Annotated in this window: 39 protein-coding genes and 1 tRNA gene; 15 read left to right on the forward strand and 25 right to left on the reverse strand. The window is 65.0% G+C overall.

Annotated elements, in window-relative coordinates; all coding sequences use genetic code 11:
• The 5 genes from VEC01_RS03840 to VEC01_RS03860 form a co-directional block, all read right to left on the reverse strand.
• Window positions 1–180: hypothetical protein (locus tag VEC01_RS03840; protein WP_324898930.1), on the reverse strand; the 180-nt coding region annotated here is incomplete at its 3' end.
• Window positions 181–339: 159 nt separating this feature from the next.
• Window positions 340–987 carry a GTP cyclohydrolase II gene (ribA, locus tag VEC01_RS03845; RefSeq protein WP_324898932.1) on the reverse strand — a complete coding sequence of 216 codons (648 nt, stop codon included), beginning with the start codon at window positions 985–987 and terminating at the stop codon, window positions 340–342.
• A gap of 34 nt (window positions 988–1,021) precedes the next feature.
• Complete coding sequence (locus VEC01_RS03850; RefSeq protein WP_324898934.1) at window positions 1,022–1,912, reverse strand: pirin family protein; 891 nt, start codon at window positions 1,910–1,912, stop codon at window positions 1,022–1,024.
• Window positions 1,913–1,949: 37 nt separating this feature from the next.
• A complete protein-coding gene (locus VEC01_RS03855) occupies window positions 1,950–2,831 on the reverse strand; it encodes a pirin family protein (RefSeq protein WP_324898936.1) in 882 nt (293 codons plus the stop codon).
• A gap of 97 nt (window positions 2,832–2,928) precedes the next feature.
• Window positions 2,929–3,549, reverse strand: coding sequence for an FMN-dependent NADH-azoreductase (locus VEC01_RS03860; RefSeq protein WP_324898938.1), 621 nt, complete (start codon window positions 3,547–3,549; stop codon window positions 2,929–2,931).
• Between the two features lie 98 nt (window positions 3,550–3,647).
• Here VEC01_RS03860 and VEC01_RS03865 point away from each other — a divergent pair, with 98 nt between their 5' ends.
• From VEC01_RS03865 to VEC01_RS03875, 3 genes are all read left to right on the forward strand, one after another.
• Window positions 3,648–4,565: a LysR family transcriptional regulator gene (locus VEC01_RS03865; protein ID WP_324898940.1), complete on the forward strand. Its 918-nt coding sequence runs from the start codon at window positions 3,648–3,650 to the stop codon at window positions 4,563–4,565.
• Between the two features lie 132 nt (window positions 4,566–4,697).
• On the forward strand, window positions 4,698–4,982 hold the full coding sequence (locus VEC01_RS03870; RefSeq protein WP_324898942.1) for a hypothetical protein: 285 nt from the start codon (window positions 4,698–4,700) through the stop codon (window positions 4,980–4,982).
• A 265-nt stretch (window positions 4,983–5,247) separates the two neighbouring features.
• Entirely contained in the window at window positions 5,248–5,553 is a 306-nt protein-coding gene (locus VEC01_RS03875; RefSeq protein ID WP_324898944.1) for a hypothetical protein, read from the forward strand.
• Window positions 5,554–5,682: 129 nt separating this feature from the next.
• On the opposite strand, the gene VEC01_RS03880 is transcribed toward VEC01_RS03875, so the two are convergent.
• Window positions 5,683–5,755, reverse strand: a tRNA-Thr gene (locus tag VEC01_RS03880).
• A 117-nt stretch (window positions 5,756–5,872) separates the two neighbouring features.
• Window positions 5,873–6,292 carry a YciI family protein gene (locus tag VEC01_RS03885; protein WP_324898946.1) on the reverse strand — a complete coding sequence of 140 codons (420 nt, stop codon included), beginning with the start codon at window positions 6,290–6,292 and terminating at the stop codon, window positions 5,873–5,875.
• Between the two features lie 255 nt (window positions 6,293–6,547).
• Here VEC01_RS03885 and VEC01_RS03890 point away from each other — a divergent pair, with 255 nt between their 5' ends.
• Window positions 6,548–6,952 (forward strand): cupin domain-containing protein, encoded by a 405-nt coding sequence (locus VEC01_RS03890; protein ID WP_324898948.1) that lies wholly within the window; start codon window positions 6,548–6,550, stop codon window positions 6,950–6,952.
• A gap of 77 nt (window positions 6,953–7,029) precedes the next feature.
• Here the strand turns inward: VEC01_RS03890 and VEC01_RS03895 are convergent, their stop codons facing one another.
• The 4 genes from VEC01_RS03895 to VEC01_RS03910 all read right to left on the reverse strand — a co-directional run bounded on the left by VEC01_RS03895 (window position 7,030) and on the right by VEC01_RS03910 (window position 12,271).
• Window positions 7,030–8,778 carry a carboxylesterase/lipase family protein gene (locus tag VEC01_RS03895; RefSeq protein WP_324898949.1) on the reverse strand — a complete coding sequence of 583 codons (1,749 nt, stop codon included), beginning with the start codon at window positions 8,776–8,778 and terminating at the stop codon, window positions 7,030–7,032.
• A gap of 236 nt (window positions 8,779–9,014) precedes the next feature.
• Window positions 9,015–9,425 carry a hypothetical protein gene (locus VEC01_RS03900; protein WP_324898951.1) on the reverse strand — a complete coding sequence of 137 codons (411 nt, stop codon included), beginning with the start codon at window positions 9,423–9,425 and terminating at the stop codon, window positions 9,015–9,017.
• Window positions 9,426–9,711: 286 nt separating this feature from the next.
• A complete protein-coding gene (locus VEC01_RS03905; RefSeq protein WP_324898953.1) occupies window positions 9,712–11,394 on the reverse strand; it encodes a methyl-accepting chemotaxis protein in 1,683 nt (560 codons plus the stop codon).
• 349 nt (window positions 11,395–11,743) lie between these two features.
• A complete protein-coding gene (locus tag VEC01_RS03910) occupies window positions 11,744–12,271 on the reverse strand; it encodes a GNAT family N-acetyltransferase (RefSeq protein WP_324898955.1) in 528 nt (175 codons plus the stop codon).
• A 48-nt stretch (window positions 12,272–12,319) separates the two neighbouring features.
• On the opposite strand from VEC01_RS03910, the gene VEC01_RS03915 reads away from it, so the two are divergent.
• The 5 genes from VEC01_RS03915 to VEC01_RS03935 all read left to right on the forward strand — a co-directional run bounded on the left by VEC01_RS03915 (window position 12,320) and on the right by VEC01_RS03935 (window position 17,940).
• Window positions 12,320–12,886 (forward strand): XRE family transcriptional regulator, encoded by a 567-nt coding sequence (locus tag VEC01_RS03915; protein ID WP_324898956.1) that lies wholly within the window; start codon window positions 12,320–12,322, stop codon window positions 12,884–12,886.
• Window positions 12,887–12,973: 87 nt separating this feature from the next.
• Window positions 12,974–13,441 (forward strand): AAC(3)-I family aminoglycoside N-acetyltransferase, encoded by a 468-nt coding sequence (locus VEC01_RS03920; protein WP_324899004.1) that lies wholly within the window; start codon window positions 12,974–12,976, stop codon window positions 13,439–13,441.
• A gap of 195 nt (window positions 13,442–13,636) precedes the next feature.
• A complete protein-coding gene (locus VEC01_RS03925) occupies window positions 13,637–15,934 on the forward strand; it encodes a putative bifunctional diguanylate cyclase/phosphodiesterase (RefSeq protein ID WP_324898958.1) in 2,298 nt (765 codons plus the stop codon).
• Between the two features lie 201 nt (window positions 15,935–16,135).
• Window positions 16,136–17,293: a YsnF/AvaK domain-containing protein gene (locus VEC01_RS03930; RefSeq protein ID WP_324898960.1), complete on the forward strand. Its 1,158-nt coding sequence runs from the start codon at window positions 16,136–16,138 to the stop codon at window positions 17,291–17,293.
• Between the two features lie 56 nt (window positions 17,294–17,349).
• On the forward strand, window positions 17,350–17,940 hold the full coding sequence (locus VEC01_RS03935; RefSeq protein WP_324898962.1) for a hypothetical protein: 591 nt from the start codon (window positions 17,350–17,352) through the stop codon (window positions 17,938–17,940).
• 91 nt (window positions 17,941–18,031) lie between these two features.
• Here the strand turns inward: VEC01_RS03935 and VEC01_RS03940 are convergent, their stop codons facing one another.
• Window positions 18,032–18,712, reverse strand: coding sequence for a GNAT family N-acetyltransferase (locus VEC01_RS03940; RefSeq protein WP_324898964.1), 681 nt, complete (start codon window positions 18,710–18,712; stop codon window positions 18,032–18,034).
• Between the two features lie 129 nt (window positions 18,713–18,841).
• Window positions 18,842–19,222 (reverse strand): response regulator, encoded by a 381-nt coding sequence (locus tag VEC01_RS03945; RefSeq protein WP_324898966.1) that lies wholly within the window; start codon window positions 19,220–19,222, stop codon window positions 18,842–18,844.
• A 303-nt stretch (window positions 19,223–19,525) separates the two neighbouring features.
• Here VEC01_RS03945 and VEC01_RS03950 point away from each other — a divergent pair, with 303 nt between their 5' ends.
• From VEC01_RS03950 to VEC01_RS03960, 3 genes are all read left to right on the forward strand, one after another.
• Window positions 19,526–20,659 (forward strand): FAD-binding oxidoreductase, encoded by a 1,134-nt coding sequence (locus VEC01_RS03950; RefSeq protein ID WP_324898968.1) that lies wholly within the window; start codon window positions 19,526–19,528, stop codon window positions 20,657–20,659.
• Between the two features lie 236 nt (window positions 20,660–20,895).
• Window positions 20,896–22,731, forward strand: a complete 1,836-nt coding sequence (locus VEC01_RS03955) for a two-component system response regulator (RefSeq protein WP_324898970.1) — start codon at window positions 20,896–20,898, stop codon at window positions 22,729–22,731.
• A 25-nt stretch (window positions 22,732–22,756) separates the two neighbouring features.
• Window positions 22,757–25,624, forward strand: coding sequence for a response regulator (locus tag VEC01_RS03960; protein ID WP_324898972.1), 2,868 nt, complete (start codon window positions 22,757–22,759; stop codon window positions 25,622–25,624).
• Window positions 25,625–25,716: 92 nt separating this feature from the next.
• Here the strand turns inward: VEC01_RS03960 and VEC01_RS03965 are convergent, their stop codons facing one another.
• From VEC01_RS03965 to fabI, 6 genes are all read right to left on the reverse strand, one after another.
• The gene (locus VEC01_RS03965; RefSeq protein WP_324898974.1) at window positions 25,717–27,384 is read right to left on the reverse strand and encodes a methyl-accepting chemotaxis protein; all 1,668 of its coding nucleotides are present in this window, start codon (window positions 27,382–27,384) and stop codon (window positions 25,717–25,719) included.
• A 432-nt stretch (window positions 27,385–27,816) separates the two neighbouring features.
• Window positions 27,817–28,290, reverse strand: coding sequence for a hypothetical protein (locus VEC01_RS03970; RefSeq protein WP_324898976.1), 474 nt, complete (start codon window positions 28,288–28,290; stop codon window positions 27,817–27,819).
• Window positions 28,291–28,329: 39 nt separating this feature from the next.
• Window positions 28,330–28,785: a hemerythrin family protein gene (locus VEC01_RS03975; protein ID WP_324898978.1), complete on the reverse strand. Its 456-nt coding sequence runs from the start codon at window positions 28,783–28,785 to the stop codon at window positions 28,330–28,332.
• Window positions 28,772–29,233, reverse strand: a complete 462-nt coding sequence (locus tag VEC01_RS03980) for a universal stress protein (protein ID WP_324898980.1) — start codon at window positions 29,231–29,233, stop codon at window positions 28,772–28,774. The genes VEC01_RS03975 and VEC01_RS03980 overlap by 14 nt, the downstream gene beginning before the upstream one ends.
• A 179-nt stretch (window positions 29,234–29,412) precedes the next feature.
• Window positions 29,413–30,642 carry a serine hydrolase domain-containing protein gene (locus VEC01_RS03985; RefSeq protein ID WP_324898982.1) on the reverse strand — a complete coding sequence of 410 codons (1,230 nt, stop codon included), beginning with the start codon at window positions 30,640–30,642 and terminating at the stop codon, window positions 29,413–29,415.
• A gap of 70 nt (window positions 30,643–30,712) precedes the next feature.
• Complete coding sequence (fabI, locus tag VEC01_RS03990) at window positions 30,713–31,474, reverse strand: enoyl-ACP reductase FabI (protein WP_324898984.1); 762 nt, start codon at window positions 31,472–31,474, stop codon at window positions 30,713–30,715.
• Window positions 31,475–31,779: 305 nt separating this feature from the next.
• Between fabI and VEC01_RS03995 the strand changes: the two genes are divergently transcribed.
• Complete coding sequence (locus VEC01_RS03995) at window positions 31,780–33,702, forward strand: sigma-54-dependent Fis family transcriptional regulator (protein ID WP_324898986.1); 1,923 nt, start codon at window positions 31,780–31,782, stop codon at window positions 33,700–33,702.
• Here the strand turns inward: VEC01_RS03995 and VEC01_RS04000 are convergent.
• Both VEC01_RS04000 and adh read right to left on the reverse strand, forming a co-directional pair.
• Window positions 33,689–34,060 carry a DUF779 domain-containing protein gene (locus VEC01_RS04000; RefSeq protein ID WP_324898988.1) on the reverse strand — a complete coding sequence of 124 codons (372 nt, stop codon included), beginning with the start codon at window positions 34,058–34,060 and terminating at the stop codon, window positions 33,689–33,691. The genes VEC01_RS03995 and VEC01_RS04000 overlap by 14 nt on opposite strands.
• 140 nt (window positions 34,061–34,200) lie before the next feature.
• Window positions 34,201–35,721, reverse strand: coding sequence for an aldehyde dehydrogenase (gene adh, locus VEC01_RS04005; protein WP_324898990.1), 1,521 nt, complete (start codon window positions 35,719–35,721; stop codon window positions 34,201–34,203).
• A gap of 417 nt (window positions 35,722–36,138) precedes the next feature.
• On the opposite strand from adh, the gene VEC01_RS04010 reads away from it, so the two are divergent.
• Window positions 36,139–37,302: a GNAT family N-acetyltransferase gene (locus VEC01_RS04010; RefSeq protein ID WP_324898992.1), complete on the forward strand. Its 1,164-nt coding sequence runs from the start codon at window positions 36,139–36,141 to the stop codon at window positions 37,300–37,302.
• 22 nt (window positions 37,303–37,324) lie between these two features.
• Here VEC01_RS04010 and VEC01_RS04015 read toward each other — a convergent pair whose 3' ends face one another.
• Window positions 37,325–37,933 (reverse strand): acyl-homoserine-lactone synthase, encoded by a 609-nt coding sequence (locus VEC01_RS04015; protein WP_324898994.1) that lies wholly within the window; start codon window positions 37,931–37,933, stop codon window positions 37,325–37,327.
• Between the two features lie 68 nt (window positions 37,934–38,001).
• Entirely contained in the window at window positions 38,002–38,424 is a 423-nt protein-coding gene (locus tag VEC01_RS04020; RefSeq protein WP_324898996.1) for a DUF4902 domain-containing protein, read from the reverse strand.
• Between the two features lie 210 nt (window positions 38,425–38,634).
• Between VEC01_RS04020 and VEC01_RS04025 the strand changes: the two genes are divergently transcribed.
• Window positions 38,635–39,348, forward strand: coding sequence for an autoinducer binding domain-containing protein (locus tag VEC01_RS04025; RefSeq protein ID WP_324898998.1), 714 nt, complete (start codon window positions 38,635–38,637; stop codon window positions 39,346–39,348).
• A 34-nt stretch (window positions 39,349–39,382) separates the two neighbouring features.
• On the opposite strand, the gene VEC01_RS04030 is transcribed toward VEC01_RS04025, so the two are convergent.
• Window positions 39,383–40,474, reverse strand: coding sequence for a sulfotransferase (locus VEC01_RS04030; RefSeq protein WP_324899000.1), 1,092 nt, complete (start codon window positions 40,472–40,474; stop codon window positions 39,383–39,385).
• 59 nt (window positions 40,475–40,533) lie between these two features.
• The coding region (gene cysC, locus VEC01_RS04035; protein WP_324899002.1) for an adenylyl-sulfate kinase at window positions 40,534–40,944 on the reverse strand (411 nt) is incomplete at its 5' end.

Raw genomic sequence — 40,944 nt, forward strand, 5'->3', positions numbered from 1 at the left:
CACGGCGCGCAGGATCAGCAGCAGCGCGCCCGCCGCAAGCAAGGCATTGAAAGTGGTCCAGTGCGTGAACCCTGCATAGGTCTTGCGCGTGCGCAGCACAAACACCATCATGCCGGCCAGCGTCAGCAGCAGGATTGCGTACGCAATCCCCAGGGTTTTGGGATCAAGGATCGCTAGCATCGTCGCGGCGGTACTCCCTTGTACTCAATATACGGCAGTAGTTACCGCACATCAACATATTACAGAGAGTTAAGCGCGGCGCGACGCGCTCAGGTCAAGAAAACACGGGTTTGTTGCGTGTTCGCCAGCGCTTCATGCCGGCGTCCGCGGGTGTGAAGTTCAGTCCTGCTCGAAATCCAGCATGTGCCCCAGCTTCTTCTGCTTGGTGCGCAGGTAGCCGATGTTATGCGGCGTGTGCGGCATCTGCACCGGCACCCGCTCGACCACCTGCGTGCCGTAATCGGCCAGCTTCTTCATCTTCTTCGGGTTGTTCGTCATCAGCCGGATTGTGCGGATGCCAAGGTCGCCCAGGATCTGCGCGGCGACCTGGTAGTCGCGCGTATCGACCGGCAGGCCGAGCGCGAGGTTTGCCTCGACGGTATCCTGTCCCTGGTCCTGCAGCTGGTAGGCGCGGATCTTGTTCGCCAGGCCGATGCCGCGGCCCTCATGGCCGCGCAGGTAAACCACCACGCCCAGGCCTTCCTCGGCGATTCTTGCCAGCGCCGCGTCGAGCTGCTCGCCGCAGTCGCAGCGCAGCGATCCGAGCACGTCGCCGGTCAGGCATTCGGAATGCACCCGCACCAGCACCCGCTCCTGCCCGCCGGGCTCGCCCCTGACGATCGCGACATGCTCGACGGTTTCGCCGACCGGCTGGTAGACATGGATGCGGAATTCGCCGTGCCGGGTCGGCAGCAGCGACGTGGCGACGTGGTTGAAAATCTTGCCGGAGCCGGCTTGCGCCGTCATGTGCTCTCCGTGGTTGTTCATTCTGAAGCGTCCTCATTGAAGCAAGGGACGAAGTTTAACTGAAAGATTCGGCCGGCTTCGGTTCATCCGGCAGCGGAATCCATTCGGTTTCGTCCGGCACCTTGCCGAATCCCTGCGCGCGCCATCTTTCCTTCGCTTGCTGGATCGCTTCCTTGCTGCTTGCAACGAAATTCCACCAGATGAAGCGGTCGCCATCCATGGGTTCCCCGCCCAGGAGCATGACACGCGCCCGTGTTTTTGCCTCTATTGTAAGGGCTTGCGCCTCCGGCAGCACGGCCATGTGTCTTTCCGGCAAAGCTTCACCGTCGAGCGTCAGCTCCCCTTCGGCCAGATAAACCGCCCGTTCCGTGTAGTCCGGCGCGATCTCCAGCCGTGCGCCGGGCTGCATCTCGGCCGCGACGTAGAACATCGGCGAATAGCTGGTCACCGGCGAGGTCTTGCCGAAGAAGGAGCCGACGATGATGCGCAGCTCGACGCCGTCCTGCGACACCGTCGGCAGCGCGACGCCGGGATGGTGTTCGAAGGAAGGCTCTGTTCTTTCGTGCTCTTTCGGCAACGCGATCCAGGTCTGGATGCCGTGCAGCGCGCCGCCTGCGCGCCGCAGCGCGTCGGGCGAGCGCTCCGAATGCGCAATGCCGTCGCCGGCGGTCATCCAGTTCACGTCGCCCGGATGAATTTCCTGCACCGTACCAAGCGAGTCGCGGTGCAGGATCGCGCCTTCGAACAGATAGGTGACGGTGGCCAGGCCGATATGCGGATGCGGGCGCACGTCCAGCCCTTCGCCGGGAGCGAAGCGGACGTGTCCCATGTGATCGAAGAAGATGAACGGCCCCACCATCTTGTGCGGATGGCTGGGCAACAGGCGGCGGACGGTGAAGCCGCCGCCGAGGTCCTTGACATGCGGCTTGATGAGCGAGAAGGTCATGGATGGTCCTCCGAAGACAGGTCCACCCATTATCCGCTCATGCGGCGGCCTGGGTGAATTTGCCGCTTTGATAGTCCGTAATGGCCTGCTCGATTTCCTCGACGGTATTCATCACGAACGGACCGTATTGCACCACCGGCTCCCGCAACGGCCGGCCGGCCAGCAGCAGGAATCGGGCGCCGTCGGTTCCGGCCGTCACCTCCACCCGGCTGCCCGGCGACAGCACGCCCGCGCTCTGCGACTTCAGCGGCCGCGGCGCTTCCGGCGGGCCGACCGTCGCGCTGCCTTCGTACACATACAGGAAGGCATTGCGGTCGTCGGCCAACGGCTGCGAGAATACCGCGCCTGCCGGCAACACGACATCCGCATACAGCGGATCGGTCGACAGTCCCTGGATCGGGCCGGCAACCCTGCTGCCATCGACTTCCAGGCTGCCGGCAATCACCTTCACCGTGCCGCCGCCGGCCAGCGCCGCCACCGGGATCTCGGACGGCGGAATGTCGCGGTAGCTGGCCGGCTTCATCTTTTCCTTCGCCGGCAGGTTGATCCACAGCTGGAAGCCGCGCATGCGCCCTTGCTCCTGCTGCGGCATTTCCGAATGCACGATGCCGCGCCCGGCCGTCATCCACTGCACGCCGCCGCTCTTGAGCTCGCCGACATGGCCCAGGTGGTCTTCATGCCGCATGTGGCCGTCCAGCATGTAGGTGACGGTTTCGAAGCCGCGGTGCGGATGCGGCGGAAAGCCGGCGATGTAATCGCCCGGATTGTCCGAGGAAAATTCGTCCAGCATCAGGAATGGATCGAGACGGCTGCCCTGCCCCTGGCCGAGGCTGCGGCGCAGCTTGACGCCGGCGCCGTCGGAAGTGGCGAGGCCTTCGATCACGCGTTGCAGCGTGCGGGTGGTGACGGTGGTGTTCATGGCAGCTCCTTGCAAAGGACAGTGGAATGCAGGTTTTCATTGTGCCCGAAAGCGCGGCGCCGCTCCGGGGCCGGACACGGCCCCGGGCAGCATCGCCTCAGGCGGCGGCGCGCAGCGGCTGCGCCAGCTGGCGGATCACGCCTTCGGCCCTGGCGAGCGAAGCCTGCTTGCCCTCCTCGCCCAGCGCGAGGCCTTCCGCATACACGAACTCGACATCCGACAAGCCGATGAAGCGCAGGAAGTCGCGCACATAGGCAGTCTGCGTGTCCGCCGGCGTGCCCACGTATTGGCCGCCGCGGGCGGCGAACACATACACCTTCTTGCCGGTCAGCAGGCCGACCGGGCCGGTAGCGGTATAGCGGAAGGTCACGCCGGCGCGCGCGATGTGGTCGAAATAGGCTTTGAGCGTCGACGGAATGCCGAAGTTGTACATCGGCAGGCCAAGCGCGATCACATCGGCGCCGCGGATCTCCTCGATCAGCGCATCGGAAAAATCGACGATTCCCTGCTGCTGCGCGGTGCGCTCTTCCGGCTTGGACAGGAAGGCGCCGAAACGCTGCGCATCCAGGTGCGGCACGGGGTCCGCCGCGAGATCGCGCACGATGACCTTGCCTTGCGGGTTGGCACTTTGCCAGGCGTCGACGAAGGCATTCGACAGGCGGGTGGACTGGCCGTCGCCGGTAAACAGGCTGGTATTCAGTTGTAGCAGGGTTTGCATGGTTTTCCTCCTCAAGTGATTGGGTAGGTTCATTTAACTATTTATTGAGTCGATAAAAAAGTAGAATAATTAGCGTTAATCTATCTACCCATCTGATAATGGATACCCAATACATCACCCTGGAACAATGGCGGGCACTGATCGCCGTGGTCGATACCGGCGGTTATGCGCAGGCGGCGGAGAAATTGCACAAGAGCCAATCCTCGGTCACCTATGCAGTGCAGAAGATCGAATCGCTGCTCGGGGTGAAGGCCTTCGAGATCCAGGGACGCAAGGCGATCCTGACGCCGACCGGGCAATTCCTCTACCGGCGCGCGCGCGCGCTGCTGGAAGAGTCGGCCTCGCTGGAACGTGCCGCGCGCCGCCTGTCGGCGGGATGGGAAGCGGAAATCCGGATTGCGGCGGAAATCATTTTCCCGACCTGGCTGATGCTGCACTGCCTGGGGCGGTTGTCGGAGGAAAGCCCGCATACCCGCGTTGAACTGATCGAGTCGGTGCTGGGAGGAACGACGGAAGCGCTGCTTGCCGGCCAGGTGGACATGGCGATCACCGGCATGGTGCCGCCGGGCTTTCTCGGCATGCCGCTGATGCGCCTGCGCTTCATTCCGGTGGCCAGCCCGGACCACCCGCTGCACCAGCTCGGGCGGCCGCTGACGATGGAGGATTTCCGGCACCACCGGCATCTGGTGGTGCGCGAATCGGGCACCCGGCGCGACACGCGCACCATGCTCGACACCGCGCAGCGCTGGACGGTCAGCAACAGCGCGACTTCCATCGAGGCGGTGCGCATGGGCTATGGATTTGCGTGGATGCCGGAGGAGAAGATACGCGACGAGCTGCATGCGGGCAGCCTGAAGCCGCTGGCGCTGCGCGACGGCGGGGAGCGCTTCGCGCAGTTGTACCTGGTGCTGGCCGACCCCGACAGCGCCGGGCCGGGAACGCGCCGGCTGGCGGAGATCGTGCGGGAGGCGGTGCAGACCGAGTGCGTGCGTTATCGCGAGGAAGCGGGCGCATGAGGCGCCATTGCGGCGCCAGAACTAAGTTGGATCAAGGGATTTCGCAAAGACCGCCTCTCCCCCTTTCGGCCGTGTTCGGGAGTTCTATAATTTCCCTAGAGCAGTCATTTCAGCATTGAAAGGAGTCTTGAAATGATGACCATCACTTCCGAATTCAGGCGGGACTACGCCGCGGCGCTGCGCAACATGCACCTGAACGAGTCCGAGATCGCGCGTCAGGCTGAAAGGCTGGAATCGACCGAAGGACTGGCTGCGGACCTGCTGGCCGAGGCGCACTTCGAGCGGATCATCCGCGAGCGCCGGGTGCGTGTCAATGCGAAAGTGCAGGCGACGGCCCGGCGGCTGATCTGCGGCGTCGGCATGGTGGCACCGATTTCCGCCGTCCTTGCCGCCACCGCCCTGTACGTCGCCGCCTGATCCGCTGAAAAACCAGGCGCAGCACTACCGTTTCGCCGCGGCGGAACGGTAGCGCAAGCGCTCATGGCGCGTGGTTGCAGGTTCGGCATGCAAAGCAGAGCCAGGACGCAGCACGCGCATGCCGCCTCCCTTTCTTCCGAACCGCGGCGCGCGCCGCGCTGACACAGCTCCCGAAGCATTTCCTTTGCTCGTAGTTGTCAGGACGGGCAATGACGCATGCGGAAACGCGGTGTAACATGCCCGCATTGCCGTCAGAGAATATTTCATGAGCAGCGAACAAGTTCTAATGACCATCCTCGCCGTCCTCGTCGGCGCGGCCCTCGTCTACTGGATCGGTTATCACAGCGGCCGCTTGTACGGTTACCGCCAAGGTATCGATAAAGGCAAGAAATTGTCGGGGCAGGTGCAGCACCTGAAAGGCATGACGGATGGCTATGTGATGGCGCTCCAGCATACGCCGGCGCAGCGTAACGAGTACATGAACAATGTGCTGATCAAGACCGGGGTGATGACGCCGGCGGAGATCGAAGCCCAGCGCCAGCGCCGCTTTCGCGTGCAGACGGAAGGCTGAAGGCTGAAGGCGTCAATTGCAGCGGTGCCGCACACAGGCTTGTCCGCAACATGCACCGGCGAAGTGCCGCGTGCAGGCGGCCGGTGGCCGCCCGCTTGATGTGTCAAGCGCTGCGCGAGGAAGGCGATGTGCCAGCTGAAGGAATCGAACCCCCAACCTGTTCATTACACCTGAACTGCTCTACCAGTTGAGCTAAGCCGGCATGTGCCCAGAGTACCGGATGCCGCCGGATTGGCTCTGAGCAAACACAAAGAAATGGCGCGCCGTTAAGGCCATTGCCCGGATGCGCCCGCCCCTGCCCGGATCTTGTGCGCGGCGTCTACCCCGATACCTGCGCGCGCAGCCGCTCTTCCTGCGCGCGCAATTCCGGCGTCAGCGCGTCGCCGAAGTCTTCCGCCTCGAACACCTGCCGGATCTCGATCTCAGATTCGCCCGGCATCGGGTTCGGGCAGCGCTTGACCCAGTCGATCGCCTCGGCCAGCGACGCGCACTTCCAGATCCAGAAGCCCGCGATCAGCTCCTTGGTCTCGGCAAACGGGCCGTCGATCACCTTCCGGTCCGCCCCCGAAAAGCGCACGCGCGCGCCTTTCGCGCTCGGATGCAGGCCTTCGCCGGCCAGCAGGACGCCGGCCTTCGCCAGTTCTTCGTTGAAGCGTCCCATCTCGGTGAGCAATTCTTCGCTGGGCATCACGCCCGCTTCGCTGTTCTGGTCGGCTTTAATCAGGATCATGAATCGCATTTTGGTCTCCTTGCGGTTGAGTTTCGGAACATTCTCGCTCCTTACCTACGACGATCCGGGCGGCGTGAATTCGACAATGCCTTGCAAAAAAACCGCGCGGCAGCAGCCTCGCCGCCTCTTGATGCGGTGGCAACCATCCGGCTGTTGCCGGCGCCGGCGGCCTTGCCTACACTGAATGCGTCCGGCCCGCGCCAGCAGCGCGCTTCCCGGGTCGCCAGCAACAGGCTGCCGTACCACCCTTCGGAGGTATTATCCATGGATCACTTGCAGGCGAAAGTGCAAGCAGTGCGCCCCGGCCCGGAAGTCATGACGCGCCAGAGGCTGCCTTACTTTGTCGGCATTTCCGGGGATACGGTCAATGCTTCCGGATTGTCGATGCACCTGGTCGTCATTCCGCCTGGCGCGCGCGCCGAGCCCCATATCCATATCGGCTACGAGACCGGGATCTATGTACTCGAAGGAACAGTCTGCACCCGCTGGGGACCGTCACTCGAGCATGAAACCATCAGCCGGGCCGGCGAGTTCCTGTTCGTGCCGCCCGGCGTTCCGCATGAAGCAATCAATCTCAGCGCCGACATGCCTGCCCGCGCGGTGGTCGCAAGAAACCATCCGGCCGAGCAGGACCTGGTGCAGCCTTTCACGCCGCTGATCGACGACTGAGAAGCGCGAGCGCGCATCGCTTCCGGCGCCGCGCCTCACGCCACACGGGCGGGCGCCGGCCGGCCCCGCCCTTTGCGTTACGGCAGCGCCGGCGGAATGTTTTGCACCGAGATGCTCTTCTGCGTCTGCGTTGCATCGAAGATCAGCCCGGCGGGCCACACCGGCCAGTACACGCCCAGCGCGTCGTTGTTCGGATCGCCGCGCCTGGCGAAGGTGCCGATGCTGCGCATCATCGCATCCGACAGTTCCAGTCTTCCCGGGCGGTTCGCGTCGGTGTTCATGATGTTGGCCATCAGCGACGGCCCGAAATTGCCGAACACGAAAGGCAGGTCGAACAGGTGCGCGGCGCCATAAATGGCATTCCACGGCGCCGGCTGCTCATCCCAGTCGAAGCGGTAGTACCAGACATCCGGCTGCTTCGTCTTCAGCGCGTTGAGGATGTTGTCGCGGCTGGCCAGGAAGAAGATGCGGTTGAACTGCTCGGCGCGCGCGGTGAAGCCGGTCACCGGCGCGTCCACCGGCCGGTAGCCCTCTGCGATCCATTGCTCCACGCTCGTCTGCGGCGGATCGTTCGGCCGGTAGTTGAAGTGGTTTTCGAACAACTGCCGGTCGGTGGGGATGCGCGCGCTGCCCGGGATGCCGCTTACCAGCGTCAGGAAGCTGGGGAACAGCTTGCCTTCGTCACGCGTATTGCCCGCCAGCACCGGTACCTGCACATACTGGTTGTTCAGGATGGCCGTTACCGGGTCGGACGACACTACCCGGCCCTCCGGAATCGGCCCCGAGCCTGCCAGCCCCTTGAGCGAGAGCTTGGTGAGCAGCACCTTGAAGATCTGCTCGGGCGTCTTCGAACGCATGTAGTCGGCGATCTGCTGCGTCGTCAGGCTGGCCGCGTACGCCTGCGCTTCGGCCTCGTCTTTCGCCTTGCCGTCGTCGATCAGCAGGTTGCTCAGCAGCGCGATGCCCTGCGCGGCATAGGTGGTTTCCGGCGACATCGTCGGAATTGTTCCGCGCGGCAGGTTCGATGCCAGCGACAAGCCGCCGCTCAGCGGCACCGCACGGTGGAACAGCCTGGCCTGCGCGCCGGCCAGCTTCGGCGAGGTCAGCAGCGCATAGACGTTGATCGCGCCGGCGGATTCGCCCATGATCGTGACGTTTTGCGGGTCGCCGCCGAAATTGCCGATGTTCCGGCGCAGAAATTCCAGTGATTTGATACTGTCGAGAATCGCGAAATTGCCACTCGCGCTATCCGGGTCGGCCCCCTCCTTCAGCTGCGCAAGGTTGAAAAAGCCGAGCACGCCGAGACGGAAGTTGACCGTGACGACGACCGAGTTGGTGGTCTTGGCCAGGTTGCCGCCGTCATACATCGGGTCGGCGGTATACCCGGAGACATTGCTGCCGCCGTGGAAGAACACGATCACCGGCAGGTTCGGCTTGGCGTTGGCGGGACGCCAGATGTTCAGGTACAGGCAGTCTTCCTTGCCGACCGCCTGGTTCAGCGTGGTGCCGATGGTTTCATCGTACTGGTTGTTCGCGCCTGGGCCGTAAATGCGGCCGTACTGCGCGCAGGCGGGAGCGTAACTCTTCGCCGCGCGCACGTCGCTCCATTTGTCGGGATCGGCCGGCGCGCGCCAGCGCAGTGCGCCGACCGGCGGTTTTGCATAGGGCACGCCTTTCCATGCCCAGGTATTGGTCGCCTTGTCCGCTATGCCCTCGACCAATCCGTACTCCGTGGTCCGCAGCGTCTTGTCGTTTGCCGCGTGCGCGGCAAACAGCGGCAACGCGAGGCCGGCTGCCGCCAGCAATCGTAGTGAACTGCTCTGCATCGTCTGTCTCCTATGTGTATGTGGCACGGGGAGCTGCCACTATCAGCAGATCACGAATCGGAACAGGGTCGATGGCGGCAGGTCAAGGTACGGTTTGCGGAAGATCAATCGTGCGAAACGGCAGGCGCACCGCCCCTGCCGTGCACGCAGGTGCGAGACGATTTGCCGGCGTAGCCGGCAAAATGCATGGTCACTTAACGCAGGACCTTCATTTCGACGGGCCGGCGGCGTCGAGCCTAGAACGGGATTTCCTGGACCGTGTGCCCGGTCCCGAGGCCGAGGCCGGCCTTGTCGCGGTTGGCGACGAGGCTGCTGAACATCTCGCGCAACGCGTTGTCATTGCAGACGGTAAAAGCGCCGCCCGGCCTGCCGGTGTACGTGCACAGCAGGTCGCCCGGCGTCTTCGCGAACAGCTTCGAGACCGGCGATGCGTAGGGGCAGTCGCCGGCGGTGTCCCAGAACACGTTCATGTCGTCGATGACATAGAGCCGGTTGCGGCTTTCGGTGCAGGCGGCTGCCTTCGCCATCGCGATGAATTGCGCAGTCTCCACGCGCGGCTCTTCGGCGCTGCCGCCGCAAGCGGCCAGCGCCGGCAGCAGCGCCGCACACAGGGAAACACGCCGGAGGGTATTCCTGAACGAAGTCATAAGAAGCCTTTTACGTGACAGGCGCGCCACCCGGCGCCGACCGCTGCGGCTATGGTGTCATGCAGCCGCAAGGGGGACAAGCAAGCGGAAATGACTTCTGTCAATGACAGGAGAAAATGACCCGCAAAGTCTATGAACGGCCGTTCTGGCCAGCCGGTTCGCGGATGACCCGGCCCGGGGGAATACGGGGCCTGCGTAGACGGCGGCCGCAGAGGAATTTGAAAGGGTGGCAGGGCCGGCGCCCCCCCACCCTGCCATCCCGGCAGCGATGCGCGCTCCGCTGCGCCTAGAATGTTTCCCAGTCGTCCGCGCCGTTGACGGACGAGGCTCGCTCCGCGGCGATCCGCGCCGGAGCGACGGCCGGGCGCGCACCGCCGAGCGCCGGTCTCGCGGCCGGCTTGTCCGCGCCGCGCGGCGTGCCCGCCGCCGCATCGACCTTGAATACCGCCACCGTATCCGCCAGCGAGCGCGCCTCGTTCTGCATCGACTCGGATGCCGCCGCCGCCTCCTCGACCAGAGACGCGTTCTGCTGCGTTACCTGGTCCATTTGCGCGATCGCCTGGTTGATCTGCTCGATCCCGGCCGTCTGTTCGCGGGAGGCCGCGGTGATCTCGCTGACGATATCGCTCACGCGCTTGATGCTGTCGACGATTTCGCTCATCGTCGCCCCCGCCTGGTCGACCAGCCTGGCGCCGGTGTCGACCTTTTCGACCGAGTCGTTAATCAGGAGCTTGATCTCCTTCGCGGCGTTGGCGGAACGCTGCGCGAGGCTGCGCACTTCGGATGCCACGACCGCGAAGCCGCGGCCCTGCTCCCCGGCGCGCGCCGCTTCCACCGCCGCGTTCAGCGCGAGGATGTTGGTCTGGAACGCGATGCCGTCGATGACGCCGATGATATCCACGATCTTCTTCGACGACTCGTTGATCGACGCCATCGTCTGTACCACCTCCGAGACCACCGCGCCGCCCTTGCTCGCCACCTCGGATGCGGTGGCCGCAAGCGCGTTCGCCTGGTTGGCGTTATCCGCGTTCTGCTTGACCGTCGACGTCAGCTCCTCCATCGACGATGCGGTTTCCTCCAGCGAAGACGCCTGCTGCTCGGTACGCGAGGACAAATCGTGATTGCCCGCCGCAATCTGCGTGGAGGCAGTGGCAATCGTGTCGGTGCCGTTGCGCACCTGGACCACGATCCTGGCCAGGCTGCCGTTCATGTTCCTGAGGGCCGCCAGCAGGCGGTCCATCTCCTTGCTGGATGCGGAGGGGAAGCTCTGGGTGAGGTTGCCGGCGGCGATGCCGTCGGCGATCCGGATCGCGTCATCGAGCGGGCGGGTGATGGCGCGGGTCAGCCACAGCCCGAGGCCGGCCGCCAGCGCCAGTCCGGCCAGCAGTGCGCCGATGCAGGTGTTGCGCACCCAGATATAGGCTTGCTGCCGTTCCTCGAACTCCTTCCTGGCGACTTCCAGCTGCAGCTCGATCAGGTCGTTGATGCCGTTGCGTACCGGGGCGAACAGCTTTTCCATCGGCCCGTGCAACAGTTCCGTGGCACGCTGACCATCGCGCGCGCGCACCGCGGCAACCGCCGGCATCAATCCCTCTGCGATGAATTGCCCTCGGTCCCGGGCGAACTGCTCGGCCAGTTTCCGCTCCTCGGCGGTCAGCTGGGTGGCCATGTACGCATCCCAGATCCGATTGGTTTGCTTGATGTGTTCGTCCACCTCGTTCATCAGCCGCGCCGCCTCTTCCGGGTCGTCGGATACCGCCTTGGCGATCGCCAGCTCATCCCGGTTCAGCAGGCGCACGATCTGGTCGAGCTGGCCCAGCGGGACCAGGCGGTCGTCGTAGATCGACTTCATGGAGCTGTTGGCAATGCTCAGGTTGCCGATGCCGATCAGCGCGCCGACAATCAGCTGCAGCGCAAGGAAAGACAGTACAAGGACGAGTCTTGACTTGATGGAAAGTCTGGAAATCATGTTGTGCCTCAGATTATTTTTTTCTCACTACGATGCTGTTCCGTGTCCCGCCGCAAATCCAAAGCGGCCGGGTCGGCGGCACGGTCGCTGCGCCTGGAGCAACCATCCCGGCGGTACGGCGTGCCGCGATCCGCGCCCGGAGCAAATAAGGTATTTGCCTTAAAAAACGGTACTATACATGAGTCTTTCGGATCGGCAATAAGGGCACGGCGTCGCGCACGCGCGGCCGCCGCAAGGATGTGAAATGGTGCGCGGGAGCCGGCGACCGCGGTCAGGACGGCGGCACCGGCGCCCCGCCTGCCGCGGCATGAGAGATCAGGCGGCGAACCGGCCGCCAGGTGTTTCCTTATCAGGCGGCCGGCGGCGCGTCCGGGTCCGTGCGCCGGTCGAGCGTCAGTTGCAGGAATGCCAGGTCGAGCCACCGCCCGAACTTGGTGCCGACTTCGGTGAGCAGTCCCACCTGTTCGAATCCCAGCTTCAAGTGCATCCGGATCGATGCCTCGTTACCCGCCTCGATACCCGCCACCATCACATGCTTGCCGAGCGCGCGGGCGCGCGCGATGAGCGCAGTCATCAATGCTTTTCCTATTCCCGTGCCGCGGCAGGCCTTGCTGACATATACCGAATGCTCCACCGTATGCCGGTAGCCGTCGAAGGCGCGCCAGTCGCCGAAGGATGCATAGCCGAGCACCGCGCCGCTTTCATCGACGCATACCAGGACGGGATAGCCGACACGCTGTCTGTCGGTCAGCCATGCGACGCGGTTGGTGGCGTCGACCGCAGTCTCGTTCCAGATCGATGTGGTGTTGAGCACCGCATCGTTATAGATCGCCATGATTCCCTCCGCATCATGAATCGTTGCGTCACGAATTTGCATCCCGCCCTCCACAGTCTGTTCCTCACGATATCCAATATAATATAACGTATGTCCATTAAATTAGATAGCATCGACCAGCGCATCGGCGCGCGCATACGGATCGAGCGCGAAAGCCGCGGCTGGTCGCTGACCGAGCTCGCCGAGCGCTCCGGGGTGTCGCGTGCGATGATCCACAAAATCGAACGCGGCGAAAGCAGCCCGACCGCGATGCTGCTCGGACGGTTGTCGGGTGCGTTCAGCCTCAGCATGTCGACGCTGATGGCGCGCGCCGAAATGCCCGAGGGCCGGCTGCTGCGGCGCAAGGACCAGCCGGTCTGGGTCGACCCGGAAACCGGTTATGTCCGCCGGCATGTTTCCCCGCGTTCGGACATGCCGCTCGACCTGGTGCATATCGAGCTTCCCCCCGGCGCCGAGATTCCGATGCCGGCCTCCGCTTATGCATTCCAGCGGCAACTGATCTGGGTGCTGCGCGGCGCGCTCGTGTTCATCGAAGGCGCGGCGCGCCATGCGCTGGAAGAAGGCGACTGCCTGGAACTCGGCCCGCCCGCCGATTGCATGTTCAAGAACGAAAGCCCGCATTCCTGCATCTATGCGGTTGCCGTGCTGCGCAACTAAATCGACCGCGAACACATGCGACCCGCCGATTTTCCCGGCGTGGCCCGGCGCCTGCTTAGCGCAATATTTCCGGAGCCTGCCATGTCCATGAAAAATCCTTGCCATATCCGGCAGCTTGCCGGCGCCGACGCCGGATTGATGGAAGCGATGCTCGCCATGTTCGGCGCGGCATTCACCGAGGTCGAAACTTATAGCACCGCGCGGCCGGGCCATGCCTATCTCGCGCGCCTGCTCGGCAGCGATTATTTCATCGCACTGGCCGCCCTCGTCAATGGCGAGGTAGCCGGCGGCCTGGCGGCGTACCAGCTTCACAAGTTCGAGCAGGAACGCAGCGAAATCTATATTTACGATCTGGCCGTTGCGGCACCGTACAGGCGCCGGGGAATCGCAACCGCGCTGATCGAGGAACTGAAAAAAATTGCCGCCGCGCGCGGCGCCTACGTGATCTTCGTGCAGGCCGACATCGGCGATGCGCCCGCCATCGCGCTGTATTCAAAACTTGGCAAACGCGAAGACGTGCTGCACTTCGATATCCTGCCCGGCGGTCACGCCTGACGCCGCTAACCGGCTCACAGCTGCCTGAGGGCAACATCAGCATGCACCTTGGCTGCCTGTCTTTCCCTCCCCTCTTCGCGCAGGAACTATCAGGCGGTCCATCCCGCCCAATGGAAAATATGCCGGAATAACGCGGCGGCGCTTGTGTCGACACCTTGGCCGCGGCATTTCCCGAAACGGTCAGGAGAATCGGTCATGATGCAAGCCACGGATTTTTTCGCCGAAACCCGGGCCGCGGCGCAATCATTGCTGGTGCTGGCAGAAGACCTCACTGTCGTCGATGCAACACAATCTTTTCTCGCTGCCTGGGCGCTCCAGCGCGACCAGATTGCGGGCCGTTCCGTGTTTGACGTCTTTCCGGATGCCGCAGGCCCGGAGCTGGCCGGACGCCACGGGCCGGACAGGCTGATTTCGATCCAGGAAGTGTTCGACCATGCGCCGGGCTTCCTCTGCGTCATGCGCGGCCCGGAACATGTGTTCGAGATCGTCAACAAGCCCTGCTACCAGGTCGTGTGCCACCGGCCTATCGTGGGCATGCCGGTCCGGGAAGCCCTGGCCGGCGACGCCGACAATGATCTGATCAGGCTGCTGGACCAGGTTTATGCCACCGGTCAATCCTACGTTGGCCGCGCCTACAAGCTGCTGCTGCAGCCGGCGCCGGGGGCCGAGTGCATTGAAGCCTATGTGGATTTCGTCTACCAGCCGATTTTTTCGGCGCAAGGCTCGGTAGCGGGCATCCTCGCATTCGGCTATGACGTCACCAAGGAAGTGCGCGTGCGCGCCGAACTGCGCGCCAGCGAGGAGCGGTTTCACCTGGCGCTGGAAGCGGCCGGCGACGGCGTCTGGGACTGGGAGATCGCCTCGCGCAATTTCACGCTGTCGGCGCGCGGAAGAGCGATGCTCGGCTACGGCGAAAACGATATCGGCAGCAAGCTGGAAAACTGGCTGGCCATAACCCATCCGGAAGACCAGGAACGCGTCAGGGCGAATACGATGGCGTGCGTGCAGGGCCGCATTCCGTTTCTCTCCTGCGAGTACCGGGTCCGCTGCAGGGACGGCAGCTGGAAATGGCTGCTGGCCCGCGGCGCCGTCGTCAATCGCGACGCCGACGGCCGGGCGACCCGGATGGTCGGAACGACGATCGACATTTCGTCCGAACAGGAAATCCTGCGGCGCGCGAATTTCGACTCGCTGACGAACTTACCCAATCGAAACCTGTTCCGGGACCGGCTGGAACAGGAAGTGCTCAATGCGGCGCGGACCGGAAAACTGGTCGCGCTGCTGTTCATCGACCTCGACCGCTTCAAGGAAGTCAACGACCTGCTCGGCCATGCCGCGGGCGACAAGCTGCTGCGCGAGTGCGCGCTGCGCATCCGCTCCTGCGTGCGCGCAGCCGATACGGTGGCACGCCTTGGCGGCGACGAATTCACGGTGATCCTGATCGACCTCGACGGCCGCGCGCATGTGGAATCGATCGCGCAGAAAATCCTGGGCGTGCTGGCACGGCCGTTCGACCTGGAAAACGAACGCATCCATGTGTCGGGAAGCATCGGGATCACGATGCATCCGGAAGACGGCACCGATCCGGAACGCCTGGTGCGCAATGCCGACCAGGCGATGTATGTGGCGAAGAATTCCGGCCGCAACCAGTTCCGCTTCTTCACCCGTTCCATGCAGGAGCAGGCATGGCGGCGCATCACCATGATCGGCGAGCTGCGCGAGGCACTGCCGCGCAACCAGCTGCAGGTGTATTTCCAGCCCATCGTCGACCTGCGCAGCGGGCGGATCGAGAAGGCAGAGGCGCTGCTTCGCTGGCAGCACCCGCAAAAGGGCGTGCTGCAACCGTCGGACTTCATCGGACTGGCGGAGGAAAGCGGGCTGATCAACGAAATCGGCAACTGGGTTTTCATGCAAGCGGCGGCGTGGTCGAAGCGATGGACGGAACTCACCGGGTCGATATTCCAGATCAGCGTCAACAAGTCGCCGGTACAGTTCATGCACCGCAAGAATGCGCTGAATTGGGGAAGGCATCTGCGCGAACAAGGCGTCGCGTGGAACAGCATTTCGATTGAAATCACCGAAGGCATGCTGTTCAATACCTCGTCGAACACCGCCGACCAACTGCTCGGCATGCGCAGCGCCGGCATCCAGGTCGCGATCGACGATTTCGGCACCGGGTATTCGTCGATGGCCTATCTGAAAAAATTCGAGGTCGACTATCTCAAGATCGACCAGTCCTTCGTGCGCGGCACGGCGGTCAACAGCAGCAGCAGGACCATCGCGGAAACCATCATCGTGATGGCGCACAAGCTTGGCTTGAAGGTGATCGCGGAAGGCATCGAAACGCCGGAGCAGCGCGACTGGCTGGTGCAGGCCGGGTGCGACTTCGGGCAGGGCTTCGTGTTTTCGCATGCGTTGCCCGCGGACCAGTTCGAACGCATGCTCCCCCCTTTCGCTTCCGCAGTCGCGGATTCTTCTTCGCCGGCGCATTAAGCCGCGGACCTTCCCCGATTCAGACGCCCGGGCCGTGCTACAGCGCGCGGAACGCTGTTTCATTCGCCGGCGCCGGCCGCCCGGCGCCTGGCCGCGATTGAACCTCTATCCTTGATTGTCCTCATATCCATTCATAGTCATTCCTTCAACGGAAAATGCTTTGTTTGCATTTTGCATCTTGCAATTTAGTGGAGAAATATCATGGCGGTGACGCAAGACCATACCGGCAGCAACGCGTTCGACAACACAGTGGTGGGCGTGTACGACGATTTTTCCGAGGCCGAGGCCGCGGTCCAGGCGCTTGTCGACGCCGGCTTCCGGCGCGCGAATGTGCAGCTGAATCCGGAAAAGGATGACGCGGGCACCACATCGCAGGGCACCACCTCGTCCACCAGCGACGCACACGGCGGAATCATGGGTTTCTTTTATTCCCTGTTCGGCGGCGCCGACTCGTCCGCGCATCATGATGTGTACGCCGAGTCGGTGCGCCGCGGCAGCTATGTGCTGACGGTCACGGTCCAGGGTGAAGCGGAAGCAGACCGGGCGGCGGAAGTGATGAGCCGCTTCAACGCGGTCGACATTGACGAGCGCGTGGGCCACTGGAAGCAGCAGGGCTGGAACAGGCACGACGAGACCGCGCCGCGTTACACGCGGGAAGACATCGAGCGGGAGCGCACCGCCCATGCGCAGCTGCGTTTCGCGGGCCCCTCGGAAGCGACACGCATCCCGATCATCGAGGAAGAGCTGAAGGTCGGCAAGCGCCAGGTGCAGCGCGGCGGCATCCGCGTGATACGGCGCGTGCGCGAGATCCCGGTGCACGAGACCGTCCAGCTGCGCGATGAGGAAATCACGGTCGAGCGCCATGCGGTGGACCAACCCGCCACTGCCGCCGATCTGGCGGAGGCCAGGGATCGCACGATCGAGATCACGGAAACGGATGAAGAGGCGGTCGTATCAAAGACCGCGCGCGTGGTCGAGGAAGTCGTGATCGGCAAGGAAGTCACGCAAAGGACCGAGGATATCAACGACACGGTGCGCAGGACCGAGGTCGAGGTCGAGCAGCTAGGCGCCGGCACGAGCCGCACGGGTTCCGGCACGGCGGCCGACGACGACGAATTCCGTCGCCACTGGCAGTCGACCTACGGCTCGTCCGGCGGCCGCTACGAGGATTATGACGCCGCCTATCGCTACGGCACGACGATGGCGGGGAACGAGCGCTACCGGAATTACCAGTGGCATGACGTCGAACCGCAGCTGCGCAGCGACTGGGAGTCGAATCACCCGGGCAGCGCCTGGGACAAGGTAAAAGACGCCGTGCGATACGGCGCGGAACGCGTGACGGGAAACCGCCGTCGCTAACCGGAAAGGGGCTGCGCATGCAGCCCCTTGTCATTTCTGACGTATAGGAGAGCATCATGGGACTGGGATTCGATATCGGAAAAATCCTGCAACAGTACGGCGGCGTCAACCCGAGCCGGCCGCCGGACGAGATAGAGCAGCATTTCGACCATGTGGCGCAGAACTCGCCGCATGACCACCTGGCCGACGGATTGAGCGAGGCATTCCGCTCGAACGAGACGCCGCCGTTTCCGAATATGGTCGGCCAGCTGTTCGGCCAGGCGGACAACCATCAGCGCGCCGGCATGCTGAACCAGCTGATCGGGGCGCTTGGCCCGGGCGTGGTCGGCTCCATACTCAGCCGCGGAAGCGGCGGCGGCATGGGCGGCGGCCTGGGTGGGGGACTGGGCGGCGCCCTTGGCGGCGGCATGCTCGGCAGCCTTCTGAACGGCGCGATGGGCCAGCAGCAGATGCAGGTGCGGCCGGAAGATGCCGACCGCGTGAGCCCGGAGGAATTCCAGGAACTGGCGCAGCATGCGGAGCGCGAGAATCCCGGCGTCATCGACCAGATGAGCCGTTTCTATGCGCAGAATCCGGGACTGGTCAAAGCCCTTGGCGGCGCCGCGCTGGCGATCGCGCTCGGCCGCATGTCGCAGCGTGGACGCTAGCGCCTCCTAGCCCGCGGCTCGGGCGCGCTGCAGGGAAGAGGCGCAGGAAGGCGTTCCGGCGACGCGCCGGGCGCCTTCAGGCAGGCGCTGTTCACGCGTCGCGCGAAAACGACCTTGCAACCGATTCCCGGTAATCGCGAAACCCCAGCCGCCGGTAGAACCGGCTGACATCGCCGTTATCCCGCATCACCCGCAGGAAGGGAATTTCGCCGCGCTGCGTCTGGCGGCGCAGGAGCATGACGACCAGGCTTCTGGCCAGTCCCCTGCCGCGGAATCCGGGATGCGTGCAGACGCCGCTGATTTCCCGGAAGCCGCCGGCGCAGACGCGCGCTCCAGCCATTGCCACCAGTTGCGATCCCTCGAACACGCCGAGATATTCGCCGAGCGCGATCGACTTCAGGCTGAACGGCCCCGGTTGGGTCAGCGCGGCCAGCGCGAGCGCGGCCGCCGCATGCCGCGCGTCGAGCACGGCGGCGTCCGGCACGTTGTTCGCAGCCGGTATGCCGCCGTCCCAGGTCATCTTGCAGAGCACGGACTCCGATACGATGGTCCACCCCGGCGGCGCAGCGCCGGCCCAGCCGTCGCAGTACAACAGCTCGCCCGGTTCTACATGGGACGCCAGCGCCGGGAGCGCGGGGTGCGCCGGATCGGCAAATCCGACAAAGGGCACGAAACCCGGCAGGTAACGCCGCGCGTCACCCGAGCCGGCGGCATGCGCCGCATGGGGCCCGCACAGCGTGTGCCAGACGATATTGTCGAGGAGTGCGCTCATATGCAGCAGGCAGTGTATCCGATCGTGCTCCGCTGCGCGCCGCGATCCGCAGCGGACCATGACAAGAAGAACTATTTCGCAGTACCGGCTGCCGCAAGCGCTGCATCGCGCGGGGCAGAACGGGTCTGCTCAGGCCTGGCCGCGCGGCGGCCCGCAAACGGTGTCGACCGCAGCGATCAGCTGCTTGTAGTCGATCGGCTTTTCAATGTACTGGTCACAGCCGGATTCCAGCATGCGCTCCCTGTCGCCTTTCATCGCGGATGCGGTGACGGCGAAGACCGGGATGCCCGCGGTCGCGGGATCGCTCTTCAGGACGCGGGTGGCTTCGATCCCGTCCATGTCGGGCAACTGCATGTCCATCAGCACCAGGTCCGGATGTTCGTCCCGTGCCCGTGCCAGCCCCTCTTTCGCGGTGACCGCCTGCAGCACCGTATGCCCGGCATTGGCCAGGATCAGCACTGCGAGTTTCATGTTCGCCGGCGTATCTTCGATGATCAGTATGCGTGCCATGATTCGTTGCCGGGTTCCGGCTTGTTCCCTATGTCGCGATAAACGTGTGTTGCCCTTGCCGGGCGCGTGACTGCGCCGGCCGCGCTGCCGCCATGCTCGCCCATTCGCCTGCGGACTGTCAATCCGGGCTTACGCTTTTTGACACGCTTTGCACGATGCTTGACTTTTATTCAACGCAGGCATGTTGCGCGCGGTTTGCGGGAAATGTTCGGGCCGGTCGGCAAGAACCGGCAAATTGTGTTTAGATACACGCCCGATTCGACAATTCGCGCAGCCGCAGCGGCCGGGACGGGAGCAGACAAGATGACTGGGACAATCAAGGCAGATTTCGTAATCATTGGCGGCGGCATCGCCGGCGCTTCCATCGGCTACTGGCTCGCGCCGCATGCGAAGGTGGTCCTGCTGGAGCGCGAGAGCCAGCCCGGCTACCACAGCACCGGCCGCTCCGCCGCGCTCTACTTTGAAAGCTACGGCCCGCCGCAGGTGCGCGCGCTGACCAGCGCCAGCCGTGCATTCTTCGAGAATCCGCCGGCCGGCTTCACCGATCATCCAATCCTGTCGTCGCGCGGCGCGCTGATGGTCGCGGCCGACGGACAGGAGGCGCTGCTGGACGAACATGACCGCATCGTGCGTTCGGTGTCGGACAAGGCGCAGCGCCTGGACGCGGCCCAAGCCTGCGAACTGGTGCCGGCGCTGCGGCGCGAATGCGTGCTCGGCGCGGTGTACGAACCGGATGCCGCCGACATGGACGTGCACGCGCTGCACCAGGGTTACCTGCGCGGATTGCGCGCCGCCGGCGGCAGCGTGCTGTGCGATGCGGGCGTCGACGCGATGCGCTACAGCGGCGGCGTGTGGCAGGTGCAGGCCGGCGCGCACCGGGTCGAGGCGCCGGTGGCGGTCAACGCCGCCGGCGCCTGGTGCGACGCGGTGGGCCGGCTGGCCGGCGCGGCGCCGATCGGACTGGTGCCGATGCGCCGCTCCGCCTTCACCTTCGCGCCCCCCGAGGACCTGGACACCAGCCGCTGGCCGATGTTCATCGGGGTGGACGAGACCTATTATGTGAAGCCGGATGCGGGACTTCTGCTCGGTTCGCCGGCCAATGCCGACCCGGTGGAGCCGCACGACGTGCAGGCGGAGGAACTCGACATCGCGCTCGCGATCGACCGCATCCAGACGATGACCACGCTGACCATCCGCCGGCCGCGGCATACCTGGGCCGGCCTGCGTTCCTTCGTCCCCGACGGCAGCCTGGTCGGCGGCTTCGATGCGGGCGTACCCGGTTTCTTCTGGGCGGCGGCACAGGGCGGCTATGGCATCCAGTCTTCCGCAGCGGCCGGCGAGCTGTACGCGTCCCTGCTGCGCGGCGCGGGCGTGCCGCCGCATATCCAGGCCTTCGGCGCCGACCCGGTGCAGCTCAGCCCGGCGCGCCTACGGTAAGCCCCCTCCTTTGGCATGTCCTCGGCAGGAAATGCACAGGGAAAATATTTCTTTCACTCCACTTCCCTCGGCAAAGTTTTCTCGCGAGGCAGGGAACATTGAGGCGGATCATGTTTCTAAGAGGACTCTGAGCGAGTCCGAGGAAACTTTTTCCCGGATGACTCCCTCCCTTCCGTCCCGGCTTCGCAGCAGCGCTTGCAAGTCGGCCGCCGACACCCTGCCGCCTCGACAGACAATTGCAGAAGCCCAAAATACTCCTCGTCAACGATCACCCGGCTAGCTTGCTTGCACTCAAGACTCTGCTGGTGAATGGCCCGCAAGGCGCCGACTACGACGTCGTCACCGCGACCTGCGGCGCCGAAGCGCTGCGCGCGGTGCTCGACCACCATTTCGCGGTGATCCTGCTCGATGTCAGCATGCCGGGCATGGACGGTTTCGAAACCGCGCAGACCATCCATTCCCACCCTCGCAGCGCCGGCGTGCCGATCATTTTCCTGACCGCCCACTATGCGGATGAAATGAACCGGCTCAAGGGTTACCAGAACGGGGCCGCGGACTACCTGATCAGCCCGGTCATCCCGCAGATCCTGTGGAGCAAGATCGGCGTCTTCATCGAACTGGCAAAGAAAACGCTGCAGCTCGAATCCCAGAAGCAGGAGCTCGCGCTGCTGAACCGCGACTTGCAGTTGCAGCAGATGCGCGACCTGCAGCGCGTCAACGCGGCGCTCGAATCCGAGATCGTCGAACGGCGCCAGGCGGAGGCGCGCGCGCACGAACTCGCCACCCGCGATCCCCTGACCGGCCTGATGAACCGCCGCTCGCTCGCCGAGCGGCTGGAGCATGCGGTGGCGATGGCGGCGCGTTACGGCCAGCGGCTGGCGCTGCTGTTCCTCGACCTCGACGGCTTCAAGACCATCAATGATACGCTCGGGCACGAAGCGGGCGACGAGCTGCTGCTGCAGGTTGCGCAGCGCATCAGCGACGTGGTGCGCGAGTCGGACATCGTATCGCGCCTCGGCGGCGACGAATTCGTGGTCCTGATGGAAAACCTGCCCTCCTACGCGGCGGCGGCCGAGGTCGGCCGCAAGATCATTGCCGCCATCGAGCGCCCGTTCCCGTTGAGCGGACACCAGACACGCACCTCGGCCAGCGTCGGCATCAGCCTGTTCCCGCAGGACGGCACGACGATGCAGACGCTGATGCGCAACGCCGACCTGGCGATGTACCATGCGAAGCAGGAACAGCGCGGCACGATCCAGTTCTTCCATGAGGACCTGAATATCCGCATGCTGGAACGCTGCCAGCTCGAGCAGGAGTTGCAGCACGCGCTGGAGCACGATGAGTTCGAACTGTATTACCAGCCCAAGGTGGACGCACGAACGCGCCGCGTGGCCGGCGTCGAAGCGCTGCTGCGCTGGCATCATCCGCGCATGGGGCTGCTGTCCGGCGGCCAGTTCATCCAGGCCGCGTCCGAGACCGGGCAGCTGGTGCAGATCGGCGAATGGGTGATCGCGGCGGCCTGCGAGCAGGCGCGGCGCTGGCAACAGGAAGCGATGCCGCTGCCGGCGATTCCGATCGCCGTCAATGTGGCGATTCCGCAGATCTATGCCGACCTGCCGGAGGTCATCGCGCGCGAGCTGCGCAAGCGCGGTGTGCCGCCGTCCAGCATCCAGCTCGAAATCACCGAATCGCTGGTGATCCGCGACATCGAAAAGGCGACCTCCGTGCTGCGCGAAATCAGCGAAAGCGGGATCACGATCGCCATCGACGACTTCGGCACCGGCTATTCGTCGCTGTCCATGCTCAAGAGGCTGCCGATCGACATCCTGAAAATCGACCAGTCCTTCGTGCGCGACCTCGGCAAGAACGCGAGCGACACCGCGATCGTCGCCGCCATCGTAAACATGGCGCGGGCGCTGGCGCTGCGCGTGGTGGCCGAGGGCGTCGAGACCGAGGAACAGTTGTCGGTGCTGCATGATCTCGGCTGCGACGAGCACCAGGGCTACTTCTACAGCAAGCCGCTGCCCGCCTCCGACCTGGTGCAGTCCCTGATGCACAGCAGCCTGGCCTGAGCCCATCCCTAAGAAAGACTTTCCGATGGAACCATCGACCGCCTCCCTCTGCGGGGAGGACCTGAAGCTGCTGCTGTCCGCGCTGCAGGCGCTGAAGAAAGGCGACTTCTCCGCCCGCATGCCCGCCGACTGGACCGGCCTGGCCGGCAAGGTGGCCGATACCATGAACGAGATCCTGGAAGCCAATGAAGAGCTGTCGCGGGAAATCACCGGCGTCAGCCGCATCGTCGGCCGCGAAGGCCGGCTCGAGCAACGCGCCTGCGTGCCTGGCGCGACCGGCGGCTGGGGCGGCATGGTCCGCTCGGTCAATACCCTGATCGACGACCTCGCCCGCCCGACCACCGAGATGGCGCGCGTGATCGGCGCCGTGGCCAAGGGCGATCTGTCGCAGACGGCGACGCTGCACGCGGACGGCCGTCCTCTCGAAGGCCAGTTCCTGCAGGCCGCCGCCACCGTCAACACCATGGTCACGCAGCTGTCCTCCTTCGCCTCCGAAGTCACGCGCGTGGCGCGCGAGGTCGGCAGCGAAGGCAAGCTTGGCGGCCAGGCGCAGGTGCCCGGCGTGGCCGGCATCTGGAAGGACCTGACCGAGAACCTGAACCGGATGGCGGCGACCCTGACCACCCAAGTGCGGGCGATCTCGGAGGTGGCGACCGCCGTCACCCGCGGCGACCTGTCGCGCGCCATCCAGGTGGAAACGCGCGGCGAGGTGTCCTACCTGAAGGACAACATCAACGAGATGATCCGCAACCTGAAGGAAACCACGCAGCAGAACGCGCAGCAGGACTGGCTCAAGACCAACCTGGCGCGCTTCACCCGCCTGCTGCAGGGACAGCGCGACCTGGACGCGGTGTCCGCATTGATCCTGTCGGAACTCGCGCCGCTGGTCTATGCACAGCACGGCATGTTCTACCGGATGGAAGCGGTGGACGATGACGGCGTCCTGCGCGCGTTGGCCGCCTACGGCTACTGCTTCGCGTCCGACCTGGCGCGCTGTTTCAGGCCGGGCCAGGGCCTGGTCGGCCAATGCGCGAAGGAAAAGCAGCGTATCCTGCTGGCCAACGTGCCGCGCGACTACCTTGAAATTTCCTCCGGCCTGGGGGCGGCGCCGCCGGCCAACATCGTTGTCCTGCCGATCCTGTTCGAGCAGCAGGTGATGGCGGTGATCGAGCTGGCGTCGATGGAGCGCTTCACAGACACCCACCTGTCCTTCCTCGACCAGCTGATGGAATCGGTCGGCGTCGTGCTCAACAACATCGAGGCCAGCAGCCGCACCGAAAGCCTGCTGGTGCAGTCACAGTCGCTGGCGCGGGAACTGCGGCAGACCAACCTCGACCTGGCCGAAAAGGCGAGCCAGCTTTCGGCACAAAACATCGAGGTCGAACGCAAGAACCGCGAGGTGGAACAGGCCAAGCGCGCGCTCGAGGAAAAGGCCAGCCAGCTGGCCCTGTCGTCCCGCTACAAGTCGGAATTCCTGGCCAACATGTCGCACGAGTTGCGCACGCCGTTGAACAGCCTGCTGATCCTGGCGCAGCAGCTGGCCGACAACCCGGAAGGCAACCTGAGCGCCGCGCAGGTCGAATACGCGCACACCATCCACGGCTCGGGCAGCGACCTGCTGGCCCTGATCAACGACATCCTCGACCTGTCGAAGATCGAATCCGGCACGGTGACGCTGGAGATGAGCGAGTACCGCTTCGACAGCCTGCACACCTACGTCGAGCGCACCTTCCGACACATGGCCGAAGCAAGGAACCTGGCGTTCTCGATCGAGCTCGATCCGGCGCTGCCGCGGGCGATGTACACCGATTCGATGCGCTTGCAGCAGATCCTGAAGAACCTGTTGTCCAATGCGTTCAAGTTCACCAGCCGCGGCAAGGTCGCGCTGCGCATCGGGCCGGCGAAGGACGGATGGTCGGCGGAACACGCGGAACTGTGCGGGGCGAAGGCGGTGCTCGCGTTCTCCGTCACGGACACCGGCGTGGGCATCGCGCCCGACAAGCTGCAGCTGATCTTCGAGGCGTTCCAGCAGGCCGACGGCAGCACCGCACGCAAATATGGCGGCACCGGGCTCGGCCTGTCGATCAGCCGCGAACTCGCGCGCCTGCTGTGCGGAGAAATCCGGGTGCAAAGCGAGCCCTGCGCCGGCAGCACCTTCACGCTCTACCTGCCGCAGCAGGAAGTGCGCCGGATACCGCATGCCGCGTCCGTGGCGGAACATGAGGAAGACGGCCTGCCGGCGCGCGTAGTGCTGTACGCCCCCTGGAACGGCGCCGACGGTGCATGGCCGTCGGGGACGAGCGCGATGTCAGGCGATGGCATCGCATTGATGGTCGACGACGACGTGCGCACCGGGCGGGTATCGCTGGAGCGCAAGCAACCGCAGAAAACGGGATTCGGCGGTGCCGCAGGGTCCGGACCGGTGCTGCTGGAACGGCTCGTCGCGGACAGCACGCTGTTCCGCCAGCCGCCCGAAGCAAGCCTGCCCGACGCATCGGCATCCGGCGACGCCAGCCTCGCCGGGCGAAAGGTGCTCATCGTCGACGATGACCTGCGCAACATCTTCGCGCTGAGTTCGCTGCTGGAACGCCAGGGCATGAAAGTGCTGTATGCGGAAAACGGGCGCGACGGCATCGAGGTGCTGCAGGCGGATCAGGCGGTCGACATCGTGCTGATGGATATCATGATGCCCGGCATGGACGGTTACGCGACGATGCGCGCGATCCGCCGCAAGCCGGAATTCCGCGCGCTGCCAATCATCGCGCTGACCGCGAAAGCGATGAAGGGCGACCGGGAAGAATGCATCGCCGCCGGCGCCTCCGACTACATCGCCAAGCCGGTGGATGCGCAGCAGCTGCTGTCGCTGCTGCGAGGGTGGGTGCGTAACGGGTAAGGCATCGGAGGTTTCTGCGGGGTGTGGCATACGCGCCTTGCCGCTTTCGAAACCGGATCGGACATCACCCGCCGGCTCCACCTGTTCGCCGCCTATCCCTGCGGCCGCAATGCCGCCTTCGCCCGCTCCAGCATCGGCGCCCCCCTCCCCTTGCCCGGTGCCTCCGCCTGCTGCGCCAGCCGCAGCACTGGTGCCGAGCGCAACACGCCGGCGCTGGCGGCCACGTCGAACGCCGCCACCGTCTGCCCGAGCGCGGCGGCGCGCTGCTCCATCGATGCCGCAGCCGCCGCCGCCTGCTCGACCAGCGCCGCGTTCTGCTGCGTCATCTCGTCCATGGTCGCGATCGCGCGGTTGATTTCCTCGATCCCGCGGCTCTGCTCCTGGCTGGCCTGGGTGATGTCGTTCATGATCGCGGCCACATGCTTGACCGCCGCCACGATTTCCTGCATCTGGCGGCCGGCGTCGTCGACCAGCGCATTGCCGCTTTCCACCTTGGCCACGGAATCGTTGATCAGGTCCTTGATTTCCTTCGCTGCCTGGGCCGAGCGCTGCGCCAGCGTGCGCACTTCCGCCGCCACCACGGCGAAGCCGCGGCCCTGCTCGCCGGCGCGCGCCGCTTCGACCGCCGCATTCAGCGCCAGGATGTTGGTCTGGAACGCGATGCCGTCGATGACCGAGATGATGTCGACGATCCTGCGCGAGCTGTCCTTGATCGAGCCCATCGTATTCACCACCTGGCTGACCACGTCGCCGCCCTTGACCGCCGACGCCGAGGCCGAACGCACCAGCCGGTTCGCCTGTTCCGCATTGTCGGCGTTGTTCTTCACCGTCGACGTCAGCTGCTCCATCGAGGACGCGGTATGCTGCAGCGCGCTGGCCTGGGATTCGGTGCGCGACGACAGGTCGGCATTGCCGGTCGAAATTTCATTGGACACCGTGCCGATTTCGTCGGTGCCGGCGCGCACCTGACTCACGATCCGGGTCAGGCTGTCGTCCATTTCCTTGAGCGCGTGCAGCAGTTCGCTGGTTTCGTCCTTGCCGGACACCACGATCCCGGCGCCGAGCTTGCCGGCCGCCACCCGCTTGGCGACCTCGACCGCATCCTGCAGCGGCAAGGTGATGCTGCGCGTGGTGATGAAGGACAGCACGCCGCCGGTGACGACCGTGAGCGCGCCCATCGCCACCAGCAGCCAGGTGAGGCGGCGGCCGGATTCTTCCGCGTCCGCGATCAGCGCATCGACGGTTTTCTGCTGCATGTCGACCAGCTTGTCGATCTCCGCGATTGCCTGCTGGTTCAGCGGTTCGATTTGTGCCGAGATCAGCTTGCCGGCCGATTCGTTCGCGTACTCCTTGACCTTCTGGATCGCTTCCCTGAACGGTTCGTCGGTCTTCGCATTGAGGCCGGCGATGGCGTCGAGGATCGCCTTTTCCTCCGCTGCCAGGCCGAGCGCCTGCATTTTCTGCTGCGCCTCCTGGAAACGCTTGCGCTGCGCCTGCGCCTTGGCTTCCTCGCGCTGCATCTCCGGCGTGCTGTACTGCAGCCCGACATTGCGCATCGCGATGCCGCCTTCGAGCACCGCGCCGCGCATCGCGTTGGCGACTTCCGCTTTCGCGGTCGCCACTTTCAGGCCTTCGTTCTGGATGCGCCTGCCGTTGGCGCTGATGATGATGTCTGCCGCAAGCACGCAGACGACTGTGACCAGGATGATGCCGAAGCCGATGCCCAGCCTCGTACCTATCCTTACCGTACGTAGATTCATTACCGTCTCTCCCCGACCGGATAACTGGAGCAGCGGGAATCGGCCTGCCGGATTTGCCATCCGGTCGATTGTATTGGGGACCGAGTTCCGCCGCGCTATACATCAAGTGCTTGTCCGACGAATTCGGACAGCAACCCCAGCGCAAGGGAGTGTAGTAGAGGAAACGTCACCTTTCCAGGACAACCCTTTCGGCCGCAGGGACAAGCCGTATGGTTTCCGGACACCATGGCTTGCGCCTGGTCGCCGCCGGTTGCGGCGTGACGGATCGGGGTTTCGAGGATGGCGCGGCAAGCGCGCGGCCGTGCAGGCCTTCGCCGGGCCGATTGCTTCGCAAAGAATGTATTCAAGCTGGACAGAGGGAAGATGTATGGAATCCATACAGGCGACGATGTTGTGCTGCGCCGACAGCGGCGGGTGTGCGCGCAGCCCGCGTCACGCGCCCGGCTTTGCTTCGCCGGCGCAGGTTTTCAGGATGCGCTGGCTCTGCGCCATATCCCCGGGCAGCGCGATGCCGTCCTTCTTCGGCGGCAGCAAGCCGGCCCAGTCCCGCTCGGAATAGCCGTACATCGCGACCACGCCGTCGAGCAGCTCGTCGTCCCTGATGCCGGCGCGCGTCAGGTCGGAACGGCAGGCGTAGACTTCGGCGCCGCGTTCGAGCGCGCTTTTCAGCCCGGCGCGGGTGTCGGCGCTCGCGCCTTTCCTGGTGACCTGCGCGACCTGGTCGCCCGCAATGACGATCCAGAATGCGTCCGCGGACCGGGCGGAGTTGTCCTTCAGCGCCTGGCCGAGCGCCTGGTCGAAGCTGGTCCCGTGCCCGGCGATATAGACGCCGCTCGCCTGCGCCGGGGCGGCAGCGGTCAACGCGAGCGCCGCGGCAAGCGATGCCACATGCTTGTTCAGGTTCATCAGATCCACACGGAAAATTGCGGAAGCGCCTGGCGGGCTTCAGGCCGGACGGTCCGCCCCCTGCCGGATGCGCTCTGCAGCCAGCCGGATGGTCGGCGGGTTGATCGTTCCGCCGTCCGCGTCGAGCGCAAACGCGAGCGCCGTATCCATGGTCGACAGGTGGAACAGGAACCATTGCGGCAGGAGTTCAGCCGCCTCGCGCCCGAGTGCAATATCGCCGTTCATCACGTGCGGCGCGACATGGTGCAGCGCGCCCAGCACGCGCGCATGCTGTTCCCGGTGGCCTGCGATGCCCGCATAGTCGATCTCTTCCATCAGCTGCTCTTCTTCGCGGAAGTCCTGCTCGATCTTCGCGACCATCGACAGGAAGGCGGGACCGAACTTGTCGTCGGGCGTGGTGAGCAGTTCGGTCAGCTCATCGAGGAAGATCCGGTGCGCGGCGTCCATTTCCTTCACGCCGAGCGACATCTCCTGGGACCATTTAACGGATTGCATCACTGTCTCCTTGTCGGAAAACCATTACCGGGATGGCCGTCGCGGCCAGCACCTTCTGGGTTTCACTTCCTATGAAAAGGCGTCCCAGTCCCTTGCGGCCGTGCGACGCCATGAAGATCGCGTCGCACCCGAGCCGCTCGGCCGTTTCCACGATTTCGTCGCTCGGGCTGAAGGACTGCGTTACCAGCGCCTTGCAGGGTACGCCCAGCACGTGCGCGGCGGCCTCGATCTTGCGCACATGCTCCTGCGCGACTTCGCGCGCCCTTTCGTCGTAAAGCGCGCGCTCCTCGGAAAAGGTGCTGGCCGACAAAGGCGTAAACGGATAAGGTTCGGCGACCGACAGGCCGATGACGCGACCGCCGGTTTCGCGGGCACACTGGACTGCGGCGTTGATCGCCTGGTCGGCCAACGGCGAGCCGTCGGTCGGTACGAGTATCGTCTTGAACATCACGCTTCCCTATGGCGCATCGCCGTCGGACTCACCGCCGACAGGCATGACCCTGTTTTTATGAAGGTCATTCTAGAAGATATTCCATCTCCTTCAAGGCCTCCCGGCCCGTACGCGCGCCCGACTGGCCGGAACCAGTTGATCTGGATCAATGAAAATCAAATCGGTGGTGACGGCGCCTATTCGAGCGCCGCATAGACCATGTTGCGGAAAAGCTGCCGATAGGCGTTGCGCTGCTCCGGCGCCTGCATCATGAAGATCGCGAGCAGGTCTTCCTGCGGGTCCACCCAGAAGTAGGTGCCGGCCAGGCCGCTCCAGCTGAAGTCGCCGATCGACCCCGGCATGAACGCGCCGCCCTCGTGGGTGCGCACCGCAAACCCCAGCCCGAAGCCGCAGCCGGGGCCGGGCAGGTAGCTCTGGCCGCATTTCGCGCGCGGCAGTGCGACCAGGTGGTCGCTCGCCATGTAGCGCAGCGTCTTGCGGGACAGCAGGCGCACGCCGTCCAGTTCGCCCTCGCCGGCCAGCATGGCCGCGAAACGCAGGTAATCCTGCATGGTCGACATCAAGCCGGCGCCGCCGGACAGGAAGTTCGGCCGGCGGCGCGGCTGGTTCAGCTTGACCGCTGCGCCGGTCACCGGATCGGTGGCGAAGGCTTCGGCGATGCGGTGATGCCGGTCCGGCTCGACCCAGAAGCCGGTGTCGCGCATGCCCAGCGGCCGCAGGATGCGCTCGGCCAGCAAGGCGTCGAGCGGCATGCCGGACACGCGTTCGAGCAGCACGCCCAGGACATCGGTGGAATGGCTGTACTCCCAGACGCTCCCCGGCTGGTACATCAGCGGCAGCTGGGACAGGTTGCGGATGAATTCATCGCTGGTGGCGCGCGGGCTGCCGATGCGGGCATTCCGGTACGCCTGCTTGACCAGCGAGTCGCCGAACACGCCGTAGGTGAAACCCGAGGTATGGCGCAACAGGTCCTGCACCGTGATCGGCTGCTGCGCGTCTTCCAGGCGCAGCGTCCGCCTGCCGCGGGCGTCGATGCCTTCCACGCCCACCTTGAGCCGCGCCAGCTCCGGCAGCCAGTTCGCGATCGGGTCGGACAGCAGCATGCGGCCCTGCTCCACCAGCATCATGGCCGCGACCGACACGATCGGCTTGGTCATGGAATAGATGCGGAAGATGGTGTCGGACGCCATCGGCGTGCCGGCGGCCTGGTCCTGGAACCCGAGCGCGGCGTCGAGCACGACATGGCCGCGGTGCCGCACCAGCAGCGCGGCGCCGGGAATGAACCTGGCGGCGATATCCGACTGGAGGCGCCGGGTCAGCGCTTCCAGCCGTCTCTCGGAAAAGCAGGAAGATCCCGCGCGGGCGGGCCTGGAGGGTTGCATCGTGTCGCCATCCTTCTCGATCATGGTGCGGCATCCCGGCCGGGATGCCGTTTCCGATTCTAAAGGATGGCGCCGCCTCGCGCCGGACGGCTCTTCAGCCCATGATGTGGTAACCGGCGTCAATGTATTCGACGTTGCCGGTCAGCGAGCGCGCGCCGTCGCTTGCAAGGAAGGCGGCGACATGGCCGACGTCCTCGATCGTCGCCAGCATGCGCTCGGGCGCCCGTTCGCGCGCCCGGTCCAGCAGTTCGTCGAAACGGCCGATGCCCGACGCCGCACGCGTCTTCAGCGGCCCCGGCGACAGCGCATGCACGCGGATGCCTTTGACGCCGAGGTCGGCGGCAAGGTAGCGCACGCTGCATTCGAGCGCCGCCTTCACCGGACCCATCATGTTGTAGTGCTCGACCACGCGGTCGGAGCCGAAGAAGGTCACGGTCTGCAGGCAGCCGCCGTCCTTCATCAGCGGCTCGGCCAGGCGCGCCATGCGGATGAAGGAGTGGCAGGAGATATCCATCGCCAGCGCGAAGCCCTGCGCCGAACAGTCCACCAGCCGGCCGTGCAGGTCTTCCCGCGGGGCAAACGCGATCGAATGCAGCACGAAGTCGAGCTTGCCCCATTCCTGCTCGATACGCGCGAAAACCGCTTCCAGCTGCCCTTCCTCGCGCACGTCGCAAGGCAGCACGATCTTGCTGTCGAGCGATTCAGCCAGCGGCCGCACATGCGGTTCCGCCTTCGCGTTCAGGTAGGTGATGGCCAGGTCGGCGCCGGCTTCCCGGAATTTGCGGGCGCAGCCATACGCGATGCTGTTGTCGTTCGCAATGCCTACGACGAGGCCCTTCTTGTTGGCGAGAATCATTCTTGACTTGCTCCAATTGAATGGCGGACGCGCATGAACGCGGTCCGCTTCGGGTTCCAGCGCCACGGACGGCGCTGCCGGTTGTCATGCAGCGTGTTGGACGCGCACGACTACGATGCATTTAGGCCAAACTTTTGATCCACCACAAACCGCGGGGGATTTTCATCGTCGCGCGCCTTTTGAAAAAACAATATTGTACCGTTCGCAAACCGACGGTCCCGACTGCTCCAATTTGGAGCAGTTCTGCCGCCACGCGCAGTGTACACTTGCGCAAAACGCAACCCAAGACGGCGGCGGAGGAGACAATGAACAGAGTGCCGGTGCAATCCCACCCACAAGGCAGTCGCGCGGCCTATCCGCCGGCAGCGGGCCCGTCGCCCGCCGCGATCACGAACTCCCACCAGCGCTCGGCCGCCTATGGCCTGGCGCGCAACCAGGAACCGGACTTCAGCCCGCTCGGGCGGACCGACCTGGCGCTGCTGATCGAGCAGAACCGCAACCTGTACAACTGCGCGCTGCCGGTGATGGAGACGCTCTATGAGCAGATCGTCAACACCCACAACATGGTGGTGCTGACCGACGCCGGCGGGCTGATCGTGCATTCCATCGGCGACGCCGATTTCCTCGAAAAGGCGCGCAGCGTCGCGCTGCAGCCGGGCGTGACCTGGTCCGAACAGAGCAAGGGCACGAATGCGATCGGCACCGCGATCGCCGAGCGCGCGCCGACGCTGGTGCACGCGGACCAGCACTTCCTGTCGGCCAACCATTTCCTCACCTGCTCCGCCGCGCCGATCTTCGACCACCAGGGCAAGGTGGTCGGCGTGCTCGACGTCACCGGCGACCGCAACAGCTATCACCGGCACACGATGGCGCTGGTGCGGATGTCGGCGCAGATGATCGAGAACCAGCTGTTTTCCGCCGTGTTCCAGGACGCGATCACCCTGCACTTCCACAGCCGCCCCGAGTTCATCGGCACGCTGATGGAGGGCATCGCCTCCTTCACGCCGGGCGGGCGCTTCCTGGCGGCCAACCGCAGCGGCCTGTTCCAGCTCGGCGTGCCGGCGGCGGCGCTGCAGGCGCATACCTTCAGTTCGCTGTTCGGCCTGCCGGTGTCGGCGCTGTTCGATCATTACCGCACCGCGGCGCCCGGGCTGCTCGGCATGTGCCTGCACAGCGGCGTGCGGGTCTACGCGCGCGCGGAACTGCGCCTGACGACGCAGGTGTTCTGCGACGCGGCCGACCCCGCCGCGCGCAACCGGCGCGCCGGCGACGACGGCGCGGGGCGGCGCCTGTCCAGCCTGCGATACCTCGACACCGGGGATGCGCAGGTGGCGGCGGTGATCGACAAGGTCGGCAAGGTGATCGGGCGCGACATCCCGGTCCTGATCCTCGGCGAGACCGGCACCGGCAAGGAATTGCTGGCGCAGGCGATCCACAACGATTCCCCGCGCGCCGGCAAGCCCTTCGTCGCGGTCAATTGCGCGTCGATTCCAGACACCCTGATCGAATCCGAGCTGTTCGGTCATGAGGAAGGCGCCTTCACCGGCGCGCGCCGCAAGGGTGCGGCCGGCAAGATCATGCAGGCCAACGGCGGCTCGCTGTTCCTCGACGAGATCGGCGACATGCCGCTCAACCTGCAGGCGCGGCTGCTGCGCGTGCTGCAGGAGCGCGTGGTGACGCCGCTCGGCAGCACCAAGTCGATCCCGGTGAACGTGTCGGTGATCTGCGCCACCAACCGCAACCTGCGCGAGCTGATCGCACGCGGGGAATTCCGCGAAGATCTGTATTACCGGCTCAACGGCCTGGTCGTGAAACTGCCGCCGCTGCGCGAGCGCACCGATCTCGACGCGGTGGTGCAGAAACTGCTCGTGGTGGAAGCGCACGGCGCACAGTTCAGCGTCGCGCCGGATGTGATGGCGATGTTCCGCCGCCATCAATGGCCGGGCAATTTCCGCCAGCTCGCGAACCTGCTGCGCACCGCGATCGTGATGGCCGGCGACGGGCGGGAAATCCGGCGCGAACACCTGCCGGACGATTTCCTGGACGACCTCGATGCGCCCGCGGATAACGGCGCCGGCGCTGCCGGCGGCGCGCGCGCCAGCCTGGCGGATGTCGAGGCATCGGCGATCCGCAGGACGCTGGACGAGCACGGCGGCAACGTCTCCGCCGCGGCGCGTGCGCTCGGCATTTCGCGCAACACCATCTATCGCAAGCTCAACCGGCGCTGAGCTGCTCCCATTCCTCGTCCGAGAACAGGCGCGAGCGGGTCAGGAAGCGTTTTCCGGTGCCGTTATCGAGCGAGAACATGCCGCCGTTGCCGTCGACCACGTCGATGATCAGCTGGGTATGCTTCCAGTATTCGAACTGGTCTCGCCCCATGTAGAACGGGCTGCCCTCGATATCGCCGAGATGGACGTCGCTGTCGCTGATATTGAAGTCGCCCGCCGGGTAGCACATCGGCGCGCTGCCGTCGCAGCAGCCGCCGGACTGGAAGAACATCAGCGGGCCGTTTTTTTCCTGCAGCGCGCGGATGAACTGCTGCGCCGCCGGGGTGGCAACGACGCGTGCAAGGCTTGTTCCGTTCATGTCCTGCCTCCCATGAATGCCGGCGGGTTTCGCTCCGCGCTACCTGGGGGGCCCCCCACCCTACTGTCCTTTGACGCGCCGCCAAAGGGCGGGTGGGGCCGCCGAGGTAGCGCGAAGCGGCACCCACCGTCTTGACTACCTCAGAAGAACCCGAGCGCCTTCGGGCTGTAGCTCACCAGCAGGTTCTTGGTCTGCTGATAGTGCTCCAGCATCATCTTGTGCGTCTCGCGCCCGATGCCCGACTGCTTGTAGCCGCCGAAGGCCGCGTGCGCCGGATACAGGTGGTAGCAGTTGGTCCACACCCTGCCCGCCTCGATGCCGCGCCCCATGCGGAAGGCGCGCGCGCCGTCGCGGGTCCAGACGCCGGCGCCGAGGCCGTACAGCGTGTCGTTGGCGATCTCGAGCGCGTCGTCCTCGTTCCTGAAGGTGGTCACCGATACCACCGGGCCGAAGATTTCTTCCTGGAAGATGCGCATCTTGTTATGGCCCTCGAAGATGGTCGGCTTCACGTAATAGCCGCCCTCCAGGTCGCCCCCCAGCGCGTTGCGCTCGCCGCCGATCAGCACCTTCGCGCCCTCCTGGCGGCCGATGTCCAGATAGGACAGGATCTTTTCCAGCTGCTCCTGCGATGCCTGGGCGCCGACCATGGTGGCCGCATCGAGCGGATTGCCCTGCTTGATCGCGGCCACGCGCTTGACCGCGCGCTCCATGAACCGGTCATAGATCGATTCCTGCACCAGCACCCGCGAGGGGCAGGTGCAGACCTCGCCCTGGTTCAGCGCGAACATCGCGAAACCTTCCAGGCATTTGTCGAAGTAGTCGTCGTCCTGCGCCATCACGTCTTCGAAGAAGATGTTGGGCGACTTGCCGCCCAGTTCCAGCGTGACCGGGATGATGTTCTGCGCCGCATACTGCATGATCAGGCGGCCGGTGCCGGTTTCGCCGGTGAACGCGATCTTGGCGATGCGCTTGCTCGATGCCAGCGGCTTGCCGGCTTCCAGGCCGAAGCCGTTGACCACGTTGAGCACGCCCGGCGGCAGCAGGTCCCCTATCAGTTCCAGCAGCACCATGATCGACGCCGGCGTCTGCTCGGCCGGCTTGAGCACCATGCAGTTGCCGGCGGCCAGCGCCGGCGCCAGCTTCCACACCGCCATCAGGATCGGGAAATTCCACGGGATGATCTGGCCGACCACGCCCAGCGGTTCATGGAAGTGGTACGCATAAGTGTCCGCGTCGATCGGCGCGATCGAGCCTTCCTGCGCGCGCACGCAACCGGCGAAGTAACGGAAATGGTCGATCGCCAGCGGAATGTCGGCCGCCATCGTTTCGCGGATCGGCTTGCCGTTGTCGATCGTTTCCGCGGTCGCCAGCAGCTGCAGGTTGGCTTCCATGCGGTCGGCAATCTTGTTCAGGATCGCGGCGCGCTCGGCCGGCGAAGTCTTGCCCCAGGCCTTCTTCGCCGCATGCGCGGCATCCAGCGCCAGCTCGATGTCTTCCGCGGTCGACCGCGCCACTTCGCAGAACGGCTGGCCGATCACCGGGCTGATGTTCTGGAAGTACTGGCCGCCGACGGGCGCAACGAATTTGCCGCCGATGTAGTTGTCGTAGCGCTGCTTGAACGGATTCTGGATGCCGAGCCGGCTGATGTCTGCGAGATTCATGTCTTCCTCCTGACGGGTTTTGGATGGATGTATGTGGGACTGTGCTTCAGCACCCGCCCTGCCGCGCAATCGGCGTGCCAGCCGGACGCGGGCATGCTGCACCGGACGGGGAACGTGTCGCGGCGCGGCTTGCGGCGCGATGCGCGCTTTGCGGCCGAAGAACGCGCGCCGGCGGATTGCGCCGTTCTGTCACAGGCTGCGCGGCCGGCCTGTACCGGAATGGGACAGTCGCGTACGCCCGGCGGCGTTCGCCGCGTGCGGATGGCGCAGCAGCGCCGAACACCGCTTGACAGGATGAAACATCCTGTCCCATGGGGAATGAACGCGCGCCGCGCGGCATGCCCGTTTGCGCTCTCGCAAGAAGCCTGCATCCGACCTCTGCGCCCGGCGAACTTCCCTGTCTGCGCCGGCGTCATCATGGCAAGCGTAGCGTTGCAGACCACTGCGACGCGCCATGACAGCAGGCGGCATATGGAAACCGGACAGATCACGATCGCGCTTTACGAAAATTCCATTCCCTCCTTCGTCGAGCCGGAACTCGACACCCTGTACGGCCACGTCTTTTCGTCGCTGCCGCAGTTCCGCGTCTATGACGGCCTGGGCGACGGCGTACATACCTATGTGGCGCAGAACGGCGGACGCACGGCGGCGGCGCTGCTGTTTCGCGTGCAGGGCAAGCGGGTGCAGGTGCTCAACGAGCAGATCACGATGGACGCGGCGGAAGTCGAGCGTTTCGCGCGCCATGCGTTCGACACCTACCCGGATGCCGGCATGGTGTGCTTCCACGCGATACGCGCGGTCGGCCGGCTCGGGCTTCCGCACCAGCATTTCTACCGCACCGAGGACATCGTGCTGACGCTGCCGCCGACGCCGGAAGACTACCTCGCCGCGCTCGGCAAGGCCACGCGCAAGAACTTCAAGTACCACGGCAACCGGCTCAAGCGCAATTTCCCGTCGCTGCAATTCAAGGTCTACGAGGACGGCGACATTCCGGTATCCCACGTGCGCGACATCATCGAACTGAACCGCGCGCGCATGGCGACCAAGAACAAGGAATCGGAAATCGACGCCGCCGAAACCGACCGCCTGACGCGCCTGGTGAAGGAAAGCGGCCTGGTGAGCGCGATGATCCTGGACGGCCGGGTGGTCGCCGGCACCGTCTGCAGCCGCGTCGGCGCGAACTACTTCATGCACATCAACGCGCATGATCCCGCCTACGACGATGCGCGCATGGGAAAGCTGTGCTGCTACATGACGATCTGCGATTGCATCGAACGCGGCGGCAAGGAATTCCACTTCATGTGGGGACGTTTCGAGTACAAGTACCTGCTGCTCGGCGTGCAGCAGGATTTCGACGAACTGATCGTCTACCGCTCCCGCGCGCACATGCTGGCCAATGCGCCGACCGCGCTGCGCACCGCCTTCCACGGCTATTCGCGCACCTGGAAATTCCGGCTGCTCGACATCGCCGACCGGCCCGAACAAGGCGGCGCCGGGACCCGCGCCGTGGCGCGCCTGCTGAACCTCGCGCGCGACATCAAGCAATCCGGTTTGCGCGGCGCGGCCTCGTCCTTCAAATAGATCTGCGCCGACTGACGCTGCATCAGGAAAGCAATCCTTGCGGCCGCGCGCTCCCGCTATGCTCGATGCGCAGCGCATCGAGCGTTTGCTCATCGATCTCGATCCAGCAGGCGAAGATCGGCTTGCCGTCGGCAAGCATCGGCGGACCGGCGCGGTGCGCATGCACGCCCATGCGTTGCAGCAGGCGTTCGATGCCGAGCGGCGACACCGTGATGAGCCGTTTCGCGCCATGTTCCATCGCGGTTTGCACTGCGGCCGCCAGCAGCGCGCGGGTGTTCGCCGCGGCTTCGACCGATGACTGCGCGGCGACCGATGCCGCCGCAAAACGCGACAGTTCCCATACCTCGGACGAACGCGGCACCGGCGCGCCGGCAAGCAGGTTCGGGAAGATCTCGCTCAGCAGGTAAGGCGCCGTCGTCGGCAGCAGCCGCGCGCAGCCGCAGATAGCGCCGTTCTCGTCGCGTGTCATCACGTACAGCGTATCGGGATGATCGAACTGATCGCGCTCCTGGCCGTTCTCGACCGGAAGCGGCCAGCCGAGGCGCTCGATGAATATCTTGTGCCGATATGCCGCGAGTGCATTTTCCAGCGAAGGCGAAAACTCTTTTGCTGTTCCGATGATAGTCTGCATGGTCGTCAAACAGGTGATGTGCCTGATGCCATTACAGCCGTTCACCGCCCCTTCAGTAACTGACAGGTTTAACAGGCAACAGTTGCTTCGCTCAGCGCGGTGCAGACTGCCGGCTGCCATGCGAAGCGGTTCAGCCATGCGCCGAACAGGCTCGCGGTCTTGTGCGGACCGAGGTCGTAGCCGTGCTGGTCGACCAGCATCACATTGCTGCGCACCTCGTCCGGTGCCACCTGCAGCCGGTCCGAATTGCTGTCGATGAACCAGCCCCAGCCGAGCGATATAGCCGGGTTGGTGTCGCTCTTCCATTCGGAAAATCCGGCGCAGCGCGCCGGCAGGTCCTGCCCGCGCAACTCCTGCAGGAAGCCGGCGTCGCTCTCCGAATACAGATGGATGAACGGCATCTGGTCGAGGCTGGCCAGGCGCAGGCGGATGTAGCCGTCATGCGAGACGGCAGGTGCGGCCGCAGTGGCGGCATGCGTGTGCAGTGTCATGTCCACGTCGCTGATTGCAGTTACGGATAGATGCCCTGTCAACGAATTGACAGGCTGTGTGAGCAGTCTACGTGATACGTCGTCACAACGCGACTGTCAGAGTTGACACGCCGGGTACGCGCCTCTAACTTAGCCCCGCGTGCTTGCGATTCGCGAGGAGAGCGACGCGCGGATATTGTTGATCCGGATTGCTAACAGGAGGTGCGGTCAGTGGAAGCATGGCAGGAGGACCGCTTTGATGCGTTGCTGAAGATCGATTCCGAGCAGGACGCGTTCGACCAGCTGGCAGGCGTGGCGCGCGCGATGGGTTTTGAGTACTGCGCCTACGGCATGCGGATGCCGATCCCGATCTCGCGCCCCAGGCTCGTGATGTTCAATAACTATTCGCCGCAATGGCAGCAGTGCTACCAGGCGCGCGAGTACCTGCGCGTCGACCCTACCGTCAAGCACGCGCTCAAATCCACCCTGCCCGTCGTCTGGTCGAACCATCTGTTCGAGTCGGCGCGCGACATGTGGGAAGAAGCGCGCTGCCACGGGCTGCGCTACGGTTGGGCGCAATCTTCGCGCGACGCCGGCGGTGTGGTCGGGCTGCTGACCCTGGCGCGCGGCGCCGAGGCGTTGTCGCCGGCGGAACTGGCGGAGAACCAGCCGAAGATGTCATGGCTGGCGCAGTATGCGCACGCGGCGATGACGCGCATCCTGGTCCCGCGGCTGACGCCCGAGACCCTGGCGCCGATCACCGCGCGGGAAAAGGAAGTTCTGCGCTGGACCGCGGAGGGAAAAACCGCTTACGAGATCGCTTGCATCCTCTCAATCGCGGAGCGCACGGTGAATTTTCACATCAATAACGCGGTCGCCAAGCTCGGCGCCACGAACAAGACCCAGGCCGCGGTCAAGGCGGCGGCGCTGGGTTTGCTTTCGTAGCCGCAATCACGGCGCAATGGCGCCGCGTCGTCCGTCAGGCGGCACAGGCTTCCTCCTTCCGCACCGCTGCCCCGCGCCGCTCCAGCGATTCGCGCAGGCGCGCGAGATACTCCGCCCGGAACTGCCGCAATTCGAAGTCGCGGAAGTTGTCGGACTCCAGGTTCTGCCACGCCTGCCTGCGTCGGGTGTCCGAGCGCGTACGGGCGGCGGCGAGCATCGCATCCGATATCTCGGCGCGCGCATCGGTCATCTTCTGGTAGCCGTACATCTGCATGTAGTCCTGCGCCACGGTTTCGATGATTTCGATTTCCTGCAGCGAGAGCTGGGTCTTGAACTTGTCCGCATGGGCGGGAATTGGCGCGAAGCAATTGGATGCCCACAACGCCGACATCGTCGAGATCTGCCTCGCTTCGGGCGAGCCCTGCACGTCGAGCATGCGCGGCAGGAATTCGATGCCGAGGAAGGCGCATACGCTGCGCAGGGTTTCTTCCTGGTTCGCGAGGAAATCCTCGTAGCGTATGCAGAGCACCCGATCCGGATGGCGCTCCATCAGCGCGCAGGCGCTGCGGTGCGCCTCCACCCAGGTCATCGCGTTCAGGGTGGCATCGAAGTCATGGATGATCGCCCGGTTCATCGACGCCACCTGCGCGCGCGGGTCGCGCACGACATTCAGGAACAGCATGTCCGGAAACAGCCGCATCAGCTCATGCGCGTGGTGCACGTTGTCGAGCGACTTGTCCATCACGATGTCGGCGCCGTGCCGCTCGCCGGCGCGCAGCAGCAGTTCCCAGGCGATGCGGTGCACGCTGCGCGGCTGGTCCTTGATCGCATTGAAGATTTCGGTCGGATCGAATACCACGTCGGTCCACTTCACCATGCTGGCCGTCTGCAGGCCGACGACGTCGACCACCAGGCGGAAGTACGCGCGGTCGTCGGACAGGTCGCCATACAGCGGCACCAGCGGCATGAAGTCGACGATGTGCAGCGGGTACGGCGAGTAGAACCGGGGGCTGAAATTCAGGCGCAGGCGCAGCGCATGGCTGCCGCAGCGGCGCAGCGGGATCATCAGGACGGGACGGGGGCGCGCGCAGTTGCGGCGGGCGGCTGATTCAATCGGCATGGTCATGGATAGTGCTCCTGAACAAAAAAACAGATCGATGAAAAGTGGTTCCGTCTGCCGGCGCCTTAAAAGAAGCGCTGCACCAGGAACCCGTAGAGCCGCTGTGCGGCCTCCTCCGTGCTGATGCGCGCGGTGTCCAGCTCGAGCGCCGGGCGGCTTGGCGCTTCATACGGCGCGGTGACGCCGGTGAACTCGAGGATCCGGCCGCCGCGCGCCATCGCGTACAAGCCCTTGGGATCGCGCGCCGCGCACACCTCAAGCGGCGTGCTCACATGGACTTCGACGAAGCGCTCGTCGCCGACCAGGCGCCGCACCATCTCGCGATCGTCGCGGATCGGCGAGATGAAGGAGGCCAGCACGATCAGCCCGGCTTCATTCATCAGGCGCGCGACCTCCGCCGCGCGCCGCAGGTTTTCCTTCCTGTCCGCCGCGGAAAAACTGAGGTCGCGGTTGAGCCGGTGGCGCAGGTTGTCGCC

The organism is Noviherbaspirillum sp., assembly GCF_035627455.1.
Lineage (GTDB): Bacteria > Pseudomonadota > Gammaproteobacteria > Burkholderiales > Burkholderiaceae_D > Noviherbaspirillum.

Coding starts and splice junctions, on each gene's coding strand:
- VEC01_RS04010 (WP_324898992.1), top strand. CDS start 36,139: ATGGCAAGCGTAGCGTTGCAGACCACTGCGACGCGCCATGACAGCAGG.
- VEC01_RS03895 (WP_324898949.1), bottom strand. CDS start 8,778: ATGCAGAGCAGTTCACTACGATTGCTGGCGGCAGCCGGCCTCGCGTTG.
- VEC01_RS03865 (WP_324898940.1), top strand. CDS start 3,648: ATGGATACCCAATACATCACCCTGGAACAATGGCGGGCACTGATCGCC.
- ribA (WP_324898932.1), bottom strand. CDS start 987: ATGAACAACCACGGAGAGCACATGACGGCGCAAGCCGGCTCCGGCAAG.
- VEC01_RS03965 (WP_324898974.1), bottom strand. CDS start 27,384: ATGAATCTACGTACGGTAAGGATAGGTACGAGGCTGGGCATCGGCTTC.
- VEC01_RS03980 (WP_324898980.1), bottom strand. CDS start 29,233: ATGTTCAAGACGATACTCGTACCGACCGACGGCTCGCCGTTGGCCGAC.
- VEC01_RS03970 (WP_324898976.1), bottom strand. CDS start 28,290: ATGAACCTGAACAAGCATGTGGCATCGCTTGCCGCGGCGCTCGCGTTG.
- VEC01_RS03915 (WP_324898956.1), top strand. CDS start 12,320: ATGTCCATTAAATTAGATAGCATCGACCAGCGCATCGGCGCGCGCATA.
- VEC01_RS03870 (WP_324898942.1), top strand. CDS start 4,698: ATGATGACCATCACTTCCGAATTCAGGCGGGACTACGCCGCGGCGCTG.
- VEC01_RS03950 (WP_324898968.1), top strand. CDS start 19,526: ATGACTGGGACAATCAAGGCAGATTTCGTAATCATTGGCGGCGGCATC.
- VEC01_RS03985 (WP_324898982.1), bottom strand. CDS start 30,642: ATGATCGAGAAGGATGGCGACACGATGCAACCCTCCAGGCCCGCCCGC.
- fabI (WP_324898984.1), bottom strand. CDS start 31,474: ATGATTCTCGCCAACAAGAAGGGCCTCGTCGTAGGCATTGCGAACGAC.
- VEC01_RS03885 (WP_324898946.1), bottom strand. CDS start 6,292: ATGCGATTCATGATCCTGATTAAAGCCGACCAGAACAGCGAAGCGGGC.
- VEC01_RS04000 (WP_324898988.1), bottom strand. CDS start 34,060: ATGAACGGAACAAGCCTTGCACGCGTCGTTGCCACCCCGGCGGCGCAG.
- VEC01_RS03920 (WP_324899004.1), top strand. CDS start 12,974: ATGAAAAATCCTTGCCATATCCGGCAGCTTGCCGGCGCCGACGCCGGA.
- VEC01_RS03890 (WP_324898948.1), top strand. CDS start 6,548: ATGGATCACTTGCAGGCGAAAGTGCAAGCAGTGCGCCCCGGCCCGGAA.
- VEC01_RS03910 (WP_324898955.1), bottom strand. CDS start 12,271: ATGCAAATTCGTGACGCAACGATTCATGATGCGGAGGGAATCATGGCG.
- VEC01_RS03900 (WP_324898951.1), bottom strand. CDS start 9,425: ATGACTTCGTTCAGGAATACCCTCCGGCGTGTTTCCCTGTGTGCGGCG.
- VEC01_RS03905 (WP_324898953.1), bottom strand. CDS start 11,394: ATGATTTCCAGACTTTCCATCAAGTCAAGACTCGTCCTTGTACTGTCT.
- VEC01_RS03875 (WP_324898944.1), top strand. CDS start 5,248: ATGAGCAGCGAACAAGTTCTAATGACCATCCTCGCCGTCCTCGTCGGC.
- VEC01_RS03995 (WP_324898986.1), top strand. CDS start 31,780: ATGAACAGAGTGCCGGTGCAATCCCACCCACAAGGCAGTCGCGCGGCC.
- VEC01_RS03975 (WP_324898978.1), bottom strand. CDS start 28,785: ATGCAATCCGTTAAATGGTCCCAGGAGATGTCGCTCGGCGTGAAGGAA.
- VEC01_RS03925 (WP_324898958.1), top strand. CDS start 13,637: ATGATGCAAGCCACGGATTTTTTCGCCGAAACCCGGGCCGCGGCGCAA.
- VEC01_RS04030 (WP_324899000.1), bottom strand. CDS start 40,474: ATGACCATGCCGATTGAATCAGCCGCCCGCCGCAACTGCGCGCGCCCC.
- adh (WP_324898990.1), bottom strand. CDS start 35,721: ATGAATCTCGCAGACATCAGCCGGCTCGGCATCCAGAATCCGTTCAAG.
- VEC01_RS03945 (WP_324898966.1), bottom strand. CDS start 19,222: ATGGCACGCATACTGATCATCGAAGATACGCCGGCGAACATGAAACTC.
- VEC01_RS03855 (WP_324898936.1), bottom strand. CDS start 2,831: ATGAACACCACCGTCACCACCCGCACGCTGCAACGCGTGATCGAAGGC.
- VEC01_RS03960 (WP_324898972.1), top strand. CDS start 22,757: ATGGAACCATCGACCGCCTCCCTCTGCGGGGAGGACCTGAAGCTGCTG.
- VEC01_RS03850 (WP_324898934.1), bottom strand. CDS start 1,912: ATGACCTTCTCGCTCATCAAGCCGCATGTCAAGGACCTCGGCGGCGGC.
- VEC01_RS03940 (WP_324898964.1), bottom strand. CDS start 18,712: ATGAGCGCACTCCTCGACAATATCGTCTGGCACACGCTGTGCGGGCCC.
- VEC01_RS03930 (WP_324898960.1), top strand. CDS start 16,136: ATGGCGGTGACGCAAGACCATACCGGCAGCAACGCGTTCGACAACACA.
- VEC01_RS03860 (WP_324898938.1), bottom strand. CDS start 3,549: ATGCAAACCCTGCTACAACTGAATACCAGCCTGTTTACCGGCGACGGC.
- VEC01_RS04020 (WP_324898996.1), bottom strand. CDS start 38,424: ATGACACTGCACACGCATGCCGCCACTGCGGCCGCACCTGCCGTCTCG.
- VEC01_RS04015 (WP_324898994.1), bottom strand. CDS start 37,933: ATGCAGACTATCATCGGAACAGCAAAAGAGTTTTCGCCTTCGCTGGAA.
- VEC01_RS03935 (WP_324898962.1), top strand. CDS start 17,350: ATGGGACTGGGATTCGATATCGGAAAAATCCTGCAACAGTACGGCGGC.